This window comes from Lentzea sp. NPDC059081 (genome assembly GCF_042738015.1).
GTDB lineage: Bacteria > Actinomycetota > Actinomycetes > Mycobacteriales > Pseudonocardiaceae > Lentzea.
On sequence record NZ_JBHYGW010000008.1, the window covers coordinates 1 to 44,088 of the forward strand.

Consider the following 44,088-nt stretch of genomic DNA (forward strand, 5'->3'; position numbering starts at 1 on the left):
GAAAGCTACGGCAAACGCACACTCCTCCTTCTGTTGGGGAGAGGCGACGTTGGTGGCGTCCCCCCCCCCGAAGGGGGTGGTCCCCGCCCCCCCCGCCAGTCTCGTTCTAGAAGTACCTGAGCCAGACGTAACCCCACGCCATCGCCGTGCTGATCAACGTCACCACGATGCCGTAGCGCGTGAACTGCCAGAAGCTGATCCGGTGTCCCGCGCGAGCCGCGATCCCGAGGGCCACCACGTTGGCGCTCGCCGCCACCGCCGTGCCGTTGCCGCCGAAGTCCGCGCCCAGCGCGAACGACCACCACAGCGCCTGCCCGGTCCCGGGATCGGGGATCTCCGCCACCATGCCCTCGACCACGGGCGTCATCGTGGCGACGTACGGGATGTTGTCGAAGAACGCGCCGAGCACGCTGGAGCCGAACAGCAGCGCGGTCGCGGCCAGGAAGTAGTCGCTGCCGAACGCGGAGACGGCCCACGTGCCGACGGTCTCGATCACGCCGGTGTGCACGAGACCCGCGACCATGATGAACAGGCCCATGAAGAACGTCAGCGTCGCCCACTCGACCTCCGCCAGCACCTCGCCGGGGTCGGCCCGCGTGACCAGCATCATCACGCCCGCGCCGACGAGCGCGACGATCGCCGGGTCCAGGTGCAGCACGGAGTGCAGGCCGAAGCCGAGGACCACGAACGCGAACACGGCCAGGCATCGGCGCAGCATCGCGGGATCGGTGATGGCACGGCGTTCCTGCAGCGACATCACCGCCTCGACGTGCTCGGCGTTGTACTGGAACGACTTGCGGAACAGCACCTTCGTCAGCAGCACGAACACCACGAACACGACCACGACGATCGGTGCCATGTGCACGAGGAAGTCGGTGAACGACAGGCCCGCGCGGCTGCCGATGATGATGTTCGGCGGATCACCGATCAACGTCGCGGCGCCGCCGATGTTGGACGCCAGCACCTCGGCGATGAGGTAGGGCTGGGCGGCGATGCGCAGCCGGTTGCACACGACGATGGTGACCGGCGCGACCAGCATGATCGTGGTGACGTTGTCGAGGAACGGCGAGGCGATCGCGGTGATGATCATCAGCATCACCATCAACCGGTACGGGCGGCCGCGGGCGCGTTTCGCCGCCCAGATGGCCAGGTAGTCGAACACGCCGGTCTGCTTGACGATGCCGACGATGATCATCATGCCGAACAGGAGGAAGATGACGTTCCAGTCGATCCCCTCGTGCTCGGAGAAGAACACCTCGGAACCGGGGACGAGCCCGAACACGGCCATGAGGCCCGCGGCGACGAGGACGACCTTGACCTTGTTCGCCTTCTCGGTGGCGATGAAGAAGAACGCGACCAGGAAGATCGCCAGGGCGAGAGCAGCGCTCACGGAGCTCCCAACGGGGAAATGTCGTCGCCGGCGCGTGTTCAGCCGCACCGGCGACGACGGGGGGAGTGGTTCTGGGGTCAGTCCTCGGCGGTGTAGACGGCGAGGCTCGTGATCAGGCGGTCGAGGGTGATGGCGCCGACGAGGGCACCGGCGGCGTCGACCACGGCGACGAGCGGGCTGTGCTGGCGCGCCATCAGGGCGGCGACCTCCAGCAGCGTGGCGTCATCGCGCACGGTCGCGGGTTTGGCTCGGTGGTGCGGTGCGACGTCGCCGACGGTGCGGTCGGCGAGCTCCACCCAGAACGTGTCGGCGGCGTTCTCGTCGATCGTGCGGGCGAGCGCCGGGTCCTCCTGGTAGGACGACGGGACGGCGAGGCGCAGCACCTGCGTTCCCGGCAGCACCGTCCACGGACGGGCGCGGTCGTCCACGACGATCAAACCGGGCAGCCGGTTCACCGCCATCACCCGCACCGCCTTGGCGACCTGGTCGTCGACCGTCACGGTCGGGACGTTGATCGCGATGTCGCGGGCCTGCATGGCATCATCCCGTTCGGCCAGTTTTCCCGGTGCGGACACGGTTTCCTCCCGGATGCGATCGTGGTCAGGGCTGGTGGCTCACGCCGATGAAGCCGGCGAGGATCAGGCCGGCGGCGACGAGCAGGGCGTGCGGTGTGACGATCCCGGCGATCAGCAACGCCAGGGCGATCCCGAGCAGCACGGGGTTCAGCGGCCGTCGTGTTCGAGTCGGGCGGTCGCTGCGCTTCATGGCACCTCCTTCCGGTGGGGCGCCTTCCACGATTGCCGCTCTGGCGTGCGAAAACGATCCGTCCGGGCACCCAACTACCCACTGCCGGAGGGGGTGGCGCACGGCGAACATGGGTGTTGCCACGGATGGACGGTGCCGGGGGTGAACGACCACCCTCGCTGGCGTGGTGGTGGCACGTGATCAGGTCCGGGCAACGCGGACGTCCTCAGCGGACCCGCCCCGGACCTACCGCCCGGAACTGCAGGGCCTGCGTGCCGTGGCCGCGGGACTGGTCGTCGTCTACCACGTGTGGCTCGGCAGGGTGTCCGGCGGCGTCGACGTCTTCTTCCTGATCTCGGGCTTCCTCGTCACGGGACAGCTCGTGCGCGCCACCGCGCGCGGGCGGCTCGACCTGCGGGCGTTGTGGAGCAGGATGGCCAAGCGGCTGCTGCCCGCCGCGTTCGTGGTGCTCGCCGCGACCGTCGTGGCCGGGGTGCTCCTGCTGCCCGCGGACCGGTGGTCGCAGACGATCCGCGAGGTGGCCGCGGCGGCGCTGTTCGTCGAGAACTGGCAGCTGGCGGCCGACTCCACCGACTACTACGCCCAGAACGACCAGGCGAGCGTCGTGCAGCACTTCTGGTCGTTGTCGATCCAGGGCCAGTTCTACCTGCTGTGGCCGTTGCTGGTCGGAGCGGTCGTGCTGCTGCGCCGGTCGTTGCTGCGCGTGTTGCTGCTGGTGTTCGCGGCCTCGTTCGCCTACTCGGTGTGGCTCACCGCGACCGACCAGCCGCTGGCGTACTTCCACACGGCGACGCGGATCTGGGAGTTCGCGTTCGGCGGTCTGCTGGCCCTGTCGTCGTTCGCGCTCGTCCGTCCACTGAGGATCATCCTGGGATGGTTGGGACTGCTCGGGTTGCTGCTGTGCGGGCTGGTGCTGCAGGTGGGATCGGAGTTTCCCGGCTACCTCGCGCTGTGGCCGACGACGTGCGCGGCCGCCGTGATCGTCGCCGGCGCGACGGGCAGCCGCTTCGGCGTGGACCGGTGGCTGTCCGGTGAGCGGATGCGCTACCTCGGCGACCTGAGCTACGCCCTCTACCTGTGGCACTGGCCCGTGCTGATCTGCTACCTGGTCGTGCGCGGCCAGACCGAGGCCGGGCTGCTCGGCGGAGTCGCCGTCATCTCCGCGTCGCTCGTGCTCGCCGCCGCCACCCACCTGCTCGTCGAGGAACGCGTGCGCCGGTCCGGCTGGAGCGCGCGCAAGCTCACCGCCCTGCTGCTCGTGCCGGTGCTCGCCGCCGTCGCCACCTGGCAGCTCACCGGCGTCCGCGAGGTCGAGGCACGCGCCCCGGCCACCGACTTCGCCGCCCTGGACGGCGAGGTGTGCGCGCAGACGCCGCCGCACAAGGAGCTCGTGGTGTGCTTCGGTCCCGTCACGGGCACGCCGGCCAAACGCGTCGTGCTCGTCGGCGACTCCCACATCCAGCAGTACCTCGCCGCCCTCACACCGATCGCGCAGAGCCGCAACTGGCAGCTGATCGCGATGCTCAAGGGCGGCTGCCCGTTCTCCACGCGGTCGGAGCGCATCCCCGGTCACCAGGGATGCCTGCAGTTCACCGAGGAGGCCGCGACCGAGATCGTCGCCCTACGTCCCGACTTCGTCTTCACGCTCGCGACCCGCAACGTCCAAGTAGGACTGACCGAGGAGACGCCACCGGGGTTCGTCGACCGGTGGCGCCAGCTCGACGCCGCGGGCATCCCGGTGGTCGCCGTGCGCGACAGCCCCCGCTACGGCTTCTCGGTGGCCGACTGCGTCCGCGTGCACGGCCAGGACGCGCCGCGATGTGGCGCGCCCCGCGCGGAGCTGCTCGCTCCGGTGCCGCCCTACGCGGGGCTCGACATCCCTGAGAACGTGTCGTTCCTCGACTTCAGCGACCGGCTCTGCCCCGACGACTACTGCCCGCCCGTCATCGGCGACGTCCAGGTCAACTTCGACGACAACCACGTGAGTGCCAGCTACATGCGCGCGTTGTCGCCCGCGGTCGAGCAGGCGCTGGACGCCGTTCTGACACCGATCAGCTGAGGTGGTGCACCTCCTGCAACCCGTAGACGGGCGTGGGAATGCCCTCGTAGCGCCGCGGACAAGGTGGAACACGGCCAAGGGGCGAGCGCGGTCCTGCCTGGTGTGAGCACAGGTCCGATTCGCTGCTCGCGCAAAGAGCCCTCGCCTGGCTTCCGGCGAGGGCTTCGTGAACTTCAACCTCAGCAGTTGCCGAGCCTGTACTCAAACCAGCGACGCGCTCCCTCTGTGGCATCCGTCCCGGCGAACTTCCGCTCCCACATCCGCACCAGAGATGCGCTGTACGCCGTGATCCCGTCCGGGGCAGCTGTGCGGAATGCATCGAGCTGTTCGGCCCAGGCCTCCGCGTCAGAGGGGTGGTGTCCCGCGGCGATCAGCCGAACCGCCACCTGGGCGACGTCGACCCAGGGAGCGCCGGTCCTCCACCACGCCCAATCCACGACGCGAGCCCTGTCCGCGACGAGGAAGTTGAACGGGTTCAGGTCCGAGTGGATCAGAGTCGATCCACTCATGTACGCCGGTGCCCGTCGCGCCCACTCCGCGACCGTGGCCGCGTTTTCCTTCGACCACGCGTGTGCGTCGTCAGGCAGGTCCAGGTTCAGTTCACCGTCCAGCGCCGCCGCCCACTGCTTCCCCATCTCCCGCTTCACTGAGAGAGCAGAGGGCGCATCGGTGGTGGTGATCGTCCGAACAGCGTCCGCCACCGACGGCAGGTCGGATGAGCCCGGCGAGAAGTCGGCGTGCTGCCCGGGGACGTGCTCGAACCCGAGCAGCAGCCAACCACCGGTGTCGACCTGCCACAGCAGTCGCGGAGCCACGTCCTTGGGCAGGAACGGGTTCACGGCCGCTTCGTTGCGGTGCATGAAAGCCTGGCGATCGTCCGCCTTGATGCCCTTGCAGAAAATCCAGCCGTCTTCCGTCTTGAGCGACGCGGCGACTGCGGAGTTGCGACCGGCTGTGGCCTCCTCCACTTCGCTCACGTGTCCTGTGTGCTCGCCGACAGCAGCGGCCACGTCTGCGGGCAGGTCGCTCCAGTTGAGGCGGTTGATCGTCAGGCTCCTCTGTCTCAGGCTGCTAGTGGGGGTCGTCACCCTGTCCGCAGCTGGTGCACCCGCTGTGACACTGGGAGCACCTCTCGCCGCCCGACAGCCACAGCTCCGGGTGCAACGGCAGCCCGGCGTTGGTGATCGCCTCCACCGTAGGCGCCAGCACCCCTGGGACGTCGGTCTCCTTGCGGCGCGGCGCGGTGAACTCGTCCGGGACGTGGTGGATGAAGTAGCCCGCCTCCCGATCGCAGAACTCGGCGTACTCACGGGTGTTCAGGATGAACTGGTGCCAGCCGATGTCGACTTTCTGACTCGGCCGGAAGGAGGTGCTCGGGTTGGCGATGCCGACGGTCAGGAAGCTCAGCGTGTCGGAGATGATCCAATCGGCTTCCACGAACGCCACGTCGTGCTCACGCATGATCTGGCTGCGCCACTTCATGCGGAACTCGGTCGGGATGTGCGCCTGAGCGACCTTTGCCGCAGGCTCGATCGTTGCCGTCATCAGCTGTCCTCTCGTTGGTTCCTCTCATACGGCGTGCTTTCGTGCACACCGCAAATGCCCAGGAGCGGAGTCGAACCGCCACCACACCCTTTGAGGGGTCTGCCTCTACCAACTGGGCTGACTGGGGCGCGTCGCGTTGAAGACCAACCCATGAGCTGAACGGGTGCGGCTGCGGTGAACCCAGCGATGATCGTGTACCGCGTCCGAGTGAGAAGCTCCCCGAAGGCCCCACCGAACTCACCTGTGCGGCTCCGGTCCGCACACGTACGTCTTGGCCGCGTTCTCGGGAGATGCTCCACCGTTCCCGTTGGGCAGTGAAGGCATTCGAAGCGCATAGCCAGGCTGACGCCCCAACAGCATGGGCAGTGCTCCCAAGATGGACGGCGGAGGCACGAGCAGGTTCGGTGCCCGGGGATGGTCCGGGTGTCGAAGGATCAACGCAGCGCGGATCACCCACAAAGCCCTGCCTCCGAACGACCACAGTGTCTGCGAAGGACGGAAGCAGTCCCGGTCAGCCACGCGCGGGGCTCGGTAGGCGACTGCTGTCTCGGGACCGAAAATCTGGATGACGTCGACGCACGAGGCGTACCAACGAACTGCCGCGAGCACGTTCGGTCGCCACCGGTCGGGGAAGTAGTAGATCATCCACTTCCGGTAGACGAGTTCAGAAAGATGCGCTTCGAGATCGGGATCGACCTCCACGAAAGTCTCAACCATCGCGGTCACCTCGACAGCCACCCACGTTTCATGACCTCCCCGAGCGACATTGGGACCAACGAGACGGCTGGGGAGAGTCAGCCCGCAACGGCGGGAGCTTGAAGCCTCACCGTGTCGCGTCGGTCGACAGCCGTCCCGTTGGCTCTGGGGCCGGCCGTAGCTCGGATCACTGACCACCAGCCCCGCGCATCTGACTGTAAAGGCAGCAATGCAATCTTCGCTGCACCCAAACGGGCGAAACGTTGCATTGCAATGTTAGTGCGCCCGAACGGGTGGCGCAGGTCAGACACGGGGGTAGGGCACACTTCGCGCCATGACCGAAGACGACGTGTTCGATCCGGTGATCGCGCGGCTTCAGTGCGGAGAGCTGTTGCAGACGCTTCGCGGCAAGCTCGACCAGGGCAAGATCGAGAAGGAGATGCTCGCGGAGGTCCCCAAGTACTACGCGACGAAGCTCAACAAGATCGAGGCAGGCACCATCGCGCCCGGACCGGCCGATGTCGAGTGGCTGGTCAAGCGCTACCGCCCGAAGCCTTCCGACGCGGATGAGCTGCTGCGCCTCGCCGAGTTGGCCCGCCGGCGGGCAAAGCCGGTGCGGACCGGCAAGGCTGCGCAGCAGTACGTGTCGCTTGAGCGACGAGCCCGCGAGATCCGCATGGTCTACAACGAGATTCCTGGACTGTGCCAGCCGGAAGAGTTCGCGCTGCAAGCGTTGTCGGTCTCGCCCGTGGTCGCGGCGTCCGCCGTTGCCGGCATGGCTGCCGAACGAGCCGAGCGCGGACGGACGATCATCCGGCCGGACGGAGCGTCTGTGTGGCTTGTGCTCGGCGAAGACGCGCTCTACCGATGGTCAGGCAGTCCAGCCGTTCTCCGGCGAGCGCTGGAGCACATTCGTGACATCGCGGCGATGCCAAATGTGAAGCTCCGCATCCTGCTGCGCTCCGCCGGCATCGTCCCCGCGTTGAGTTGTCCGTTCACACTGTTGCACGTCGACGGAGACAAGACGCTCGCGATGGTCGCGACGTTGTCGCGCCCCGACTACATCAAGGCGACAGCTCCGTATGTGGCTGCGTTCGAGCAGGCATGGGAACTCGCGAGCTCCGATCGCGACTCGAAGGCGATACTTGAAGCACGGATCACTGATCTCATCGACAGCTAGGAGTGTCAGACATGTGGAGTAAGGCCACCGACCTGACCGGCGTCCGGTGGCGCACCAGCAGCTTTACCAACGGCGGGGCCGACCCTCAATGCGTCGAGGTGGCACCTGTTGGGGCCGTGTGGGCCGTTCGACACAGCCTGAACCCGAGCGGGCCGGCTCTCGGATTCTCCGAGTCTGCCTTCCGGGCGCTGATCGAGGACGTCAAGCGCGGGGACGGCATCGAATCCTGACGCGAAGACGAGGCGGGGCACCCGGAAGGATCGTGGTGCCCCGCCTCGCTGAGCAGCGGAGATGCATTCTCGGCCTGAAATGAACAGACGTTGCTGCTGCCTGTCGGTCAGCTGAGGTGGTGCACCTCCTGCAACCCGTAGACCGGCGTCGGAACGCCCTCGAAGCGCGCCTTCAGCTGCAGCGCCAGGAAGAGCGAGTAGTAGCGAGACTGGTGCAGGTTGCCGCCGTGGAACCACAGCCCGGGCTGCCGGGTCGGCTTCCACATGTTGCGCTGCTCGCCCTCCCACGGCCCGGGGTCCTTGGTCGTGCCGGAACCGAGGCCCCAGCACTTGCCGACCCGGTCGGCCATCTCCTGCCCGGCGAGGTCGGCGACCCAGCCGTTCATCGAGCCGTAGCCGGTGGCGTAGACGACGAGGTCGGCCTCCAGCTCGGTGCCGTCGGCGAGCACCACGGCGTTCTTCGTGAGCCGGTCCACCTGGCCGCGGACGAGCTTGATCTCGCCGTCCGCCACCAGCTCCGATGCGCCCACGTCGATGTAGTAGCCGGAGCCGCGGCGCAGGTACTTGAGGAACAGGCCGGAGTCGTCGTCGCCCCAGTCGAGGTCGAAGCCCGCCTTCTCCAGCCGGGCGTAGAAGTCCGCGTCGCGTTCCCTGATCCGCTGGTACACCGGGATCTGGAACTGCGGCAGGATCCGGTAGGGGAGCGAGGCGAAGATCGTGTCGGCCTTGTCGGTGGTGACCCCGGCGGCGACGGCGCGTTCCGAGTAGAGGTCGCCGAGAGCGATGTCCATCAACGAGTCGGAGCGCACGATGTGCGTCGACGACCGCTGCACCATCGTCACGTCGGCGCCGTGCTCCCACAGCGCCGCGCAGATGTCGTGGGCCGAGTTGTTCGAGCCGATCACGACGGCCTTGCGTCCCGCGTAGGCCTCCGGGCCGGGGTGCTTCGACGAGTGGTGCTGGTCGCCCTCGAACAGCTCGGCGCCGGGGAACCGGGGCACGTTCGCCTTGCCCGACATGCCCGTCGCGAACACGAGCTGCTTCGGTTGCAGGGTCACGGTTTCCCCGTCGCGGTCGACGACGACCGTCCACTGTGCACCGTCGTAGGTCGCGGACTCGACCTTGGCCCGCGTCCAGTACGGCACCTCCATCACCCGCGTGTACATCTCCAGCCAGTCCGCGATCTTGTCCTTGGGCGCGAACACCGGCCAGTTCTCCGGGAACGGCAGGTAGGGCAGGTGGTCGTACCAGACCGGGTCGTGCAGGCAGAGGCTCTTGTACCGCTTGCGCCACGAGTCGCCGGGCCGGTCGTCGCGCTCCAGCACGAGCGCGGGCACGCCGAGCTGCCGCAGCCTCGCCCCCAGCGCGATGCCGCCCTGCCCGCCGCCGATGACCACCACGTACGGCTGCGTGCCGTAACCCAGCTCGGCCTGCTCGCGTTCGCGTTCCTCGGCCCACGACTTCCGGTCCTCGACCGCGCCGTGCCGCACACCCTTCGGCCTCGCCGTGCCCTTGTGCTCCTCGAAGCCCTTGAGCTCGTGCAGCGACGTGAGCAGCGTCCACGCGCCCTCGTCGTTGAGGCGCAGGTGTCCGCGGCACCGGCCGGCCGCCGTCTCGAACTCGATCCACGCCTCGACGACGCCGTCGGCCTCGACCGGCTCCTCCGTCGTGCGGAACCCCACCGGATCCGTGCCGTCGAGACAGGCGCTGAGCAGATCCGCGACACCGTTCCTGCCCTCGACGGTCTTGATGTTCCAGGTGAACGCGACGAGGTCGCGCCAATAGCTGTCGACGGCGAACAACCCGGCCGCGGAGTCGACGTCGCGTGCCTTGAGCGCGGCCTGGAACCGGCCGAGCCAGTCGTCGACGCGGGCCTGCGCGGGCGCCGCACGATCGATCGTCTGTGTCATCGCCACTCCTCGTCGCTGGGGTGACCCCGATCACAGCGCGCAGTGGTGCGTGCGACAACCGTTGCACCGGATTGCACGTCTAGGCGCACCCCTGAACGGCACTTATGCTCGAACGGTGAGCGTGCCCAGGGCAGTGCCGCCCGGTCAGCACCTGCCCACGTATGCCCGCGAGCTCGTGCGCATGCACGACGCGGTCATCGCGGGCAGCAGCTCCGCCCTGCGCCCGCGCGCAGTGGTGTCCCGCTCGTGGAGCCGCGTGCTCGGCCTCGGCCTCAAGCCCGACGGCGTCAACACCCGCAACTGGCTGTCCGAAGCCGAGATCGACCGCCGCCGGTCGTCGTCAGGGCTGCGCGAGGTCGTCCCGGACCTGCGCGACATCGTCGGCTCCCTCGCCGACGCCTCCCAGCTGCTGCTCGTCGTCACCGACGCCGACGGCGTGATCCTCTGGCGTTCCGGCACACCCGCCGTCCGCTGCCGCGCCGACCGGCTCGGCTTCTTCGAGGGCGCCGACTGGACCGAACGCCAGGTCGGCACCAACGCCATCGGCACCGCCCTGGCCGAGGCCGCACCCGTCGAGCTCCTCGCGGGCGAGCACTTCGAGCAGGGCCAGCACCCCTGGTACTGCACGGCGACCCCGGTCCACGACCCGCGCACCGGCGCGCTGCTCGGCGTGATCGACGTCAGCGGCCCCGCCCTGACCCTGCACCCGGCCATCGGCGCACTGGTCGAGACCGGCCGCCTGCTGGCCGAGTCACGGCTGTGGCGCTACCACCAGGAACGCCTCGAACGCCTGCGCGGCGCACTCACCTCCGGCCCCGCACTCGTCGTCGACGACCACGGCTGGGTGGCCGCGTCGCACGGCGTGGCCGTCGGCTCCCGGATCGCCGTCCCCGTTGCGGGACAACCCATCGCCGTACCGGGCCTCGGCGCGTGCCTGCCGGAGCGGCTCGGCGAGGGCTGGCTGGTCCGACCGTCCTCTGTGGATCGCACCGTGACGCTGGAGCTCGACCTGACCGGTACACCCCAGGTCCGGCTCGCCGGCGGCGACGCGGACTGGCGGCGCACCATCACCCGCCGGCACGCCGAGATCCTCGTGCTGCTGCACCGCGCCGGCCGCGACGGGCTGTCGGCCGAGGCGTTGAGCGCGGCCCTGTACGGCGACGCCGAGCACGTCGTGACGGTGCGGGCGGAGGTGTCGCGGTTGCGGCGGCTGCTGGGTGCGTTGGTCGAGACCCGTCCGTACCGGTTGTCCTCCGACGTGCGGATGAACATCCTCCGGTAATGCCCTGCGGCACCAAACGATAGTCGGCGTGACACGTGGTCGGCCGAGAGGATGCGCATGGGCGCGGAGGACGTGCACAACGAGGTGGAGGGCGACGTCTCCGGCGTCGTCGTGCAGGCCGGTGTGATCAGCGGCGGTTTCCACGTCCACGCCGAACGCCCGGTCACCCCGCCGCACCAGCTGCCGCTGGAGATCCGGCACTTCGCCGGGCGGCAGCAGGAGCTGGACCAGCTGACGAGCCTGCGCGACCAGGCGGCGGGCACCGCGGTCGCCGTCATCACCGGCACGGGCGGGATCGGCAAGACCACCCTGGCGGTGCGGTGGGCGCACTCGGTCGCGGACGAGTACCCCGACGGCGAGCTGTACGTGAACCTGCGCGGCTTCGACCCGGCCGACGACCCCGTGGAACCCGGCACCGTGCTGCACGGCTTCCTCGACGCGCTGGGAGTCGGCCCGGCGCGCATCCCGGACGACCCGGCCGGGATGCAGGCGCTGTACCGGAGCCTGGTGGCGCACCGGCGCATGCTGATCGTGCTCGACAATGCGCGGGACGCCGACCAGGTGCGCCCGCTGCTGCCGGGAGCCGCCGGCTGCCTGGTGCTGGTCACCAGCCGCAACCGGCTGGCGAGCCTGGTGGCGCAGGAGGGCGCGCGACCGGTGGCGCTCGAGGCGTTCACCGGCCAGGAGGCGGCCGAACTGCTGGCCACCCACCTCGGCGAGGCCAGGGCGGAGGCGGAACCCGAGGCGACCGCGGCACTCGCCGACTTCTGCGCCGGGCTGCCGCTGGCCCTGTCGATCGTCGCGGCGCAGGCAGCCGTCCACCCCGGGTTCTCGCTCGCCCAGGTGCTGGAGGGGCTGCGAGCCGAGCCGCACACCCTCGACGCACTCGACCTGGGCGACGCGTCCGGCAGCGTCCGCACCGTGTTCTCGTGGTCGGTCAGGGCACTGGACGACGACGCCACCCGCCTGTTCCGGTTGCTGGGACTGCACGTCGGCCCGGACTTCGGGCTGGGCACGGCGGCGAGCCTCGCCGCCGAGCCGCCGGCGCGCACCCGTCACCTGCTCGCCGGCCTGACGGCGGCCAACCTCGTCGAGCAGTACGTCCCCGGCCGGTTCCGCATGCACGACCTGGTGCGGGCCTGCGCCGCCGAGCTCGTGCAGGAGCCGGAAACCGCACCCGCGTCCCGTCGAATGCTCGACTTCCTGTTGCACACCACCGAGTCGGCCGCCATCGCGCTCAACCGCAACCGCGACCGCCAGCACCTCGGCGTGATCGCGGACGGCACCGCCTACGTACCGATCACGAACACCGACGAGGCCTTCCGCTGGTACCACGCCGAACTGGCCACGCTGAGCGCCGCGGCCAGGCAGTCGACGACCTCGTACGCGTGGCAGATCCCGTGGGCCATGACCAGCTTCCTGTACCGGCAGGGCCGCTGGACCGAGTGGGCGGAGCTGCACGAAGCCGCACTGGACCGAGCGGACGACGACCACGCGAGAGCCCGCACCCTTCGCCTGCTCGGCAACGCCTACACGTTGCTGGACCGCCGCGACGAGGGCCGAGCCCAGCACGAACGGGCACAGGCCCTGTTCGAGTCCCTGGACGACGCCCACGGACTCGCCAGAACGCACCACGCGCGAGCCTGGGCCCACGGCCGGTTCGGCGAGAACCGCGAAGCCATCGCGCACGCCGAGGAAGCCCTGCGCCTGTACCGCGGCTACGGCAACAGCTCAGGGGAAGCCCACGCCCTGGACGCCGCAGGATGGTTCCACGCCCAGCTCCGCGAGTTCGAGAAGGCTCTCGACTACTGCACGCGAGCGCTGGAGATGCACACCGAGCTAGGCGACGCGAGCGGCATGGCGGACGACTACGACAGCCTCGGCTACATCCACCACCACCTCGGCGACACCGAGCGTTCGTTCGCCGAGTACGACAAAGCCATTGCGCTGTGGCAAGAACTCGGCGCCGCCTACGACGAGGCCGTCACCCTCGTACGCGTCGGCGAAGCGCACGAAGACGGGGGAGACCGACCCGCGGCACTGGCAACGTGGCAACGCGCCCTGGAGATCTTCGTCCAGCTCGACCACCCGGAAGCCGACACGGTGCGAGCGAAGCTGACCGCGATCTAGATCACAGCGCAAACCAAGGGATAGCGCTGCGGAAAAGTTAGTGCAAAGCTCTCGTGCACACCCAAGCCGAAAGGTGCACGAGATGCTCAACCGTCGCTCGCTCCTCACCCACAGCGGCACCGCCGCGTTCGGCGCCCTGGCCCTGGCCGCGGTCACCGGCGGCACCGCCCAGGCCTCTCCCGCCGGCTACTCGCCGTGGACACCGCTGCCCGACCCCGCCACGACGCCGGTGCCGAACCCGCCGCTGAGCAAGGACCTCACCACGCAGGAGCGGCGCAACCTGGAGGGGTTCGACGAGCTCGACTTCGACGTCTTCACCCACCAGAAGTGGACGCGGCTGGGGGAGAGCCACGCCCGCACCATCCGCGTGCACTGGCCGGACGGCCACTACACCGACGGCATCGACAAGCACATCGAGGACCTCCAGGCACTGTTCTCCTGGGCACCCGACACCCGCATCGAGTCGCACTACCTGCGCGTCGCGAACGGCGGCCTCACCGCCGTCGCCGGCGTCATGAAGGGCACCTTCACCAAGCCCATGGCCGACGGCAAGGGCGGTGTCATCCCGCCGACCGGGCGCCGGTACTCGATCAACATGGCGACGATCGGGGTGTGGAACCGGCGCGGGTCGATGGACGAGGAGTTCCTGTTCTGGGACAACCAGACCTTCTACCAGCAGATCGGCCTGGCCTGAGCAATCCAGGTCCTGGTGAGCGCGGGACGCGTGGTTTGCGGTCATCCGCCCGTGAATGAACCGATGCGGTGCCCATCTCGGGGGCGCCGCACCAACCCCCGTGTCCGGCCAATACACCGTGAACTGAGCATTCCGTAGCTCCGACCTTCCCTGTCACACCGAGGCGGATGTCGCAAGGCGGTGCGGTGGTGGCGTCTGTGTACTGGATATTCGATCGGCGGCTGACGCTGGTGGCCGAAGCGGTAGTTCTCTCCTACGGGCCGAAGTCGAGCTCGGGCTGCCCCACAGCGAGACGCTGCCTCGCCACCGCCTTGAGCGCCTCCAACGCCGCATCGTCATGCGTCGAGCCGACGTGCTCGATGTCCCGCGACCCGCGACGCGAGGAGTGCACGATCTGCACCGCCCTGGCCTCCGACGCCGTCTTGACCGTGCGCACACACGCCACGAGAGACAGCCTGGAACCGGCCGCTCAGTGCGCAAATTTTGCCGTTCACACGACGAAACCGCAGCTCAACAGCCAGCACCCTACCCAAGATCAGCGATCTTGAGCCAAAGGCGGGTAAGGTGCCGGAATGGTCATGCGGGTGGCGATTCCCGTGCTGCCGTGCCGAGATGTGCAGGCAGCGCGGTCGTACTTCACGGACACGCTCGGATTCGACACCATATTCACCTGGGAGACCCCACCTAGCTACGCGGCCGTGATCCGCGACACCGCCGAGTTCCACCTGTACGCCGAAAGCAGCGTCAGCCCGGCCAGAGTGACGGTTGTCGTCGACGACGTCGATTCCTGCCACGACGAGCTGCGCGCCCGCGGCGCCAACATCGTCGAGCCACTGGCTGACCGGCCCTACGGGATGCGCGACTTCAACGTGCGGACACCCGATGGGCACTTGTTGATCTTTAGCCAGCCGCTTACCGAGTCCGGGTGACCATCAGCGGACCAGCCGGAAGAATGACCAGACCTCGTCGACGAACAACGCCGGCTGCTCGAACGCCGCGAAGTGGCCGCCCTTGCAAGGCTCGTTCCGGTGTCGGATGTTCGGGAACCGGCGCTCCGCCCCCCGCCGAGATGGGCGCTGCAGCTCCTTGGGGAAGGCTGAACAGCCGGTGAATACGGTCACCGGCTGTTCAGTCAACCCGGAGATCCATTCGTTGACCGAGCAGCACACCTGGCTGCCGAATGAGATCTGATCACCACGCCAGTCGGTGGCGCGAAAAAACTGCTCCCAGCTCAAAGTGTCGGGGTCGACGCTCCGGCTCCAGCGCAAGTCACGGTCCGGCGACCGCACCGAGCGCTACACCACACGGCGCCACGACCCGATCATCCGACCGGAGAGCCAGGCTGTAGATCCGGACGTCGTCTCGTATTCCTCACCGAGCCGGCAGGAAGTGCTGGGGTGCAGGGGAAGGCGGTTACAACGCTGGTGTCCAGGCCCACGGACGGGAACCCGCCCTGCCTCGCAGGCAGTCCACCCGCACCTGGGCTTCGCCCCGTGCCTCGGGGTGTTGGGCGGCGCGTTGGGCGACGTAGCAGGTCATGCGGAGCTCACGGATGTCACGCAGTAGCGGGAAGCCGGGCCAGGTGGTGACGTCATGGCCGTAGCGGCGGCAGAAGTCCTGGTAGTCGCTGCTGGTGATCCAGCCGAAGCTGGTGTGCTTGATGGTGGTACTGACCAAGTCCCACTCCGGTGGGCCGATCGCGCACCGTTCCAGGTCGAGCAGTACGGTCTCGTGCTCTGTGGCGACGACGTTGCCGACCCACGCGTCGCCGTGCACGACGCAAGACGGCAACCCTTGCGGCAGTTCGGCGTGTCTGGAGCGCAGGTCCTCGAGGTGGCCGCGCAGCCACATCCGATCGTCTGCGGTCAGGGTGGTGGCCGTGTCGATCCGCTCCGCGAGCCGGACGAACGGATCGAGCTTGCCGAGCGGCACGCCGTCAGGGATCGGGAGACCGTGCAAGCGGCGGATCGCCTGGGCGACCTCAGCCGGGGTGCCGTGACGGTGGGCGGGAAGCTCCTCCCAGAACGTTACGGCCCGTTCCCCGACCAGCACAGGCTGGTGGGGAAGGTCGAGGGCGCGGACGGCGGGCACGTGTTGTCCGGCCAGCCAGCGGGCGACGTGGACCTCTTTGCGAGCCGCGGCGAGCTGGCCGGGACGGGAGATGCGGGCGACCACTCCGCCCGGAAGCCGGAAAATTGCGTTCTCGCCCAGCCTGATGGGCTCGGCTCCGCGAGGGTCGAGTCCGGCCACTGCGCAGGCGTCGGCCAGGACACGGTGCTGCTGGTCGACGCCGATGCTCATGAGGCCAGCACGAGGGTGGTGATGCGGTGCCGCAGCACGCCGACCTCGTGCACCGTCTGGTGCCGTGTGCCGATGCGGGCGAGTTCGCACAGGTCGTCGGCGGCCCGGCGGGAACGGATGGTGCCGACGGAGTCCAAGGCCGCCGTGCCGATCGCGACGGCCTCGCGCGGGTCACCGGTGGCCATCGTCAGCGAGGAGAGCTTGATCTGCGAGATCGCACGGGAGCGGGCGAACGCCGCGGTGTGCCCGGCGACCGCAGCCGACAACCGCGCGGTGGCCTCGGCCGGGGAGCGGTCGTGCACCGCGAGGTCGAACAGAGCGTGCCCAGTGTCCCCGGCGTGCTGCGCGGCGTCGTAGTACGCCATCCAGGACGGGTCGTTGGCGGGCGTGCTGTGCGCGAACTGGTCGTCGGCGGTGCCGACCGCGATCAGCGTCTCCCGCACCCGGCCCATCTTGGCCAGGGCGCGGGCGTGGGCGGTGTGCAGCATCGCCCGTTCGGTCGCGGTCAGCCGGTCGGCCCGGACCAGGGCGTGCTCGGTCAGCGTCAGCCCTTCGTCGGGCTGGCCCACCCAGATGGCCTGTCGTGCCATCGAGGAAAGGATCTTAGCCCGCAGATGCCAGTCCTGCGCTTCCTCCGCGCAGGCGAGCGCGAAGCGGAACGCACGGCGGGCGTCGTCGTGGGCATAGGCGTCGAAGGCCATGAACGCGCACGTGTGGCCGAGATAGCCGACCGCGCTGTGCAGCGCGCCGCGCAGCCGTGCCGGACAGTCGGCCTCCAGCAGCCCTGCGGAGAACCGGAGCTGGGCGAGGACGGCCTCACGGGCCAGCCCGCCGCCATAGGTATGGTCCCACCCGGCGAAGACTCTCGCGGCGGTGTGGATCTGCTCGATCTCGGTATGCCCGATGCGGGCGGGGACAGGGGTGGGCTCGGCGCCCTTCAGCAGGGCGGCGACGGGGGCCAGCGCGAGAGAGCTGACGCCCAGGGCGGCGGTGCGCAGAAACTGCTTGCGGTCCACGTCTGCCAGCTTTACCACCGCGCGGCGCCGGTTGCTCAACCCCAGCGCCGCGTCGGTGGACGCCCCGAGGATCGCGCGCAGCGCCTCCCGATACAGCGGATCGGGCCAGCGGATGACGCCTCGTTCGAGTTTGCCGATGTAGTTGGCGTCGATCTCAACCGTCTTGCGGTGCTGCTGCCAGATGTGGGCGTTGACCAGCTCAGCGAGCTCCTGGCGGGACAGGCACTCACCGGGATGCGACGGGGACTCAGTGCGTTCCCGCGCGCTGCGCAGTTGATCATTCGCCGTCGGCACAGTCCTGGCCTTTCCCGTTTGTGGCCAGCGTCATCGTTACACGAAACGTGACCAGACCAGTACCGGCCGCTGGTGGGGATGGTTCCAACCATCCCCGAAGCATCCCCTTGACATCCCCGCTTCCTGGCGATCCGCGTGGGCCGATTCCAGGCGACGGTCGAAGGCATGACCCACTTCGCTCTCGCCGCGCCGGGACACGACACGGCGCTTCCGGACACCCCCGCCGCCCTGCCGCGGTCCTCGACGGTGGTGCGGGCCTTCAGCCACCCCGCTGAGGTCACCGCCGTGCACCCGGTGCTCGTCGCCGCGGCGAAGCTCGCGGGCGAACACTGGATGCGCGCCGAGGCCCACCGGCTCGTGCGCGACCCGCACGCCGACGACCACGTGCTTGCCAGCGCCACCCGCACCATCGCGGCGCGGGACACCGGCTGCGCTGTGCTCGCCGAACACATCGACATCTGGGCGGCCACGGTGCTCGCCGAGCCGCGGAACGCGATGCTGCACACCGAAACCCTCGGGCGGCTGATCAACCGGCTCTGCGGTGTGTGGACGCGCTGGCGGCTGCTCGCCGACGACGCCGAGGCAGCCGATCCGGGCATCGCCCTGGCGCTGCACCAGCTCACCGAGCTGTGCCACGCCTACGACGACCTGATCACCGACCTGCAGAGCGGGCGGCGCCACCTGCCCGTCTACCAGGCGATCACCACTCCGGACGCGGTGGCGTGACCCGATGGGCGGGATACGCGAGATCGTCGCCGTCGTCCTCTCGGCCGACAGCCCGGCCGGCCAAGTCGCTGGTCTGCTCGACGACTTGGCCGCGCACCTCCCGCCCCCAGACCAGCAGTGGGCATGTCCGTTGTGCCGCACCGAGTGCTGGCCCTGCGCCGGGTTCGACGTCGCCGCGCACAAGGTCATCGACGCGCGGCTGCGGCTGGCCGAGTTCGTGCCGACAGACCTGCACCCCCGGCTGTGGCCACCGCCCAAAAAGCCCCAGGCCGCACCTGAATCCCCGCCGCCATCCCCACTGCCTCCGCCACCGCAGACCGCCCTGCCACCCGTTACCTGGTTCGACGAGGAGTCCCGTCATGGATGAGCACCTGGCCGCAACACTGACGACCGCCGTGCACGAACGCGTGGACTACCTCGACCACCTCGCCGCCGACGAACCGTCCCGTGCCGCCCTCGCCGAAACCGAGATCACCAGGCTGACCAGCGCGTGGCGCGTCCTGCTCGAACTGCACGCACCCGACGGGCATGGCCGCTGCCCACACTGCTCCACGTGGCGCCGGCCCCGCCGCCCCTGCACCGTCTGGACCACCGCCCACCAGCACCTGAACTGTGCTGACGGTTCTCCCGCACACCGCGCCGGCAGGCACGCCTCCGCCGCCGGCCGGTCGACCGTCGCCGTGCTGGGGGCTTCCTGACCAGGGGCGCGACGTGGCCCCGACCGCGGCGCGCCCCTGGTCCACTTCGCCGTCAACAGGCCCGCAAATCGAGAACCACCCTCTGAAAGAGTAATCAGGTGAACACACTCCGGCACAACGACGCCATCGCCGCAGAGTTCCGCAACGCCCTGGCGGACACGCTCATCACCAAGAAAAAGATCACCTCGCCGGTGATGGAGCGGGCCTTCCGCACGGTGCCCCGGCACCTGTTCGTCGCTGAGGGCACACCGCTGGACGTCACCTACAGCGTCGACAACTCGGTCGCGATCAAGCACGTCCCGGACGGCGTGATCATCTCCTCCACCAGCGCGGCCTACATCCAGGCCCGGATGATCGAACAGGCCGAGATCGGCGAGGGCATGAGCGTGTGGGAGATCGGGTCCGGCGGTTTCAACGCGGCCCTGCTGGCCGAGGTCGTCGGCCCGGACGGCCGGGTGGTCAGTGTGGACATCGACCCGGAGGTGACCGACCGCGCCCGCGAACTGCTGGACGCGACCGGCTACGGCAGTCGGGTCACCGTGGTGCAGGCCGACGCCGAGAACCCGTTGCCGGGGGTGCATGAGCCGTTCGACGCGATCCTGGTGACGGTCGGGGCCTGGGACCTCGCACCGGCATGGCTTGCGCACCTGGCCGAGGGCGGCAGGATCGTCGTCCCTTTGCGGATGAACGGAATCACCCGCGTCATCGCGTTGCGCCGCGAGGGCGACCACCTGGTGAGCACCTCGGCCGAGGTGGCCGGGTTCGTCCCGATGCAGGGCGAGGGCGCCCGCGACGAGCGGCTGTTCCTGCTGCCCGACCGCAACGGTCACGAGGTCAAGCTGCGCTTCGACGGGGACGTGCCGCAGGACATGAGTCTGCTGGACGGTGCGCTGGCGACCGAGCGCGCCGAGGTGTGGTCCGGCGTCACGATCAACCTCGGCGTGTCCTTCGCCGACCTGCACCTGTGGTTCGCCGCGTTCCTGCCCGGTTTCTGCAAGGTGGCTGCGGACGAGGGCACCGACATGGCCGCCGAACGCAAGGACTGGTTCCCCTTCGCCGCCGTGCACGGTGACTCGTTCTCCTACCTGGCTGTCCGCCACGTCCCCGAAGGCGGTGCGGTCGAGTTCGGCGCCCGTGCCCACGGAGAGCACGGCGAGGACGCCGCGACCGCGATGGTCGAGCAGATCCGGGCCTGGGACCGCCACGGCCGCGACAGCGAGCCCACGTTCGCCTACTGGCCGACCGGCTCCCAGCTTCCCGAGTTCGGCGACAACACGGCCGTGCTGCCCAAGACGCACGGCATCGCCACGATCTCCTGGCCGTCCTCGGCGAACAACGCCGGCGACCAGGGTGCCCCGCAGTAACCGGAAACGAGGAGTGAACACGAATGTCGGCAGCACTGGCCCCGGTCGCGGAGGCCGTGGAAAGCGTGGAATTCGTTGATGACGGGGAGTTCGAACTGGACATGCGCGTGGTCGAGTCCACCACGCGGCTCGTGATCATGTCCTGCGACACGAGCGACGGATGCGGCCACACCTGCAACACCAGCGCGTGCGCCTCGGGCTCCAACGACCCGTTCTGATCCACCCCGACTGCCGCCGGTACCCAGCTCGCCTGCACGCACCGGCGGCAGACGCTGCCCTGGCCACCGGGTGAGGAGAGCCGAACGCCATGACCGTGTCCACCCGCTACCAGCACACAGGTCTCGTCCTAGCCCGCCTGACCACCGATCCCGGTGATCTCGACCCGCCGGCGCATCTGCGCCTCGACGACCCCGCCGCGGTCGAGCAGGAAGGCCGTGCGTGGCTGGCGAAAGTGTGGGCCCGCCCGGAGGTGCGTGGCGCCCTGACCCTGGCCAGCCCGGCACTCGGCGCTCGTCTCGACCAGATCCTGGGCGACGGCTCCACCAGCCACACCGCCAAGGAACTTCGCCGCGCCGTGCTGTCCGTGGCCTCGTACGTGCTGCGCTGGCAGCGGCGAGCCACGCCGTTCGGCGACTTCGCCGGAGTCGGGGTCGCCGGCCCCGCGCTGGCCGAGGTGGGCACCCGGCACCGAGCCGTGACGCGCGCGGACGGCGAGTGGCTCGCAACGGTGATCGACCGTCTCGAACGGCATCCTGGACTGCGCTCGCGGCTGACAGTGGTGGTCGACGACGCGAGGTTTCTGCGCGACGGGCGCGTGATCGTCCATCGGCGGGCCGAGGCCGGTGCCGCCACTCCCGGACCGCTACGGGAGTCCTCAGCGCGGCTCACCCGCCCTGTGCGGTTCGTTCTGGACACGGCCAGCTCACCGATCCGCTTCGACACGCTGGCCAGCCAGCTGACCACGACGTTTCCGTCCGCGCCCGCAGCCAGGATCGAGGCGATGCTGCACGGCCTGATCGACGCCGGTGTGCTGATCACCAGCCTACGGCCATCGATGACCAGCGGCGACGGCCTGGCCCACGTGGTCGGCGTCCTGCGCGCGGCCGGAGCGGACACCCTGGACGAGGTCGCGGACCACCTGCGCGAGCTCGACGAGATCGCCACCGACCTCGCCCGGCACAACGACATCGCCGACCCCGGCCAGGCCAGGGAGATCCGGGCGGCACTCGCCACCCGGATGCGGGCTCTTGTCCCCACCGCCGGTCACGCGCTGGCCACCGACGTGCGCATCGACGCGGCGATCACTGTTCCCGAACTGGTGCTCGACGAGGCAGCCCGCGCCGCCTCCGTGCTGCTTCAGACCGGCACGCAACCCTTCGGAACGGCCGCCTGGCTGGACTATCACGCCCGGTTCCGCGCCCGCTACGGTCCCGGAGCGCTGGTGCCGGTGCGTGACCTGGTCGCCGACTCCGGTCTCGGCTATCCCACCGGCTTCCTCGGCGCGCCCAGCGCCCGGCCCGCGTGGCGGGTGCTTACCTACCGTGACGCCGCGCTGCTGGCGTTGATCCAGCACGCCACGATGACCGGGGCGCCGGAGATTGAGCTGACCGACGCCGACGTCGAGGCGCTGACGGTGGGGGAGCACGCCGACGTCGTTGCACCCCAACGGGTCGAGCTGGGCGTCGAGGTGTACGCCGCGTCGACCGCGGCGATCGACCGCGGCGAGTTCAGGTTGCGGGTCACCGCCTCGCCACGGCCCTGCACCAGCATGGCCGGACGGAGCCCGCGCCGAACAACGTCGCCAGGGCGACGACGCAGCGCACTCGACGCTGATCCCGATCGGGCAAACCGGCGCTGTCCGCTGTGCGGCGCCAGTAGCGTTGCTCGTGGTGCAGCACCCGCAGGACCGGATCTCGTTGCGGGTCCGAGCGGTCTTCCGGAATCTCGAGGTCGAGCAGAGCGGCGAGAGCGGCGGCGTGGATGTCCAGCGCCCGCTCGTAGCGGACCGTGTCGATGCCCGGCGGCGGATCGACGTCTTCTGTGCCACGCCTCAGCTGGAACGCGATGGCGCCCAACGCCCGCGCGAATTCGGCGTGCCGGTCGGCGACGCTGCGGGCGAGCGGGGTGAGACGTTGCTCCACCGTCCGGAGGAAGAGACCGGCTACCGCGTCGTCATCGCGGTGCAGTTCGCCGAGCCAACCGCCGGCGGAGCGGGCGAGCAGGAGCAACCGCGCCGGTGACCCGGCGGGGCGTGCGAGGAGGGTGCGAGCCAGACTCAGCAACGCGGGCACCCGTGCCTCCGCGTAGTCGACGACCAGCAGCAACGGTCTGCTCGACGGGGCGAGCGACTCGATCAGTGCCGGGTCGCCGTCCTCCGAGACGATTCCGGCGACCCAGCCCTCGGCCTGCACGAGTTCGCACAGGCGCAACCCCAGCCGCGTCTTGCCCTGCCCAGCCGGTCCGGTGACCAGCCGGGCGGCCACTCCGGCGCCGGATGTCCAGCCCGGCAGGTCGGCGACCTCGGCTTGGCGACCGGAGAACGGGACCACGCCGTACTCCGGCCGCAGCAGCATGCTGGGGAGCGCGTCGTCCGGGAGGACGGCCAGGCGTAGGAACAGTCCGTCGAAGTCGTCCGCAGCCCCTTCGTGCTTCGGCGCGCTGTTTGGCGCTGGGTCGTTCTTCTCGCTGCTTCGAAGCTGTTCGCGCAAGTCGTGCAGCAGCCGGTACGACCGCAGCAGGTCGGCACGGCGCTCGTCCCGCTTGACCTCGGCGGCCTGCCAGCTCGCGATGCAGCGGTCGACGTAGGCGACGACCAGCGCCTCGGCCGGCACCCGTTCTCCCTTGCCCAGCTCCAGATCAGACAGCGTCCGGTTGCTCGCGTGGATCCGCTCGCCGAGCGCCTGCTGCGTCAGACCGGCGTCTTCCCGCAGCGTCCGCAGCGTGCGGCCGAACAACACCAGGGCATTTCGCCACGGGTTCCAGTTCTCGGACGAGGACAACTGCGCTGCCTCCCTCAGTGACGGAGGGGAGTGTGCCGTACGGCGTCACCGACCGGCGACAGGCCACGCCGGGGCTTCCGGAGCTTCGGTGATCACTCGATCGTGTTCTGTGCTCGCCGTTGTGGGGTGAACACGGGTTGGGATCAGGGACAACGCCTGGTACCGGGTGACACTGTGTGATCAACTTCCCCCTGTTCGGGTTCGGAGGGTTCACCTGGAAAAGCGCCCCCCGGACTCAGGTTTCGCACGTCTACTGGATATGACCAACCAATGGGCTGCGCGAGATGGTCGCGAGTCTGCTCTGCCGTCCTCCGAGGAGGACGAAGAAGTCGTGTTCAGGATCTGCATCTCGATATTGCGCGAACCGGCCTTGGCGCGGGCGGCCACCAACATGGTCTTGGAGAAAGTGCGTTTCGGCGCACCGGAGAAGTTCCGCACGAGCCGTAGAGCGTGGGTGCGCAAGGTAGCGCGGAACACGGCGATCGACTTCCATCGGCGGGAGACACGAGAACGGGCGCGTGTCGAGCGCTTTCGGAGAAGGCGCACCGAAGTCCAGGAGGGTCTGGACCAGGCGATCCAGGTCCGCCTGGACGCCAAGCAGCTCTTCGACCGCGTTCTCAGGCTCGTCGCCGACGTCGACCACGACGACCTCGACCTGTTCTTCGAGGTGAATCTGGGTAACGCCACGGAACAGGAGCAGGCTGATCGGCTGGGGATCACGCTCAACGCCGTGAAGGAGCGGCGGCGCAGGGCGAGGACGAAGTGCCAGGAGGCAGCGGCGGCCGTGTACCTCCTGACCGACGCCGACCACGGATGCACGACGCTTCCCAGCATCGCCAGGAATCGGGAGGACTCTCCGGAGCTCCTGCGCGACATCCGCGTGCACATCAGCCGATGCGCGTGCTGCAAGGACGCGCAGCCGAACTGGCGGCACCTCCGGTTCAGCATCTTCGTGATTCTCGGGGTCGTGTTCTGCGGACCTCTTGTTGGGCGCTTTGCCGAGTCGGGGACACGGGTGAAGCTCGCGGCCTGCGCCGGCTTGGTCGTGATGACGGTGGCGACCGGAATCTTCTTCCTGCAGGGCGCCACGGGTTCCGACACCTCCTCCGCGTTCGAGCGCGGGCCGATCATCGAGTTGCCGGCAGGTCCGCGGAAAGCCGCGCCGGAAGCGCCCCTGCCCGCGCCCCCGGTCGAGTCGCCGACGGTGCCGCCGACCGAAGCACCGGCTCGGCTAATGCCCACGCGAGTGTCGGTGACAGCTCCGCCGATGTCGACGCCGACCGCCACCGTGCCGGCGAAGCCGGCCGCGAATGCGCGGTCCGAGCATCCGACGCGAACCCATCGGCCTGAGCCCCGCCGCACTGCGGACTCGGGCAAGAAGTGCCGCAAGACCCAGAAGCACTGGGACATCTGATCGACCTGAGCGGTGCGGCGGGCGGGAGTTCCGCCGCACCGCTCGTACGTGACACCACGAACAGAGGGAACGGCTTTTGAACGACCACGACCGGGTCATCGCTCAGGGAGATCCGATCTCAGAGTTCTGGCTCACCAGACAGGGCTGCCGTCTGGTGGGCCTCGTGGCCGGGCACGCACCTGCAGTGGAACGGCTGGGCGACGTCATGACCGCGCTCGAGGCAGACCACCGGGTTCAAGTCGTTGTGACGACACCAGCGACCGGTCACCACTGGGAGGAGATCCACGAGCTCGTGCGTGGGCTCGGGTGGCTGGTCGTGCCCTGGCACCAGGCGATCCGCACCCGGTACGACCTCGCCATCGCCGCCTGCGACTGGGGGTTGTCCGAACTGGACGCCCCGGCTGTGCTGCTGTCGCACGGGGCAGGTACCCAGAGGTCGCGCATCGGGCCGGCCGGTGACGGCGTGCCGCACGCCTTCCACCCCGACCGCCTGATCCGCGATGGCGAGGTCGTTCCGGCGGCTCTCGCACTGGCCAGCGATCGGGAGGTGGCGGCGCTGGCGAGCTCCTGCCGTGCCGCGTTGCCGCGTGCGGTGGTGGTCGGCGACCCGTCGTTCGACCGCATGCGCGCATCGCTGCCCTACCGCGAGCAGTACCGCGCCGCCTTGGGTGCTCGCCCTGGTCAGAAGGTCGTGTTGGCCGGCACCACGTGGTCGCCGGCGTCGCTGTTCGGCAGGGATCCCGAAGTCTTCACCCGGTTGACGACCGAGCTGCCGCCCGACGAGTACCGCGTCGTCGCGGCTCTGCACCCCTTCGTCTGGCAGGGTCATGGCCGTCGTCAGGTGCTGGGATGGCTCGCCGATGCGATCGGCACGGGCTTGCAGGTGCTGGACCCTCGCCACGACTGGCGCGGGGGTCTGTGTGCCGCCGATGTCGTGATCACCGATCACGGCTCCGTCGGTCAGTACGCAGCGGCACTGGGGATACCGGTGCTGGTGGACAGCGGCTCGCTGATCGACGTGCGACCCGCCAGCACGGCCGACGTGCTGTCCCGCTCCACGCCGCTCCTGCACCTGGACCGTCCCCTCGCTCCGCAGGTCCGCGAGGCCTTGGCGAACCACGACCCGGCGCGGTGCGCGGACGTCACCGAGATGATCACGACCAGACCCGGTGAATCGATCAGGATCCTGCGGAAGCTCTTCTACGACCTGCTGGGGCTTGCCGAGCCCGTTCATCGAGTCGCTGATCCGGCAGTGGCGCTGCCCCGGATCGTTCGCTGACCTGTCACGCTGGCGCGGTGACCGGGATGCCCGATGCGTGGAAGGCCGAACTTGCCGCGTTCGGCGGTCGGCTGAAAGCCTTGCGCAAGGCGAACGGCCTCACGCAACAGCAGGTCGCGGACCAGATCCACAGCAACACCAGCACGGTGTCGGAGCTCGAACGCGGCCAGGGTGAACGGGTGCCGGACGCCGAGCTGGTCGAGCGCTTTGCCGCTGCCTGTGTCACCTCGAAGGCCTTGGCGTTGCGGACGGCCACCGTCGCGGACGTGCTGAAGCACCTCGCGGACCTGAGTGCCCAGCGCCGGCATTTCGCCTCCTCACCCCGTCGTCGTCCCAAGGCCGAACGAGTGGTGTTGCAGGGCGCAGTGCTGTTCGAGAGCCCCGGTGAGGACGCCGTGGTCGACTTCGGCGGCAGGCGGTTCGACGTCACCCCGGTGTCGGCTGCCGTGCCCGCGTTGTCGGAGGAGGAGGCCCGTGCACACCCCTCCCGTCTGCTTCAGCCGCAGTTCGCCGTGGTGCCGTTCACTGGACGCGGCGACGAACTGACCGAGGTGCACGGGTGGCGTGACGGCACGGACCTCGTCGCCGTTCAACTGCTGCACGCGGCGGGAGGGCAGGGAAAGACCCGTCTGGCCGATCGGGTCGCCACCGAGTCGCTCGCACAGGGGTGGCAGGTGTGGCGGGTCCGGCACGCCCCTGCCGCGGCGCGACAGCCGGAAGCGGAACCGAACAGGGTCGTCCTCGGCGCCACGTCGGATCTGCTCGTACTACTCGACTACGGGGACCGGTGGCCAACCGACGACCTGTTGACGTTCGTCCGGACCATGCAGCAGATCGCACTCCGGCAGGAGAGACGCGTGCGGGTGTTGCTGCTGGGCCGCACAGCCAAGTACTGGTGGCCGGCCGTCGTCGGGCGGCTCGACACCGATCACCACGTCGACGCCACCGGCCACTGGCAGCTGCAGCCGCTCACGAACTCGCCGGACGCGCGGCGGTCGATGTTCCACACCGCCGCCGCGCAGTTCGCCGACCGGCTCGGCGCGCCGGCGGAACTGCCTGCTCCCACCGAGCCCGCCGACCTCGACCGCGGTGACTACGGTCAGGTGCTCGCCGTGCAGATGGCGGCTCTGGCGGCAGTCGACTCCCAGCTGCGGGGAGATGCTCCGCCGTCCGACCTCCTCGCGGTGGCGGACTACCTGCTCTGCCGCGAGTACTCCGGGTGGGACAAGCTCCACAGCGCGCGCAGCGGCTTCACACGAGCGCCGGTCATGACCCGGATCGCCTACACCGCGACGCTCGTGGGTGCCGTGCCGAGACCCCATGGCCGCGCGGCGTTGCGACGCACCGAGCTGGCGGCGTCACCGGACGGCGCGGACCGGCTCATCGACGACCACCTCGCGTGCTACCCGGCAAGCGACCCGCGCACGGTGTTCGAACCGGTGCATCCCGACCGCCTCGGCGAGGACCTCGTCGCACTGACCACGCCCGGTCACGACCACGTCCGGTTGAACTGGCAGACCGACGACTGGACCACCGCGGCGACGGGACGCGAGAACGTCCTGTCCGCAGCCGCGGCGCTCATCGCGAACAGCGCGTCCGACGTGGCGGTGCGCACGTGGACACCCGGTGTGCTGGCCGTGCTCGCCGAAAGCGCTCACCGCTATCCGCACCTGTCCGTGGAACTGGTCAACCCGGTGCTCAGAGCCGACCCGGGACTGCTGCTCCTGGCCGGTCCCGCGGCCGCCACGAGGCTGACCGAGCTGCCGGGTCTCGATCCCGCGGTGCTGGAGGCGGCGGAGGTCTTGCTGCCGCAGACGCGGGACGTCCACCTCGATGTCGCGGCTGCCGTGGTCGCACGCAAGCTGACCGAGCACCGGCTCGCCGCCGAGAGCGACCCGGCGCGGCGTGCCGGGCTGCACGGGGACCTGTCGGTGCGGCTGGACCAGGCAGGCCAGTTCGCGGAGGGCCTCGTGCACGCCGATCTCGCGGTCGCGGAGGCGCGCAAGAGCGGCCACGAGTCGCTGTCGCTGTGGCTGAACAGCCAGTGCCTGCTGCTGGCCAGAGCGGGACGGCGACAGGAGGCGCTGGCGAGCGCCAGGGAGGCCGCGGCGCTCCACCGGAGCCGGCCGGCGGACGTGCCGGGGTTGGCCAACGCGTTGAACACCCTGGCCAAGTCGCTGGCAGAGCTGGGCGAGCACGGGGAAGCACTGGAGCACGACGAGCAGGCCGCCGAGCTGTACCGGCAGCTCGTGGCGCAGGAGCGCACCGAGTTCGTTCCCGACCTCGCCATGGTGCTGCACAACATCGCGGCGTCCCGGTCGGATCTGGGAGGTGACGGGCCCGCGCTGGAGGCAGCCGACGAGTCGGTTGCGCTGTACCGAGCCCTGGCGGAGGACGACTTCGCCACGTACGGCCCGGACCTCGCCGACGCGTTGCAGAACCTGCCCGCCTACCTGGACGCTGTGCCGGAACGGCAGCACGAAGCCGTGGCAGCGGCGGAGGAGTCCATCATCCTCTACCACCGACTCGTCGAGATCAACGCGGCCGCGTTCCGGCCGCAGCTCGCGGGAGCGCTGCACAACCTCGCCGTGTCGTGCTCACACGCCGGAGACGCCCAACGGGCGCTGCGCGAGGCAGAGAACGCGATGATCATCTACCGCGAGCTCGCCGAGACCGATCCCGATGCCCACCAGCCTGATCTCGCACTGTCGCTGCGCAGCCACGCTACGTCGCTGTCCGCGTCAGGGCACCGGGAGGAGGCGGTGGACGCCGGAGCCGAGTCGGTTGTGCTGTTCGGGCAGCTCGCCGCGGTCGACCCACACCCGTTCACCGCCGACCTCGCCATGGCGCTCTACAACCAGGCTTCGTACCTGTCCGAGGTCGAGCGGACCGACGAGGCCGTGGAGGCGGGTACGGCAGCGGTTATGCACTACCGGCCGCTGGTGGAGGCGGACGGCCTGCACGCCGCAGACCTGGCCGACGCCGTGCACAACCTCGCGTTCATCCTCGGCGAGGCGGGCCGGAACGATGAGGCCATGTCGCTCGCTGAGGAAGCGGTACGGCGCTACGAGGAGCTTTCCGAGCAGGACGAGAGCGTCGAGCCGTTCCTGGCGGTGGCGCGCAGCACCCTGGGTAGGCAGCTGGTGGCGCTGGACCGTGCGCCCGAGGCGGTCCGATGCGCGGACGCTGCGGTGGAGATCCTCCGACTGCAGTCGGAGGACGACGACCTGTGGACTCCGTTCCTTTCCGGCGCGCTCACGACGTCGGCGATCGCGCTGGCCGCTGTAGGACGCCGGGACGATGCTCTGGCAGCCGCGAGTGAGGCTGCGGCGATCGTGCGTGTGATCGAGAAGACGTCACCCGATTCGGTAACACCGCACCTGCGTCGCGCCGATGAAGTCCTCGGCCGGCTTACAGGGTGAACGGGAGGCCCTGGACCAGCCGTCATCCGGCATTAGCCTGGAGGGCTGGGACAGGAGGTGCGTCGTGGACCCAGCGCGGCCGTCGGTGGTCAACGAGGTCTCCCACAACTCCGGCGGCACCGTGGTCCAGGCGGGCACCGTGCACGGCGGTGTTCACGTACACCAGACCTGGCTGCCGGGCACACCTCGCCAGCTCCCTCCCTCACCGGCCCACTTCACCGGCCGCGAACCGGAGTCCGCGGTGATCATGGCCGTACTGGCGCAAGATGCCGACCGGTCCGGTCCCGGACTCGCCGTCGTCACTGGCACGGGAGGTGTGGGTAAGACCGCGTTGGCATTGCACGTGCTGCATGCTGTGAACAGGCGCTTTCCTGACGGGCAGTTGTACGCCGACATGTCCGCGCACGGGCCGTACGGACCCGCGACTCCCGGCGAACTTCTCGGGCGCCTACTGCTGGGCCTCGGCGTCCCATCGGGGGAGGTGCCCGCAGACCACCCGAGTCGCGCCGCGCTCTACCGATCCCTGACAGCCGACAGGGAGATGGTCGTCTTCCTCGACGACGCCGCGACGAGCACGCAGGTGATCGAACTGCTGCCGGCCTCACGCCGCAGCGCTGTCATCGTGACAAGCCGCAAACGGCTGTCGGGTCTGGTCGCAGCCGGTGGTCGTCTGGTGGCGCTCGACGCGCTGGCGCCCGAGGCAGCGGTGGAGCTGCTCGGTCGTGCGGTCGGTCGGCACCGGGTGCGCGAGGAACCGCAACCGGCGCATGACGTCGCCGCACTCTGCGGAGGCATGCCGATCGCCGTGCACATCGTGGCAGCCCGGCTGGCGGCGCGTCCGCGCTGGAGGCTCGCCACGATCGCCGCGCAGCTGACCGACGAGCACCGGCGCCTGCGAGCGCTGGTGGCCGAGGACGGTGAGCTGTCCGTCGCCGCGACCTTCGACCTGTCCTATCGGGGTCTGACGGCGGACGCAGCCAGGCTGTACCGTCGGCTGGGCCTGTTCCCCGGCGTCGAGTTCGATCCGGAAAGCGCTGCGGCACTGCTCGGCGACGCCGACACGGACGTGGACGACCTGTTGGACACGTTGCTGGGCGCGAACCTCGTGATGGACTCGGGTCCCGAGCGCTTCCGCTTCCACGACCTGCTTCGCCTGCACGCACGTCGCCAGGCGGAACGCGACGACAGCGAGTCCGAACGCTGGGACGCTGTGCGCGCGCTGGTGGAGTCGTTGCTGGACCGGGCCGTTGCCGCCGACCAGCTCGTCACGCCACTGCGCCCGCACCTCGGTGAGCGCTACCGGATCACGGCCGAGCCGCCCTTCACAGGGCGCAGTGAGGCGCTCGACTGGTTGGAGCACGCGCTGCCGAACCTCGTGGCCTGCGCCAGGACCGCGTTCGGCCACGGCTGGTACGAGCTGGTCTGGCAGCTCTACGAGGCGATGTGGGGCGTGTTCCTGTACCGGGGCCACACCGATGAGTGGCGTGCGGTGGGAACGATTGCCGTCGACGCCGCTGTGCGGTGCGGCGACGGCATCGCGGAGGTCCGGATGACGCTGCAGCATGCGGCTGTCCACAGCAGACTCCGCGACCCGGACTCCGCGACCTCCCTCTTCGAACAAGCGCTTACCAGAGCCCAGCAGGAGCGCGACTGGGAGGGTGAAGCCACGGCGAGGGAAGGACTCGGTGCCGCAGCGCACGCCCGTGGCGATATGGTGACCGCAATCGACCAGTATGGACAGTCGCTCACGCTGAACCGGCGCCACGGGAGGCAGCGCGGTGTCGCCTTGTTGCTGTGCTATCTCGGCCACGCCCTCGCCGACACCGGTGAGTTCGACGGCGCCGTGACGAACTTCCGCTCGTCGGCGTGGGTCGCCGACGAGATCGGCGACCGCCACTGCTGGGCGCAGGCCGTCGTGGGAGCGGGCACCTGCCTCGCCGCGACCGGAGCGATGGCGGAAGCGATCACCGAGGTGCGGGCGGGCCTCTCGGCCTTGCCTGCCGATGAGGCCGCCTCCCTGCGCCTGCCCGTGCTCGAGAAGCTCGCGGACCTGGAGGATGAAGTCGGTGCGACCCACGAGGCGCACCTGCACCGGCAGGAGGCGCTGCGCATCGCCATCTCGCTCGGCGACCGGCGCGCCGAGTCGTTGCGCCTGCGCCTCGAACCCGAGTCCCGGCAAGCCGGATGAGCGGCCGATCCCGCTCACCACAACGGCTTCGGCAGCGGCACCGGCGAAACCGGCACGTCGTGGACCGGCTCGGACACGCCCAGTAGGCCGTAGTACTCGCGCCGATGGATGGACAACGACTGCCCCGGCCGCCCTGTGATCCGTGCGGCCAACTCGGCGTGACGAGGGTCCACCGCCGCAGCCAGAGCCCATTCCACCTGAGGTCGCAGCGGCTGGTCGTGGTCCAGTGGAGTGGCGAAGCGCGACAACAGGTCCGCGCTGCTGCCGGGACGCACGTCGACCAGTGACCGCACACTCATCATCGTGCGCACGCCCAGCGCCGCCGCGTACCGCCCGGCCGAACCGTGATCGGACAGTACTACGTCGGCGGCGACAGCGGCCGCGCGCCAACCTTCGTCAGGCGGCAGGAGGACCAGCCCGCGTTCTCGGGCGTGGCCCAGCCACGCAAGGATCTGTCGCCGTCCGTGAGCGTCCCACCAGAAGGGGTGCAGTGATGCCACCACCAGGTTGTCGGTGCCGGCCAGTTCGTCCGCCAACCGCGTGAGGAACTGGGGATCGCTGCCGCACAACGAGTGCGGGGACCACGACGACACGGCGAAGACGATCCGTTGGCCGTGCGCCGCTCCCAGGGCCTCGCGGTAGAGCTCTTTATACGGCGAGCTCGCGGACATCCTGTCGAAGCACGGGTCTCCGGCAATGACAGCCGCGGGCAGCGCCCTGGCACACGACTTCGCGACGGCGAGCACCTCGTCGTCGTTGGCCAGCATCAGCCTTGCCGGGATCACTTCACCGCCACGCATGAGCTTCTCGGGCATGTAGTTGTGTTCCTCGGTCTCGTGCGCGATCCGGGACCGCACGCCAGTCGCGCCGTGCGACATCAACGCCAGCGGTGACGTGATCTCGTCGATGCCCCAGCTGCAGGTGGCGAGCACGAGGTCGAACGACGTCTCGACAGCCTGTCGCCAGGGCATCCGGAGAACACCGAGCTCTCGCAAGCGATCCTGCATTCCGGCCCACTGATACCCGGTCTCCGGCACTGAGAACACGACCTGCACGCGGTAGTCCGCCTCGATCGCCGGCAGACAGTCCAGGATTCGGCTCAGGCCTTGCCGGTGGGGTGTCACCGCCAGAACGAGCTTGACGTCCGGGCGGCTCAGCCAGGCAGCGCAGGCCGCATCCCCGGTAGTGATGATCTTTTGTTGACCGTCCGGCTCGTGCCCTTGGGACGGTTCCTCGAAGTGCGGCACTTCGGCTCCTCGGCTTGGCGTTTTGTGATCGCCACCGAGCTTGAGGCCGTTGTGTCACCTCAATGCCGAACGCCGGAACGCCGTAGGTCGACAGCGGTGTTCGCCCAGTTCACGGCCGGTCTCATCGGTTCCGGGCTCCGGAACTCCGGAATCCGGCCTTCCGGAGCCTTCAGGCCATGGGGCCGGTCCCGGGAGATGTCCCGAAACAGCCACATCAAGGCAGTCAGGCCTGGTCGGCCCACCACTTCTGGCCGGCCTCACCCAGCGTCGAGATCGGGTGGTAGTAGGGGTAGCGGCGGTTCAACGCCTCCGGGTCCTCCAGCTCGATCCCGGTCCTGTAGTTCTTGGTCCAATAGGAGATCCCGAGCTCGCGGTCGTAGTCCTCGAGCTGGTACACCCACCGCTTCCCGACGTACGGCACGTCGCACACGATCCGCGGCGTCGCGTAGCCGGGCAGGTAGCCCATGATCGCGTGCTGCAGTTCCTGTTCTGGGACAACCAGACCTTCTACCAGCAGATCGGCCTGGCCTGAGCCGACACGGTGCCCATCTCCGGGGGTGGGCACCGTGTCATCGGCATCGTGGCAATGTGCGAGCGAACCGGGGCGCACAGAGCTCGTTGTCTGCTGCAGCGCCGTGATCACGGCCTGTCCAGCGTGTTGGCGGTCTCCTCCAGAACCGCGATGATCTCGTCGATGCTCAACCGCACCGCTCCTCCGCGGTCGCCGACGCCGTCGATCTGCGAGCGCAGCCGGTACGCGAGCGTGCCGTCCGGGTGCAGCTCAGCGGACAGATCGTCGGTCGTGGGACCCCAGTGCGCGAATTCCGATGATCGCCCCGCCCGGTAGAGGCCGACGTCCGTCCTCAGCGAGTGCACGAACTGCGGCACGTACACCGTGTTGTCGTACGGAGTCGCGATGGCGCCGTCCAGCCACAGCGTGCACGTGCGCAGTTGCGGTGCGCGTGGATCTGCCGGCCCGATCTCCATCGCGATGCGTGCCCGGTCGCCGATCACCAGATCCGTTGAGAGCCAACGCGCAACGTCGAAGTCGAAGTCGAGGCCTGCCGTCACGGAGTCCACTGTGGACTTCACTGCGTCTTCGTCGAGCACGATCGACTCGGGCAGGTCCACGAAACCCAGGTGCTCCAGCACACCGCGCAGGTGGTCGGGAGAAGTGGTGTCCACGCCGATGTTGCGCAGCGCCGGCACGTGCAGCTGGTCCGGTCCGGACAGCCGTGCGCCGTTCAGGTGCACCTGCGCGGCCCGGAGGTGCGGCGCGGCGTAGTCGGCCGGCCCCAACTCGACGGCGAAGGTCGCCCGGTCGCCGTGCATTCCGGCGGACCGCGCACCGAAGGCTCCGAGGAGCTCGTCAGCGACCGCACGCCACCGTGCGGGATCCTCGCCGCTGACCGACGTGAAACCCTTGTGCTTCGCGATGTCGCGACCGGGCCTCGTCAGGCCGAGCAGTCCGTTCGCGCAGTGGTAGCGCACCAGGTACTCCTGGTCGAGCACGCCGCGGTGCAACGCCGCCACCGAGCGCGGCGTGCGCGGCAGCCGTGGCAGCGCCAGAGCCGCGTCGATCCGTTCGCCCCAGTGCCCGCCACCGCTTTCGAGCACCGCGGCCACCTCGGACACGTACCCGTCGTCACCCGTCATCTCGCACAGCACCTGCGCGGTCCGCACGCGGAAAGTGCCGATTGCGGACGGGAGAACGGACCGCAGCACGTCGGCCGCATCGGACGGCGCACGACCGGCGCGCGCCAGTGCGCCCATGGACTCGACCGCGACGTGATCGCGTTCGGCGACACCGAGGCGCACCATCCGCTCCGCCCGCTCCGGCCCGCGCTCGTGCTCGGCGACCAGCGCATCGACGTTGGCGCCCTCGTGCCACACCAGGTACGGCTCGCCGAACACCTCAAGACGGAACTCGTGCCACGCTTCGCTCACCCGCGGGAGGCTAGTGCTCCCCGACCACCTGATGCCGCCCCGACTTGCCGAGCAGCGTCGCGAACACGGTCGTCGACCGCGTCTTCGATTCGGACGGGCACCGGAGGCGTTCGCCCGCTTCGAGCGGGGACCGCGCGAGCGGCTCAGCTCGCGTCGTGCGCCCACCGGGTCATGGCGTCCACCGCGCCGAGCAGCCTTCGGCCGCGGTCGGTCAGGTGGTACAGCACCTGCACCGGCATGCTGGGCACCACCTCCCGGCGCACCAGGCCGTGCTGCTCCAGCTCGGCCAGGCGGACCGACAGCATGCGCTCGGAGATGCCGCCGACCATGCGCCGGTACTCGCTGAACCGCCGGGCGCCCCGGGAACCGGCCAGCATGACCGCCGAGGTCCAGCGCCGTGAGACGAAGCTCATGATCTCGCCCGCGACCTCGCAGCTCGCCGAGTCGATCACCTGCGGGTTCACTGCCGTCGACCTGGTCACTTACCCACAGTAAGTCCATTACCGCTCGGTTGGCAACCGAACAGCTCCGGCCGAAGCTGGGAATCATGAGTGATACCAACGTTTTCTCGCCCCTGCGGGTCGGTGCCACCACCGTCCGCAACCGCCTGGCCATGGCTCCGATGACCCGGAGCCGCGCCACCGAGCAGGGGCTGGCCACCGCCGCGATCGCCGAGTACTACCGGCAACGCGCCGGAGCCGGCCTGATCGTCACCGAGGCGACCCAGATCAGCCAGCGCGGCCAGGCCTACCCGACCACACCGGGCATCGCGACGCCCGAGCAGGCCGAGAGCTGGCGGCAGGTCACCGACGCCGTGCACGAGGCCGGCGGCACCATCCACCTGCAGCTGTTCCACGGCGGCCGCACCGGGCACCCGAGCATGCGGGGCGGCCTGGACGGGCACGCGCCCTCGGCGGTGGCGGCACCCGGTCAGACCTTCACGCCGGACGGGATGCGGGACCACCCGGTGCCCGAGGCCATGACCGCCGACGACATCCGCGCCACGCTCCAGGACTTCGCGACGGCCTCCTCGCTGGCGCTCTCGGCGGGTTTCGACGGCGTGCAGCTGCACGCCGCCAACGGGTACCTGCCGCAGCAGTTCCTGTGCCAGGACTCGAACCTGCGCTCCGACGAGTGGGGCGGCAGCACGGAGAACCGCATCCGGTTCGTCGTCGAGGCCGTCCGGGCGATGGCCGGTGCGGCCGGTGCGGACCGGACGTCGCTGCGGGTCTCGCCCGCCTCCACCGTCCAGGGCATCAACGAGGGGAACTCCGAGGAGCTCTACGAGGCCCTGCTGGGAGAACTGGCCGGCGACGGGCTGGCCTTCCTGGACGTCTCGGAGTCGCCGGGGCGCCGCGACCTGACCGCGCTGGTGCGCAAGGCCTGGCCCGGAACGCTGCTGCTCAACCCGCACCGGACCGCCGAACCGGAGGCACCGCACGACCGGGTCGCCGACGCCCTCACCGCCGGTGCCGACCTGGTCGGGCTGGGCGCCCCCTGGCTCGCCAACCCGGACCTCGGCGACCGCATCGCCCGGCGCGGCCCGTACAACGAGCCGGACCGGTCGAGCTTCTACGGCGGCACCGACCAGGGATACCTCGACTACCCGTCGCTGGCGGCCTGACGTGGGCAGGCTCGACGGCCGCACCGCGGTGATCACCGGTGGCACGGCCGGAATCGGCTTGGCCACCGCCCGCCGGTTCGTCACCGAGGGAGCCCACGTCCTGATCACCGGACGTCGTGCGGATGCGCTGGACGAGGCCGTGGCCGGGCTCGGCCCGTCGGCCACCGGTGTGCGCGGTGACGCGGCCGACCCCGCGCACCTCACCGAGCTGCTGGCGGCGCTGCGCGAGCGGGGGAGGGGACTGGACGTCCTGTTCGCCAACGCGGGAGGCGGCAGCCACACCCCGTTCGGCCAGGTCGGCCTGGACGAGGTCGACACCGTGCTGGCGCAGAACCTGCGCGGGCCCTACCTGACGGTGCAGACGCTGGCGCCGGAGCTGAACGAGCACGCGTCGGTCGTGCTGATGTCCTCCATCGGCGCCACCGCCGGCCTGCCGGGCCTCGGTGTGTACTCCGCGGCGAAGGCGGGCGCCCGCGCGCTGGCCCGCACCCTCGCCGTGGAACTGGGCGGGCGCGGCGTGCGGGTGAACGCGGTGAGCCCCGGCTACATCGGCACCAGCGACGACCCGGACGTCCGCGAGTTCCAGCGGACCGGCGCGGCGACCATCCCGCTGGCACGGGTGGGCCGTCCGGAGGAAGTCGCCGCCGCGGTGCTGTTCCTGGCCTCCGACGACGCCTCCTACGTCACCGGGTCCGACCTGTTCGTCGACGGCGGGCGAAACCAGGTCTAGGCGACTGAGCCCCCGGCTCCGGTGGTGTCCGGAGACGGACGAAGGGTGTTCGAGATCCGTTGGTGACGACAGACCTGAACACCCTTCTGCCGCACTCCACGTCAACATCGACGGGCGTTGCCGGAGAACGACTTCCGGGGCGGCGCCGGAACCCCCCGACCCACCGGCTCGGCGAGATCAAGCCTCTCACGGGCCGCGGGCCGCACGAGCACCGTTGGACGCCTGGGCTCCACGTGGCCGGGCTCGTAGACGAGCCCGATTCGCGACCTCGGTCGTTGACCGGCTCCCCGGCCAAGTGCCTCCACAAAGGACGATGCACGCAAGTCTTCCCTTTTGGCTGCCCCGAAAGAGGATGACATTGTGCTGAATGACCCAGCACTTTCCTGGACATCCGCCGGATGGACAACCGTCGCGCTCCGCTGACACGGTGGTTTCCTCAAGGAGATCGTGGTCAGGGGGTCGATGGGCCAGGTGCGCAAACCGGTGGTGCCGAGCGGCGCCATCCGGACTTTCTTCGACCGGCTGCACGCACTGCATTCCGCCGCCGGGAACCCGAGCATGCGAGAGCTGCAACGGCGCACGCGCTGCCGACAGCGACCGAACGGAATCAATCCGACGACGATCCACGAAGCGCTGTCCGGGCCGCGGATGGCCCGATGGGACACGGTGCACGCGCTGGTCACACAGCTCGGCGGGAACGTGGAGGAGTTCGCCGCGCTGTGGCGGGACGGCCGGCGGGTGGAGCTCCAGCCAGAACAGCCGGTTGGCGGCGGTACGGGTCACCGCACGGGACGGCCGACCCCGCAGGCGTTGCCGCCGGACGTCCCGTCCTTCATCGGCCGACTCCGGCAGCAGACGGAGTTGCGTGCACTGTTGGGGCCGCTCGGCCAGTCCGCCCGGACCGCGGCGATTTCCGGCACGGCCGGGGTCGGCAAGACCGCGCTGGCGGTGCACTGGGCGCATGGCGTGGCCGACCAGTTCCCGGACGGGAACCTGTACATCGACCTGCGTGGCTACGACCCGGACTCGCTGATGCCGGCGTCCGAAGCGCTCGCGTCGCTGTTGCGCGGGCTGGGCGTGCGGGCCGCGGACGTTCCCAAGGAGGTGGCGGAGTGTGCCGCCTGGTACCGATCTTCACTGGCCGGCCGGAAAATGCTGATCTTGCTGGACAACGCTCGCGATACCGACCACGTGCGGCCGTTGTTGCCCGGTACCCCGTTGTGCCTGGTCGTCGTCACGAGCCGGGACAGCTTGGCCGGGCTGGTCGCCCGGCACGGGGCCCGGCGCGTACGGCTGGACGTCCTCGAGCCCGCGGAGGCGACCGAGTTGATGCGAGAGCTGCTGCGGCCGGGGTTCCACCGTGAACCGGCGGCGATCGAGGCGTTGGCCGAGCTGTGCGCACGGCTGCCGCTGGCGTTGCGGATCGCGGCCGAGTTGGCCAATTCGTCCAATGTGGACGATTTGGCCGACCTGGTTCGTGAGTTCGCGGACGACCAACGCCGGTTGGATCTCTTGAACGCGGGCGACGACCCGCGAACGGCGATCCGAGCGGTGTTCTCGTGGTCGTACCGACGCCTGCCCGAGGACGCGGCCGGGCTCTTCCGGTTGTTCGGGGGGTGCCGGGACCAGCTGGTGGACCTGGCGAGCGTGGCCGCGCTCGCCAGGATAACCGCGGATCAGGCAGGCAGGCTGACGGAAGTGCTCGTGCGCAAGAACGTTCTCGAACGGGTACGGCCGGGTGAGTTCACGATGAACAGTTTGCTGTCGGCCTATGCGGCCGACTGTCAGCGACGTTCCTGACAGCCTCCGCTCCTACCCGCCGGGCCGCCAGCGTCCCATCCTGTGCGTTGCTGGCTTTTCCAGCACAGAAACGGGGAGAGTTTCATGATCACGAAGCGAAAGCTGTTCGTCGGCGTCGCGGGCGCCGTGCTGGCCGTCACTGCGATCACCACCTCGGGTTCCGCCGCGCCGGCCTCACGGCCGGCGGCCGCCGCACCCGGCGTCGGCATCCAGGCGGTCGCCCCCGGCACGGCGACCCTGCGCTTTGACTGGGGTTGCACCGGCAGCTACGCCAGCACACCGATCACGTTCAACGGCGATGGCACCTTCACGGCCGGGTCGCTGTCCGGCCTCTGGGCACAGACGGGGAGTGTTCTGCAGTTCCAGTTCAACGGCGTGAAGACGACGTACGCCTCGCTGGTGACGAGCAACTCCGGCACCGGAACCCAGAGCACCTTCGGAGGCCTCAACGGCTGTCACCTCCTGCTCGGCCCGGGAGCGGCGGCTCTGGCCGGCAAGGAATCCAGCCCGGGCAAGGGAACCCTCGGCGCTGACGGCCGCTGATCGGCGGCATGAGCGGGTGCCGCACCCCGCGCTGGTCGAAGCGCGGTTGCCGATTCCGGCCCGGACTTCACGCGGCAGGCCGGTGTCCGTTGAGCAGGCCGTGAATGCCGGGTGCGGCACGAAGCCACGTTGCTGCTCCAGCCGCGGACGGACAGTCACGCACCCATGTGCTCGGCGATCTTTCGGGTGGACCTGTGCACGTCCTGGTACGCAACCGAGTTCGTCGCCGATCTCCGGCACGTACGGGGCGGCGACTGGCGCGTCCGAAGCCGAACAGGTGCGTGCGGTTCTCGTCCGTCGTCGCGCCTCCGCGCGGGTCGCCTGCTCGTGTCGCCGAGGCGGCCCGGACGCGGCAGGGAAGGCCAGGCCCATACGGTCGCAGATCGGCGCGGTTCCGTTCTGGTCCGGGCCTCTGTCTCGTCTGAGGTCGGCATGCACGCTCGGCGGCAGAAGAGTGCGTTGACGGACTGGAGAAGTTGATCGTTCTGCCCCGACCTCGTGGTCGTGCATCGGACGGTGCTGGTGGCCGTTCGGGATCCGGGTGAACACCAGCAGCCCCGGCCTGACCCGCATGAACCAGACCGACCGGTTCATCACCGACAAGGACACCGACCGCACACCACTCGGCCGGGTCGGCACACCCGAGGACGTCGCCCTCGTCGCGCTGTTCGTCGCCTGCGACGACTCCCGGTTCGTCACCGGCGCCAACGTCGTCGTCGACGGCGGACAACACGTCCTCATGCAGGGCAACCGCTGACCGCGAGCGGGCGATGGGCGACACCGTCTTTCACGCTCCCGCCGGCCCGGTGGTCGCTGACACGGTGCTCGACTCCGGTGCCGGACCGAGGTCGTCGAGTTGTCGCTGCACCCGCTCGGCGTCGTCGCCGCGGCCTTGCCCGCGGTACAGCTCCAGCGCCTCCCGCCACGCCTGGCGTGCCTGCTCGTGTCGTCCGAGCGCCGTGTACGGGTGGCCGACGTGGTCGAGGGAGTCCGCGGCCTGGTAGGCGTCGCCGAGGGTGCGGAACAGGGTGAGGGCCTGGTGGTAGTGGTCGACGGCCTGCCGGTGGTCACCGGTGCGGCGGGCGATGAACCCGAGGCTGTCCAGAGTGGTCGCCTCACCCGCGGGATGGTGGTGGCGGCGGTACAGGGAGAGAGCGGCGGCACAGGAGTCGCGGGCGTTGTCGAAGTCGCCCAGGCGCGCCGCGCACCAGCCCACCGCATTGAGCGCGTCGGCCTCCCGCACCGGCTGGTCGAGGGCGCGGTAGAGGTCGAGCGCCTGGTGGGCGTGATCGAGTGCCCGCCGATCATCTCCCCGTTCTTCCCAGGCGTATACCTGTGCCCGGTGGGTGTGGGCCTGTTCGACGGGGTCGCGGTGGCGCGTGGCCAGGGACAGGGCCTGATCGAGATGCTCGGTCGCCTCCGCGTGCAGGCCCAGACGGGCGCAGATGTGACCGAGGTGCCGGTGGGTGCGACTGCGGGTCGCCGGGTCGGGCAGGTGGGTTGCGGCGTCCAGCGCAGCCCGCCACATGGCGAGCGTGTCGCGCAGATGCCCCCGCCGGTAGTGGAAGGTGTCCAGTGCCCTGGCGAGGTGCCAGACGACGCGATGGCGGCCCAGGGCGACGGCGGTTCGCTGGGTGGCCAGCAAGGTGGCGTGCTCGGCTTCCAGCCACGCTGTCGCGACTGCGGCGTCGGGTAGCGGGTGCGGGTGGACGCCGGGTGCGGGCGGGTCGGGTCGCATGTGCGTGCGGTGGGGGTTCAGGAGGCGGTCGGCGGCGAAAGCGGTGAGCAGGTGGAAGTCCATCACTCGGATCAGGGCCGCGTCCCGCACCTCGTGGGGCAGCTGATGGGCGGTGGTGGTGGCATAGGCGCGGACCAGGTCGTGCATCGCGTATCGGCCGCCTGGTCGCCGTTCGACCAGGGAAGCGTCCTCCAACACTGACAGCGCCCTGCGTGCGCGGGCTGGAGGCAGGGCGGTGAGGGCGGCCACGGCGGGCGGGGTGGTGTCGGGGCCGGGGGTGACGCCTACCAGCGCGAACAGTGCGCGGTGTTCGTCGGTGAGACGGCGCAGGGACCACGACAGCACGGCGGGCAGGCTGGCAGCTGGGTCGGTGTCGTGATCGAGCATCTCCAACCCCAGCTCGCGCAGTTCGGCGGCGACCTCGGCCAGGAGGAGACCGGGGCGGGTGGCGGCGTCGCGGGCAGCGATCGACAGCGCCAGCGGGTGGCCCCCGCACAGCGCGACCAGCTCGTCCACTGCTTCGGGTTCGGCGGCGACGCGGTGGGCGCCTACGCGTTCGGCGAGCAGAGCGCGCGCCTCGTCAGGGGTGAGCACGTCGAGTTGGAGGTGTCGGGCACCGTGCCGGTCGATCAGCGAGGCGAGCCGGGTGCGTGCGGTGACCAGCACGGTGCAGGCCGGGCTGCCGGGCAGCAGTGGAACGACCTGGTCGGCGGTGACGGCGTTGTCCAGCAGCACCACCATCCGCCGGTCCACGACCAGGCTCCGGTACAGCGCGGCCTGTGCGTGCAGGTCGGTCGGGATCCGGTCGGGCTCGACTCCCAGGGCGTCGAGGAACCCGCGCACCGCCACCTCGGGGCGCATCGGTTCTTCCGCGGGGCTGAAGCCGTGCAGGTCCACGAACAGCTGCCCGTCGGGGAACCGCTCGGCGTGCCGGTGCGCCCACGTCAGGGCCAGCCAGGTCTTGCCGATCCCGCCCGTACCGCCGATCGCCGAGATCACCACCGTTCGGTCCCGCCCGGCCTGGTTCAGCGCGGTGGTCAGCGCGGCGAGATCGGTGTCCCGGCCGGTGAAACGCGATGGTGCGGCGGGTAGCTGCCGCGGCACCGGCATCGGCGCGGTCACGCTGCCGCCGGGCCGGACGGCCAGCGTCGAGTCCGCGGCCAGGATCCGCTGGTGCAGCTCTTGCAGCGGGGCACCGGGGTCGGCACCGAGCTCCTCGATCAGCCGCTCCCGCAGCTGCCGGTAGTACGCCAAGGCATCCGCGGACCGCCCGGCCCGGTGCAAGGCGAGCAAGTACTGCCCAGCCACCCGCTCGTCCAACGGATACCGCGCAGCACGTGCCGCGAGGTCCAGGACCAGCTCCTCACCCTGGCCGACCCGCAGCCGGGCGTCGATCAGATCGTGCTGGGCCGCCAGCAGTTCCTGCCGCAGCCGGTCGCGCTCGGTCTCCGCCCACTGCCCGGTCAATCCGGTCAACGGTTCCCCGCGCCACAACGCCACCGCCTCGGTCAACAGCCGTACCGCCTGCGCGTCATCGGCGTCGCGGGCACGGGCGCGCAGGTCCCGGAACCGGTGCAGATCCACCGGATGATCAGCGTTGTCCACCACCAGGAGGTAGCCGCCGGAGCGCAGAGCGATCTCCGCGTCCGCCGCACCCAGCAATGTTCGGCGCAGCTTCGAGATGTGACTGTGCAAGGCCGCTCGCGCACGCCGCGGCGTGTCCGGGCCCCACACCTGCTCCACCAGCCGGTCGGCGGGTACCACCCGGCCCGCGTCGGCAGCCAGCGCAGCCAGCACGCACCGCCGCTTGGCAGGCCCGAGATCCACCGTCCGCCCGTCGACCTGTGCGGTCACCTCGCCGAGCAGACTGACGTCCACCCCCATGGCCGTCTCCTCTCCCCCGGTCCATGAATAGCGGCCTGGACTGCGTGGCGTGGGTGACTGACGGCAGTTCACACAATCGGCCGCGCTCCCGGCGCCGAGGCAGGGGCGCGGCCACCCGGTTCGGCCGCCGGTCACAGGGAGGAACACATGATGTCGAACAGCGAACCCTGCTTCCGGGCACCGCGCATACCGGCCTGACCTGGCCGGAGCAGGAAAAAGCAAGTATTTCGCACGAGGGGCGGCCGACAGTCGGGACCACGGAAGCGAAATCCTTCGCGGCCTGAACGCAAGCACATCCAGGGAGGGATCGTGCCAACAGCACAACGTGCCCTGATCGCCATGATCACGACGGCAGTGGCTGTTCTGGGGGTGGCGAGCTCGGCGACGAACGCGTTCGCGGAGTCGTCGGCGGTGTCATCCGCGGGCGCCGAGCGACACCAGGACGGGCTGACCGGTGTCGGCTCGACCGAGCGGACGACCGGCGACGAGGTCGGGGTTCTGGCCGGCCGGTTCGACTGGTGGGTCGAGGCGTCGTTCTCCCAGTTCTCGCGCCAGTGGACCTCGCCGGGCGTGGGGTACACCAATATCAAGGTCAACAAGGTCTACGACCTCAGCTCCGGCAGCCCGTGCAGCAAGATGAACTTCACGCTCTGGCGCTGGAACGGGTTCTACTGGTACAGCCTGGGCACGAAGACGGCCAACGGCTGCGACGGTGCCGACGACCTGATCTGGCACACCAGCGGCGGGGACTACAAGTTCGAAGCCAACCCGACCCGCGGGACCGGCGGACCGTACGTCCACGCCGAGGGCATCGTCTACTACCCGTGACGCGAGCCTCGACCGGGGGAGACGATCCCGAGGCGCGTGGCCGGCCCGGCTGGTCGTGTCCTCCTGCCGGGGGCCCCCCCCAAAGCACAAGGGCCCGGGCAAAGGGGGACCTTCCGGACTCCACCCAACCCCCCCCACCCCCCGCCACCCCCCCTCCTCACCCCA

38 protein-coding genes, 1 tRNA gene and 2 pseudogenes are annotated in these 44,088 nt (G+C 69.8%); 23 read left to right on the plus strand and 18 right to left on the minus strand.

The annotated features are described in order from the left end of the window. Nucleotides 1–106: 106 nt before the first annotated feature. The 3 genes from ACFWV3_RS19795 to ACFWV3_RS19805 all read right to left on the minus strand — a co-directional run bounded on the left by ACFWV3_RS19795 (nt 107) and on the right by ACFWV3_RS19805 (nt 2,155). Complete coding sequence (locus ACFWV3_RS19795) at nt 107–1,390, minus strand: SLC13 family permease (RefSeq protein WP_382412847.1); 1,284 nt, start codon at nt 1,388–1,390, stop codon at nt 107–109. Between the two features lie 77 nt (nt 1,391–1,467). After that, nucleotides 1,468–1,965: a CBS domain-containing protein gene (locus tag ACFWV3_RS19800; RefSeq protein WP_382412848.1), complete on the minus strand. Its 498-nt coding sequence runs from the start codon at nt 1,963–1,965 to the stop codon at nt 1,468–1,470. Between the two features lie 25 nt (nt 1,966–1,990). Further along, a complete protein-coding gene (locus tag ACFWV3_RS19805; RefSeq protein WP_382412849.1) occupies nt 1,991–2,155 on the minus strand; it encodes a hypothetical protein in 165 nt (54 codons plus the stop codon). A 169-nt stretch (nt 2,156–2,324) separates the two neighbouring features. Between ACFWV3_RS19805 and ACFWV3_RS19810 the strand changes: the two genes are divergently transcribed. Beyond that, nucleotides 2,325–4,214, plus strand: a complete 1,890-nt coding sequence (locus ACFWV3_RS19810) for an acyltransferase family protein (RefSeq protein ID WP_382413091.1) — start codon at nt 2,325–2,327, stop codon at nt 4,212–4,214. A 179-nt stretch (nt 4,215–4,393) separates the two neighbouring features. Here ACFWV3_RS19810 and ACFWV3_RS19815 read toward each other — a convergent pair whose 3' ends face one another. The 4 genes from ACFWV3_RS19815 to ACFWV3_RS19830 form a co-directional block, all read right to left on the minus strand. Further along, on the minus strand, nt 4,394–5,191 hold the full coding sequence (locus ACFWV3_RS19815; RefSeq protein WP_382412850.1) for a phosphotransferase: 798 nt from the start codon (nt 5,189–5,191) through the stop codon (nt 4,394–4,396). 94 nt (nt 5,192–5,285) lie between these two features. Further along, a complete protein-coding gene (locus tag ACFWV3_RS19820) occupies nt 5,286–5,759 on the minus strand; it encodes a glycine-rich domain-containing protein (protein WP_382412851.1) in 474 nt (157 codons plus the stop codon). Between the two features lie 58 nt (nt 5,760–5,817). Continuing rightward, nucleotides 5,818–5,878, minus strand: a tRNA-OTHER gene (locus ACFWV3_RS19825). A 118-nt stretch (nt 5,879–5,996) separates the two neighbouring features. Then, nucleotides 5,997–6,497 carry a hypothetical protein gene (locus ACFWV3_RS19830; protein WP_382412852.1) on the minus strand — a complete coding sequence of 167 codons (501 nt, stop codon included), beginning with the start codon at nt 6,495–6,497 and terminating at the stop codon, nt 5,997–5,999. A gap of 292 nt (nt 6,498–6,789) precedes the next feature. Between ACFWV3_RS19830 and ACFWV3_RS19835 the strand changes: the two genes are divergently transcribed. Both ACFWV3_RS19835 and ACFWV3_RS19840 read left to right on the plus strand, forming a co-directional pair. Next, nucleotides 6,790–7,635: a DUF5753 domain-containing protein gene (locus ACFWV3_RS19835; protein WP_382412853.1), complete on the plus strand. Its 846-nt coding sequence runs from the start codon at nt 6,790–6,792 to the stop codon at nt 7,633–7,635. An 11-nt stretch (nt 7,636–7,646) separates the two neighbouring features. Next, nucleotides 7,647–7,865: a DUF397 domain-containing protein gene (locus ACFWV3_RS19840; protein WP_382412854.1), complete on the plus strand. Its 219-nt coding sequence runs from the start codon at nt 7,647–7,649 to the stop codon at nt 7,863–7,865. Between the two features lie 107 nt (nt 7,866–7,972). On the opposite strand, the gene ACFWV3_RS19845 is transcribed toward ACFWV3_RS19840, so the two are convergent. Continuing rightward, the gene (locus ACFWV3_RS19845) at nt 7,973–9,775 is read right to left on the minus strand and encodes an NAD(P)-binding domain-containing protein (protein WP_382412855.1); all 1,803 of its coding nucleotides are present in this window, start codon (nt 9,773–9,775) and stop codon (nt 7,973–7,975) included. Nucleotides 9,776–9,890: 115 nt separating this feature from the next. On the opposite strand from ACFWV3_RS19845, the gene ACFWV3_RS19850 reads away from it, so the two are divergent. The 3 genes from ACFWV3_RS19850 (at nt 9,891) to ACFWV3_RS19860 (ending at nt 13,881) form a co-directional block, all read left to right on the plus strand. Next, entirely contained in the window at nt 9,891–11,057 is a 1,167-nt protein-coding gene (locus ACFWV3_RS19850; RefSeq protein ID WP_382412856.1) for a transcriptional regulator, read from the plus strand. Between the two features lie 57 nt (nt 11,058–11,114). Then, nucleotides 11,115–13,187, plus strand: a complete 2,073-nt coding sequence (locus tag ACFWV3_RS19855) for a tetratricopeptide repeat protein (protein WP_382412857.1) — start codon at nt 11,115–11,117, stop codon at nt 13,185–13,187. 82 nt (nt 13,188–13,269) lie between these two features. Next, nucleotides 13,270–13,881: an ester cyclase gene (locus ACFWV3_RS19860; protein WP_382412858.1), complete on the plus strand. Its 612-nt coding sequence runs from the start codon at nt 13,270–13,272 to the stop codon at nt 13,879–13,881. A 253-nt stretch (nt 13,882–14,134) separates the two neighbouring features. Here ACFWV3_RS19860 and ACFWV3_RS19865 read toward each other — a convergent pair whose 3' ends face one another. Then, nucleotides 14,135–14,317 carry a hypothetical protein gene (locus ACFWV3_RS19865; protein WP_382413102.1) on the minus strand — a complete coding sequence of 61 codons (183 nt, stop codon included), beginning with the start codon at nt 14,315–14,317 and terminating at the stop codon, nt 14,135–14,137. A gap of 136 nt (nt 14,318–14,453) precedes the next feature. Here ACFWV3_RS19865 and ACFWV3_RS19870 point away from each other — a divergent pair, with 136 nt between their 5' ends. Next, nucleotides 14,454–14,810 carry a VOC family protein gene (locus tag ACFWV3_RS19870; RefSeq protein WP_382412859.1) on the plus strand — a complete coding sequence of 119 codons (357 nt, stop codon included), beginning with the start codon at nt 14,454–14,456 and terminating at the stop codon, nt 14,808–14,810. Between the two features lie 3 nt (nt 14,811–14,813). Here ACFWV3_RS19870 and ACFWV3_RS19875 read toward each other — a convergent pair whose 3' ends face one another. From ACFWV3_RS19875 to ACFWV3_RS19885, 3 genes are all read right to left on the minus strand, one after another. After that, nucleotides 14,814–15,170, minus strand: a complete 357-nt coding sequence (locus ACFWV3_RS19875; RefSeq protein ID WP_382412860.1) for a hypothetical protein — start codon at nt 15,168–15,170, stop codon at nt 14,814–14,816. 124 nt (nt 15,171–15,294) lie between these two features. After that, nucleotides 15,295–16,182 carry a phosphotransferase family protein gene (locus tag ACFWV3_RS19880; RefSeq protein WP_382412861.1) on the minus strand — a complete coding sequence of 296 codons (888 nt, stop codon included), beginning with the start codon at nt 16,180–16,182 and terminating at the stop codon, nt 15,295–15,297. Then, a complete protein-coding gene (locus ACFWV3_RS19885) occupies nt 16,179–17,492 on the minus strand; it encodes an XRE family transcriptional regulator (protein WP_382412862.1) in 1,314 nt (437 codons plus the stop codon). Before ACFWV3_RS19885 ends, ACFWV3_RS19880 begins: the two co-directional genes overlap by 4 nt. A gap of 165 nt (nt 17,493–17,657) precedes the next feature. On the opposite strand from ACFWV3_RS19885, the gene ACFWV3_RS19890 reads away from it, so the two are divergent. The 6 genes and pseudogenes from ACFWV3_RS19890 to ACFWV3_RS19915 all read left to right on the plus strand — a co-directional run. Beyond that, nucleotides 17,658–18,218, plus strand: coding sequence for a DUF4254 domain-containing protein (locus ACFWV3_RS19890; protein WP_382412863.1), 561 nt, complete (start codon nt 17,658–17,660; stop codon nt 18,216–18,218). Between the two features lie 4 nt (nt 18,219–18,222). Continuing rightward, complete coding sequence (locus ACFWV3_RS19895; protein ID WP_382412864.1) at nt 18,223–18,585, plus strand: hypothetical protein; 363 nt, start codon at nt 18,223–18,225, stop codon at nt 18,583–18,585. Beyond that, complete coding sequence (locus tag ACFWV3_RS19900; protein ID WP_382412865.1) at nt 18,578–18,916, plus strand: hypothetical protein; 339 nt, start codon at nt 18,578–18,580, stop codon at nt 18,914–18,916. The genes ACFWV3_RS19895 and ACFWV3_RS19900 overlap by 8 nt, the downstream gene beginning before the upstream one ends. A gap of 98 nt (nt 18,917–19,014) precedes the next feature. Continuing rightward, complete coding sequence (gene fxlM / locus ACFWV3_RS19905) at nt 19,015–20,280, plus strand: methyltransferase, FxLD system (protein WP_382412866.1); 1,266 nt, start codon at nt 19,015–19,017, stop codon at nt 20,278–20,280. A 23-nt stretch (nt 20,281–20,303) separates the two neighbouring features. Beyond that, the gene (locus tag ACFWV3_RS19910) at nt 20,304–20,498 is read left to right on the plus strand and encodes an FxLD family lanthipeptide (protein WP_382412867.1); all 195 of its coding nucleotides are present in this window, start codon (nt 20,304–20,306) and stop codon (nt 20,496–20,498) included. Between the two features lie 89 nt (nt 20,499–20,587). Then, a pseudogene (locus ACFWV3_RS19915) lies at nt 20,588–22,003 on the plus strand (lantibiotic dehydratase family protein); the annotation flags it as partial. A 16-nt stretch (nt 22,004–22,019) separates the two neighbouring features. Here ACFWV3_RS19915 and ACFWV3_RS19920 read toward each other — a convergent pair. After that, the gene (locus tag ACFWV3_RS19920) at nt 22,020–23,279 is read right to left on the minus strand and encodes a helix-turn-helix transcriptional regulator (protein WP_382412868.1); all 1,260 of its coding nucleotides are present in this window, start codon (nt 23,277–23,279) and stop codon (nt 22,020–22,022) included. Nucleotides 23,280–23,445: 166 nt separating this feature from the next. Here ACFWV3_RS19920 and ACFWV3_RS19925 point away from each other — a divergent pair, with 166 nt between their 5' ends. From ACFWV3_RS19925 to ACFWV3_RS19940, 4 genes are all read left to right on the plus strand, one after another. Continuing rightward, nucleotides 23,446–24,693 carry an RNA polymerase sigma factor gene (locus ACFWV3_RS19925; RefSeq protein ID WP_382412869.1) on the plus strand — a complete coding sequence of 416 codons (1,248 nt, stop codon included), beginning with the start codon at nt 23,446–23,448 and terminating at the stop codon, nt 24,691–24,693. 244 nt (nt 24,694–24,937) lie between these two features. After that, on the plus strand, nt 24,938–25,972 hold the full coding sequence (locus ACFWV3_RS19930; protein ID WP_382412870.1) for a hypothetical protein: 1,035 nt from the start codon (nt 24,938–24,940) through the stop codon (nt 25,970–25,972). Nucleotides 25,973–25,998: 26 nt separating this feature from the next. After that, entirely contained in the window at nt 25,999–29,394 is a 3,396-nt protein-coding gene (locus ACFWV3_RS19935) for a tetratricopeptide repeat protein (protein WP_382412871.1), read from the plus strand. A gap of 64 nt (nt 29,395–29,458) precedes the next feature. After that, nucleotides 29,459–31,582 carry an NB-ARC domain-containing protein gene (locus ACFWV3_RS19940; RefSeq protein ID WP_382412872.1) on the plus strand — a complete coding sequence of 708 codons (2,124 nt, stop codon included), beginning with the start codon at nt 29,459–29,461 and terminating at the stop codon, nt 31,580–31,582. A 14-nt stretch (nt 31,583–31,596) separates the two neighbouring features. Here the strand turns inward: ACFWV3_RS19940 and ACFWV3_RS19945 are convergent, their stop codons facing one another. The 4 genes and pseudogenes from ACFWV3_RS19945 to ACFWV3_RS19960 form a co-directional block, all read right to left on the minus strand. Continuing rightward, complete coding sequence (locus ACFWV3_RS19945) at nt 31,597–32,829, minus strand: hypothetical protein (protein ID WP_382412873.1); 1,233 nt, start codon at nt 32,827–32,829, stop codon at nt 31,597–31,599. 223 nt (nt 32,830–33,052) lie between these two features. Continuing rightward, nucleotides 33,053–33,316: pseudogene (locus ACFWV3_RS19950) on the minus strand (hypothetical protein); the annotation flags it as partial. Nucleotides 33,317–33,468: 152 nt separating this feature from the next. Further along, nucleotides 33,469–34,776, minus strand: a complete 1,308-nt coding sequence (locus tag ACFWV3_RS19955; protein ID WP_382412874.1) for a hypothetical protein — start codon at nt 34,774–34,776, stop codon at nt 33,469–33,471. Nucleotides 34,777–34,919: 143 nt separating this feature from the next. After that, nucleotides 34,920–35,258 carry a winged helix-turn-helix transcriptional regulator gene (locus tag ACFWV3_RS19960; RefSeq protein ID WP_382412875.1) on the minus strand — a complete coding sequence of 113 codons (339 nt, stop codon included), beginning with the start codon at nt 35,256–35,258 and terminating at the stop codon, nt 34,920–34,922. A gap of 65 nt (nt 35,259–35,323) precedes the next feature. On the opposite strand from ACFWV3_RS19960, the gene ACFWV3_RS19965 reads away from it, so the two are divergent. From ACFWV3_RS19965 to ACFWV3_RS19985, 5 genes are all read left to right on the plus strand, one after another. Further along, the gene (locus ACFWV3_RS19965; RefSeq protein WP_382412876.1) at nt 35,324–36,400 is read left to right on the plus strand and encodes an alkene reductase; all 1,077 of its coding nucleotides are present in this window, start codon (nt 35,324–35,326) and stop codon (nt 36,398–36,400) included. A 1-nt stretch (nt 36,401) separates the two neighbouring features. Further along, complete coding sequence (locus tag ACFWV3_RS19970; protein WP_382412877.1) at nt 36,402–37,130, plus strand: SDR family oxidoreductase; 729 nt, start codon at nt 36,402–36,404, stop codon at nt 37,128–37,130. 462 nt (nt 37,131–37,592) lie between these two features. Then, on the plus strand, nt 37,593–38,930 hold the full coding sequence (locus ACFWV3_RS19975; protein WP_382412878.1) for an NB-ARC domain-containing protein: 1,338 nt from the start codon (nt 37,593–37,595) through the stop codon (nt 38,928–38,930). Nucleotides 38,931–39,014: 84 nt separating this feature from the next. Further along, nucleotides 39,015–39,473: a hypothetical protein gene (locus ACFWV3_RS19980; protein WP_382412879.1), complete on the plus strand. Its 459-nt coding sequence runs from the start codon at nt 39,015–39,017 to the stop codon at nt 39,471–39,473. Nucleotides 39,474–39,981: 508 nt separating this feature from the next. Further along, entirely contained in the window at nt 39,982–40,230 is a 249-nt protein-coding gene (locus ACFWV3_RS19985; protein WP_382413092.1) for an SDR family oxidoreductase, read from the plus strand. 30 nt (nt 40,231–40,260) lie between these two features. Here the strand turns inward: ACFWV3_RS19985 and ACFWV3_RS19990 are convergent, their stop codons facing one another. Then, a complete protein-coding gene (locus tag ACFWV3_RS19990) occupies nt 40,261–43,095 on the minus strand; it encodes a BTAD domain-containing putative transcriptional regulator (protein ID WP_382412880.1) in 2,835 nt (944 codons plus the stop codon). A gap of 339 nt (nt 43,096–43,434) precedes the next feature. On the opposite strand from ACFWV3_RS19990, the gene ACFWV3_RS19995 reads away from it, so the two are divergent. After that, nucleotides 43,435–43,923: a hypothetical protein gene (locus ACFWV3_RS19995; protein WP_382412881.1), complete on the plus strand. Its 489-nt coding sequence runs from the start codon at nt 43,435–43,437 to the stop codon at nt 43,921–43,923. Nucleotides 43,924–44,088: the final 165 nt, after the last annotated feature.

What these genes read in the sequence shown, in the direction of transcription:
- ACFWV3_RS19805 (WP_382412849.1), bottom strand. Translation starts at nt 2,155, where the DNA reads ATGAAGCGCAGCGACCGCCCGACTCGAACACGACGGCCGCTGAACCCC.
- ACFWV3_RS19820 (WP_382412851.1), bottom strand. Translation starts at nt 5,759, where the DNA reads ATGACGGCAACGATCGAGCCTGCGGCAAAGGTCGCTCAGGCGCACATC.
- ACFWV3_RS19835 (WP_382412853.1), top strand. Translation starts at nt 6,790, where the DNA reads ATGACCGAAGACGACGTGTTCGATCCGGTGATCGCGCGGCTTCAGTGC.
- ACFWV3_RS19840 (WP_382412854.1), top strand. Translation starts at nt 7,647, where the DNA reads ATGTGGAGTAAGGCCACCGACCTGACCGGCGTCCGGTGGCGCACCAGC.
- ACFWV3_RS19845 (WP_382412855.1), bottom strand. Translation starts at nt 9,775, where the DNA reads ATGACACAGACGATCGATCGTGCGGCGCCCGCGCAGGCCCGCGTCGAC.
- ACFWV3_RS19855 (WP_382412857.1), top strand. Translation starts at nt 11,115, where the DNA reads ATGGGCGCGGAGGACGTGCACAACGAGGTGGAGGGCGACGTCTCCGGC.
- ACFWV3_RS19860 (WP_382412858.1), top strand. Translation starts at nt 13,270, where the DNA reads ATGCTCAACCGTCGCTCGCTCCTCACCCACAGCGGCACCGCCGCGTTC.
- ACFWV3_RS19870 (WP_382412859.1), top strand. Translation starts at nt 14,454, where the DNA reads ATGGTCATGCGGGTGGCGATTCCCGTGCTGCCGTGCCGAGATGTGCAG.
- ACFWV3_RS19880 (WP_382412861.1), bottom strand. Translation starts at nt 16,182, where the DNA reads ATGAGCATCGGCGTCGACCAGCAGCACCGTGTCCTGGCCGACGCCTGC.
- ACFWV3_RS19890 (WP_382412863.1), top strand. Translation starts at nt 17,658, where the DNA reads ATGACCCACTTCGCTCTCGCCGCGCCGGGACACGACACGGCGCTTCCG.
- ACFWV3_RS19895 (WP_382412864.1), top strand. Translation starts at nt 18,223, where the DNA reads ATGGGCGGGATACGCGAGATCGTCGCCGTCGTCCTCTCGGCCGACAGC.
- ACFWV3_RS19900 (WP_382412865.1), top strand. Translation starts at nt 18,578, where the DNA reads ATGGATGAGCACCTGGCCGCAACACTGACGACCGCCGTGCACGAACGC.
- ACFWV3_RS19910 (WP_382412867.1), top strand. Translation starts at nt 20,304, where the DNA reads ATGTCGGCAGCACTGGCCCCGGTCGCGGAGGCCGTGGAAAGCGTGGAA.
- ACFWV3_RS19935 (WP_382412871.1), top strand. Translation starts at nt 25,999, where the DNA reads ATGCCCGATGCGTGGAAGGCCGAACTTGCCGCGTTCGGCGGTCGGCTG.
- ACFWV3_RS19965 (WP_382412876.1), top strand. Translation starts at nt 35,324, where the DNA reads ATGAGTGATACCAACGTTTTCTCGCCCCTGCGGGTCGGTGCCACCACC.
- ACFWV3_RS19975 (WP_382412878.1), top strand. Translation starts at nt 37,593, where the DNA reads ATGGGCCAGGTGCGCAAACCGGTGGTGCCGAGCGGCGCCATCCGGACT.
- ACFWV3_RS19980 (WP_382412879.1), top strand. Translation starts at nt 39,015, where the DNA reads ATGATCACGAAGCGAAAGCTGTTCGTCGGCGTCGCGGGCGCCGTGCTG.
- ACFWV3_RS19990 (WP_382412880.1), bottom strand. Translation starts at nt 43,095, where the DNA reads ATGGGGGTGGACGTCAGTCTGCTCGGCGAGGTGACCGCACAGGTCGAC.
- ACFWV3_RS19995 (WP_382412881.1), top strand. Translation starts at nt 43,435, where the DNA reads ATGATCACGACGGCAGTGGCTGTTCTGGGGGTGGCGAGCTCGGCGACG.